General features: G+C 72.6%; 52 protein-coding genes and 1 riboswitch (2 of these 53 cut by a window edge). Of the genes, 17 read left to right on the forward strand and 35 right to left on the reverse strand.

Translation table 11 applies throughout. The features are described 5' to 3' along the window. From ACZ60X_RS01590 to rsmH, 16 genes are all read right to left on the reverse strand, one after another. A protein-coding gene (locus ACZ60X_RS01590) for a DivIVA domain-containing protein (protein WP_469592165.1) crosses the window boundary here: on the reverse strand, window positions 1-816 show its 5' portion. It extends 327 nt beyond the left edge of the window; the window shows 816 of its 1143 coding nt (coding positions 1-816); it begins with the start codon at window positions 814-816; its stop codon lies off the left edge, out of view. Between the two features lie 52 nt (window positions 817-868). Further along, entirely contained in the window at window positions 869-1159 is a 291-nt protein-coding gene (locus tag ACZ60X_RS01595) for a YggT family protein (protein WP_469592166.1), read from the reverse strand. A gap of 60 nt (window positions 1160-1219) precedes the next feature. After that, window positions 1220-1861 carry a cell division protein SepF gene (locus ACZ60X_RS01600; RefSeq protein ID WP_469592167.1) on the reverse strand — a complete coding sequence of 214 codons (642 nt, stop codon included), beginning with the start codon at window positions 1859-1861 and terminating at the stop codon, window positions 1220-1222. Window positions 1862-1989: 128 nt separating this feature from the next. After that, window positions 1990-2709, reverse strand: coding sequence for a YggS family pyridoxal phosphate-dependent enzyme (locus ACZ60X_RS01605; RefSeq protein WP_469592168.1), 720 nt, complete (start codon window positions 2707-2709; stop codon window positions 1990-1992). 6 nt (window positions 2710-2715) lie between these two features. Continuing rightward, window positions 2716-3444, reverse strand: a complete 729-nt coding sequence (gene pgeF, locus ACZ60X_RS01610) for a peptidoglycan editing factor PgeF (RefSeq protein WP_469592169.1) — start codon at window positions 3442-3444, stop codon at window positions 2716-2718. After that, window positions 3441-4649, reverse strand: a complete 1209-nt coding sequence (gene ftsZ / locus ACZ60X_RS01615) for a cell division protein FtsZ (RefSeq protein ID WP_469592170.1) — start codon at window positions 4647-4649, stop codon at window positions 3441-3443. Before ftsZ ends, pgeF begins: the two co-directional genes overlap by 4 nt. A 279-nt stretch (window positions 4650-4928) precedes the next feature. Then, window positions 4929-5723, reverse strand: coding sequence for a cell division protein FtsQ/DivIB (locus ACZ60X_RS01620; RefSeq protein WP_469592171.1), 795 nt, complete (start codon window positions 5721-5723; stop codon window positions 4929-4931). 26 nt (window positions 5724-5749) lie between these two features. After that, the gene (gene murG / locus ACZ60X_RS01625) at window positions 5750-6838 is read right to left on the reverse strand and encodes an undecaprenyldiphospho-muramoylpentapeptide beta-N-acetylglucosaminyltransferase (protein ID WP_228622718.1); all 1089 of its coding nucleotides are present in this window, start codon (window positions 6836-6838) and stop codon (window positions 5750-5752) included. Window positions 6839-6844: 6 nt separating this feature from the next. Further along, window positions 6845-8218 (reverse strand): putative lipid II flippase FtsW, encoded by a 1374-nt coding sequence (gene ftsW, locus ACZ60X_RS01630; protein WP_469592172.1) that lies wholly within the window; start codon window positions 8216-8218, stop codon window positions 6845-6847. Between the two features lie 97 nt (window positions 8219-8315). Next, window positions 8316-9758: a UDP-N-acetylmuramoyl-L-alanine--D-glutamate ligase gene (murD, locus tag ACZ60X_RS01635; RefSeq protein ID WP_469592173.1), complete on the reverse strand. Its 1443-nt coding sequence runs from the start codon at window positions 9756-9758 to the stop codon at window positions 8316-8318. Then, window positions 9740-10813, reverse strand: a complete 1074-nt coding sequence (gene mraY, locus ACZ60X_RS01640) for a phospho-N-acetylmuramoyl-pentapeptide-transferase (protein ID WP_469592174.1) — start codon at window positions 10811-10813, stop codon at window positions 9740-9742. Before mraY ends, murD begins: the two co-directional genes overlap by 19 nt. After that, window positions 10810-12216, reverse strand: coding sequence for a UDP-N-acetylmuramoyl-tripeptide--D-alanyl-D-alanine ligase (locus ACZ60X_RS01645; RefSeq protein WP_469592175.1), 1407 nt, complete (start codon window positions 12214-12216; stop codon window positions 10810-10812). The genes mraY and ACZ60X_RS01645 overlap by 4 nt, the downstream gene beginning before the upstream one ends. A gap of 28 nt (window positions 12217-12244) precedes the next feature. Continuing rightward, the gene (locus tag ACZ60X_RS01650) at window positions 12245-13765 is read right to left on the reverse strand and encodes a UDP-N-acetylmuramoyl-L-alanyl-D-glutamate--2,6-diaminopimelate ligase (RefSeq protein WP_469592176.1); all 1521 of its coding nucleotides are present in this window, start codon (window positions 13763-13765) and stop codon (window positions 12245-12247) included. 163 nt (window positions 13766-13928) lie between these two features. After that, complete coding sequence (locus tag ACZ60X_RS01655) at window positions 13929-15893, reverse strand: peptidoglycan D,D-transpeptidase FtsI family protein (RefSeq protein WP_469592177.1); 1965 nt, start codon at window positions 15891-15893, stop codon at window positions 13929-13931. A 5-nt stretch (window positions 15894-15898) separates the two neighbouring features. Then, complete coding sequence (gene ftsL / locus ACZ60X_RS01660; RefSeq protein WP_469592178.1) at window positions 15899-16486, reverse strand: cell division protein FtsL; 588 nt, start codon at window positions 16484-16486, stop codon at window positions 15899-15901. A 73-nt stretch (window positions 16487-16559) separates the two neighbouring features. Continuing rightward, entirely contained in the window at window positions 16560-17513 is a 954-nt protein-coding gene (rsmH, locus tag ACZ60X_RS01665) for a 16S rRNA (cytosine(1402)-N(4))-methyltransferase RsmH (protein WP_469592179.1), read from the reverse strand. Window positions 17514-17931: 418 nt separating this feature from the next. On the opposite strand from rsmH, the gene ACZ60X_RS01670 reads away from it, so the two are divergent. From ACZ60X_RS01670 to ACZ60X_RS01685, 4 genes are all read left to right on the forward strand, one after another. Continuing rightward, window positions 17932-18480: a beta-class carbonic anhydrase gene (locus ACZ60X_RS01670; protein ID WP_469592180.1), complete on the forward strand. Its 549-nt coding sequence runs from the start codon at window positions 17932-17934 to the stop codon at window positions 18478-18480. Between the two features lie 256 nt (window positions 18481-18736). Continuing rightward, the gene (locus ACZ60X_RS01675; RefSeq protein WP_469592181.1) at window positions 18737-19777 is read left to right on the forward strand and encodes an AAA family ATPase; all 1041 of its coding nucleotides are present in this window, start codon (window positions 18737-18739) and stop codon (window positions 19775-19777) included. Then, on the forward strand, window positions 19777-21138 hold the full coding sequence (locus ACZ60X_RS01680; protein WP_469592182.1) for a DUF58 domain-containing protein: 1362 nt from the start codon (window positions 19777-19779) through the stop codon (window positions 21136-21138). The genes ACZ60X_RS01675 and ACZ60X_RS01680 overlap by 1 nt, the downstream gene beginning before the upstream one ends. Next, a complete protein-coding gene (locus ACZ60X_RS01685) occupies window positions 21135-23522 on the forward strand; it encodes a transglutaminase TgpA family protein (RefSeq protein ID WP_469592183.1) in 2388 nt (795 codons plus the stop codon). Before ACZ60X_RS01680 ends, ACZ60X_RS01685 begins: the two co-directional genes overlap by 4 nt. A gap of 88 nt (window positions 23523-23610) precedes the next feature. Here the strand turns inward: ACZ60X_RS01685 and ACZ60X_RS01690 are convergent, their stop codons facing one another. The 3 genes from ACZ60X_RS01690 to ACZ60X_RS01700 all read right to left on the reverse strand — a co-directional run bounded on the left by ACZ60X_RS01690 (window position 23611) and on the right by ACZ60X_RS01700 (window position 25838). Next, window positions 23611-23994, reverse strand: coding sequence for a DUF3040 domain-containing protein (locus tag ACZ60X_RS01690; RefSeq protein WP_469592184.1), 384 nt, complete (start codon window positions 23992-23994; stop codon window positions 23611-23613). A gap of 275 nt (window positions 23995-24269) precedes the next feature. Then, window positions 24270-25040 (reverse strand): methyltransferase, encoded by a 771-nt coding sequence (locus tag ACZ60X_RS01695; protein WP_469592185.1) that lies wholly within the window; start codon window positions 25038-25040, stop codon window positions 24270-24272. A gap of 237 nt (window positions 25041-25277) precedes the next feature. After that, window positions 25278-25838 carry an SAV_6107 family HEPN domain-containing protein gene (locus tag ACZ60X_RS01700; RefSeq protein ID WP_469592186.1) on the reverse strand — a complete coding sequence of 187 codons (561 nt, stop codon included), beginning with the start codon at window positions 25836-25838 and terminating at the stop codon, window positions 25278-25280. A gap of 192 nt (window positions 25839-26030) precedes the next feature. Here ACZ60X_RS01700 and ACZ60X_RS01705 point away from each other — a divergent pair, with 192 nt between their 5' ends. The 4 genes from ACZ60X_RS01705 (at window position 26031) to ACZ60X_RS01720 (ending at window position 31454) form a co-directional block, all read left to right on the forward strand. Continuing rightward, entirely contained in the window at window positions 26031-26789 is a 759-nt protein-coding gene (locus ACZ60X_RS01705) for an ATP-binding cassette domain-containing protein (RefSeq protein ID WP_469592977.1), read from the forward strand. Beyond that, entirely contained in the window at window positions 26776-28860 is a 2085-nt protein-coding gene (locus ACZ60X_RS01710; RefSeq protein WP_469592187.1) for a YhgE/Pip family protein, read from the forward strand. The genes ACZ60X_RS01705 and ACZ60X_RS01710 overlap by 14 nt, the downstream gene beginning before the upstream one ends. 47 nt (window positions 28861-28907) lie before the next feature. Further along, complete coding sequence (locus ACZ60X_RS01715) at window positions 28908-29537, forward strand: TetR/AcrR family transcriptional regulator (RefSeq protein WP_469592188.1); 630 nt, start codon at window positions 28908-28910, stop codon at window positions 29535-29537. 411 nt (window positions 29538-29948) lie between these two features. Next, window positions 29949-31454: a phytoene desaturase family protein gene (locus ACZ60X_RS01720; RefSeq protein WP_469592189.1), complete on the forward strand. Its 1506-nt coding sequence runs from the start codon at window positions 29949-29951 to the stop codon at window positions 31452-31454. 43 nt (window positions 31455-31497) lie between these two features. Here the strand turns inward: ACZ60X_RS01720 and ACZ60X_RS01725 are convergent, their stop codons facing one another. The 5 genes from ACZ60X_RS01725 to ACZ60X_RS01745 all read right to left on the reverse strand — a co-directional run bounded on the left by ACZ60X_RS01725 (window position 31498) and on the right by ACZ60X_RS01745 (window position 35967). Then, entirely contained in the window at window positions 31498-32421 is a 924-nt protein-coding gene (locus ACZ60X_RS01725; RefSeq protein WP_469592190.1) for an SCO2102 family sporulation regulator, read from the reverse strand. A 56-nt stretch (window positions 32422-32477) separates the two neighbouring features. Next, window positions 32478-33401 (reverse strand): methylenetetrahydrofolate reductase [NAD(P)H], encoded by a 924-nt coding sequence (metF, locus tag ACZ60X_RS01730; protein ID WP_469592191.1) that lies wholly within the window; start codon window positions 33399-33401, stop codon window positions 32478-32480. 147 nt (window positions 33402-33548) lie between these two features. After that, entirely contained in the window at window positions 33549-34196 is a 648-nt protein-coding gene (thiE, locus tag ACZ60X_RS01735) for a thiamine phosphate synthase (RefSeq protein WP_469592192.1), read from the reverse strand. Window positions 34197-34291: 95 nt separating this feature from the next. Further along, complete coding sequence (locus ACZ60X_RS01740; RefSeq protein WP_469592193.1) at window positions 34292-34657, reverse strand: Rv2175c family DNA-binding protein; 366 nt, start codon at window positions 34655-34657, stop codon at window positions 34292-34294. Window positions 34658-34734: 77 nt separating this feature from the next. Continuing rightward, window positions 34735-35967, reverse strand: a complete 1233-nt coding sequence (locus tag ACZ60X_RS01745) for an NAD(P)/FAD-dependent oxidoreductase (protein ID WP_469592194.1) — start codon at window positions 35965-35967, stop codon at window positions 34735-34737. Window positions 35968-36102: 135 nt separating this feature from the next. Beyond that, window positions 36103-36214: riboswitch (TPP riboswitch) on the forward strand. On the opposite strand from ACZ60X_RS01745, the gene thiO reads away from it, so the two are divergent. The 5 genes from thiO to ACZ60X_RS01770 all read left to right on the forward strand — a co-directional run bounded on the left by thiO (window position 36212) and on the right by ACZ60X_RS01770 (window position 41624). Beyond that, window positions 36212-37372: a glycine oxidase ThiO gene (gene thiO, locus ACZ60X_RS01750; protein WP_469592195.1), complete on the forward strand. Its 1161-nt coding sequence runs from the start codon at window positions 36212-36214 to the stop codon at window positions 37370-37372. (Overlaps the previous riboswitch by 3 nt.) Window positions 37373-37374: 2 nt before the next feature. Then, window positions 37375-37587 carry a sulfur carrier protein ThiS gene (gene thiS, locus ACZ60X_RS01755; protein WP_469592979.1) on the forward strand — a complete coding sequence of 71 codons (213 nt, stop codon included), beginning with the start codon at window positions 37375-37377 and terminating at the stop codon, window positions 37585-37587. A 3-nt stretch (window positions 37588-37590) separates the two neighbouring features. After that, window positions 37591-38385 carry a thiazole synthase gene (locus ACZ60X_RS01760; protein ID WP_469592196.1) on the forward strand — a complete coding sequence of 265 codons (795 nt, stop codon included), beginning with the start codon at window positions 37591-37593 and terminating at the stop codon, window positions 38383-38385. A 337-nt stretch (window positions 38386-38722) separates the two neighbouring features. Next, window positions 38723-40639, forward strand: coding sequence for a Stk1 family PASTA domain-containing Ser/Thr kinase (gene pknB, locus ACZ60X_RS01765; RefSeq protein ID WP_469592197.1), 1917 nt, complete (start codon window positions 38723-38725; stop codon window positions 40637-40639). A 70-nt stretch (window positions 40640-40709) separates the two neighbouring features. Next, entirely contained in the window at window positions 40710-41624 is a 915-nt protein-coding gene (locus ACZ60X_RS01770; RefSeq protein WP_469592198.1) for a deoxyribonuclease IV, read from the forward strand. 22 nt (window positions 41625-41646) lie between these two features. Here the strand turns inward: ACZ60X_RS01770 and ACZ60X_RS01775 are convergent, their stop codons facing one another. Continuing rightward, the gene (locus tag ACZ60X_RS01775; protein WP_469592199.1) at window positions 41647-42279 is read right to left on the reverse strand and encodes a sulfite oxidase-like oxidoreductase; all 633 of its coding nucleotides are present in this window, start codon (window positions 42277-42279) and stop codon (window positions 41647-41649) included. Window positions 42280-42453: 174 nt separating this feature from the next. On the opposite strand from ACZ60X_RS01775, the gene bfr reads away from it, so the two are divergent. Beyond that, window positions 42454-42933 carry a bacterioferritin gene (bfr, locus tag ACZ60X_RS01780; protein WP_469592200.1) on the forward strand — a complete coding sequence of 160 codons (480 nt, stop codon included), beginning with the start codon at window positions 42454-42456 and terminating at the stop codon, window positions 42931-42933. Here bfr and ACZ60X_RS01785 read toward each other — a convergent pair. The 3 genes from ACZ60X_RS01785 to ACZ60X_RS01795 form a co-directional block, all read right to left on the reverse strand. Beyond that, a complete protein-coding gene (locus ACZ60X_RS01785; RefSeq protein ID WP_469592201.1) occupies window positions 42930-43154 on the reverse strand; it encodes a (2Fe-2S)-binding protein in 225 nt (74 codons plus the stop codon). The two genes, bfr and ACZ60X_RS01785, sit on opposite strands and share 4 nt — an antisense overlap. A 157-nt stretch (window positions 43155-43311) precedes the next feature. Then, entirely contained in the window at window positions 43312-44664 is a 1353-nt protein-coding gene (locus tag ACZ60X_RS01790) for a class II 3-deoxy-7-phosphoheptulonate synthase (protein ID WP_469592202.1), read from the reverse strand. 164 nt (window positions 44665-44828) lie between these two features. Continuing rightward, complete coding sequence (locus tag ACZ60X_RS01795; RefSeq protein ID WP_469592203.1) at window positions 44829-46667, reverse strand: choice-of-anchor P family protein; 1839 nt, start codon at window positions 46665-46667, stop codon at window positions 44829-44831. Window positions 46668-47351: 684 nt separating this feature from the next. Here ACZ60X_RS01795 and ACZ60X_RS01800 point away from each other — a divergent pair. Beyond that, window positions 47352-49232 (forward strand): anthranilate synthase family protein, encoded by a 1881-nt coding sequence (locus tag ACZ60X_RS01800; protein WP_469592204.1) that lies wholly within the window; start codon window positions 47352-47354, stop codon window positions 49230-49232. Between the two features lie 61 nt (window positions 49233-49293). Here the strand turns inward: ACZ60X_RS01800 and ACZ60X_RS01805 are convergent, their stop codons facing one another. The 4 genes from ACZ60X_RS01805 to ACZ60X_RS01820 form a co-directional block, all read right to left on the reverse strand. Further along, a complete protein-coding gene (locus tag ACZ60X_RS01805; protein WP_469592205.1) occupies window positions 49294-50322 on the reverse strand; it encodes a 6-phosphofructokinase in 1029 nt (342 codons plus the stop codon). A 122-nt stretch (window positions 50323-50444) separates the two neighbouring features. Next, window positions 50445-51122 (reverse strand): response regulator, encoded by a 678-nt coding sequence (locus tag ACZ60X_RS01810; protein ID WP_469592206.1) that lies wholly within the window; start codon window positions 51120-51122, stop codon window positions 50445-50447. Continuing rightward, complete coding sequence (macS, locus tag ACZ60X_RS01815) at window positions 51119-52327, reverse strand: MacS family sensor histidine kinase (RefSeq protein ID WP_469592207.1); 1209 nt, start codon at window positions 52325-52327, stop codon at window positions 51119-51121. Before macS ends, ACZ60X_RS01810 begins: the two co-directional genes overlap by 4 nt. 26 nt (window positions 52328-52353) lie before the next feature. After that, complete coding sequence (locus ACZ60X_RS01820) at window positions 52354-53130, reverse strand: lysophospholipid acyltransferase family protein (protein WP_469592981.1); 777 nt, start codon at window positions 53128-53130, stop codon at window positions 52354-52356. A gap of 180 nt (window positions 53131-53310) precedes the next feature. Here ACZ60X_RS01820 and ACZ60X_RS01825 point away from each other — a divergent pair, with 180 nt between their 5' ends. Beyond that, window positions 53311-54129, forward strand: coding sequence for an alpha/beta hydrolase (locus ACZ60X_RS01825; RefSeq protein WP_469592208.1), 819 nt, complete (start codon window positions 53311-53313; stop codon window positions 54127-54129). Then, window positions 54122-54727 carry a hypothetical protein gene (locus ACZ60X_RS01830; RefSeq protein ID WP_469592209.1) on the forward strand — a complete coding sequence of 202 codons (606 nt, stop codon included), beginning with the start codon at window positions 54122-54124 and terminating at the stop codon, window positions 54725-54727. The genes ACZ60X_RS01825 and ACZ60X_RS01830 overlap by 8 nt, the downstream gene beginning before the upstream one ends. Window positions 54728-54866: 139 nt before the next feature. On the opposite strand, the gene ACZ60X_RS01835 is transcribed toward ACZ60X_RS01830, so the two are convergent. The 3 genes from ACZ60X_RS01835 to ACZ60X_RS01845 all read right to left on the reverse strand — a co-directional run. Further along, a complete protein-coding gene (locus ACZ60X_RS01835; RefSeq protein ID WP_469592210.1) occupies window positions 54867-55613 on the reverse strand; it encodes an endonuclease/exonuclease/phosphatase family protein in 747 nt (248 codons plus the stop codon). Window positions 55614-55705: 92 nt separating this feature from the next. Beyond that, window positions 55706-56659 carry an ROK family glucokinase gene (locus tag ACZ60X_RS01840; RefSeq protein WP_469592211.1) on the reverse strand — a complete coding sequence of 318 codons (954 nt, stop codon included), beginning with the start codon at window positions 56657-56659 and terminating at the stop codon, window positions 55706-55708. A gap of 67 nt (window positions 56660-56726) precedes the next feature. Continuing rightward, a protein-coding gene (locus ACZ60X_RS01845; protein WP_469592212.1) for a DUF5304 domain-containing protein crosses the window boundary here: on the reverse strand, window positions 56727-56780 show its 3' end. It continues 483 nt past the right edge of the window; the window shows 54 of its 537 coding nt (coding positions 484-537); the start codon falls outside the window, past its right edge; its stop codon occupies window positions 56727-56729.

Below are 56780 nucleotides of genomic sequence, written 5' to 3' on the forward strand. Positions count from 1 at the left end.
GCGCGTGCGGTACTCGCGCTCGAAGCCGCGCAGGTCCTCGACCTTGCGCTCCAGCGTGGCGCGGGCGGACTCCAGGGAGCCCATCGCGACGCGGTGCTTCTCCTGCGCGTCCCGCTCCAAGGCGTCGGCCTTGGCACGGGCGTCACGCTCCAGACCCTCGGCGCGGCTGCGGGCCTCGCCGACGATCTTGTTGGCCTCGGAGCGGGCCTCGGCGATCGCCTGGTCGGCGGTCTGCTGGGCCAGCGAGAGGACACGGGCGGCGCTGTCGCCACCGGGGCCCTGACCGGGGCCGCCCATCGGACCGCCCATGGGGCCGCCCATCGGACCGCCCATCTGCTGCTGCATGGGAGGCTGACCGCCCATCGGGCCCTGACCCATGGGGCCCTGACCCATCGGACCCTGGCCCATGGGGCCCTGGCCCATCGGACCACCCTGACCACCGCCGGGGCCGGCGGGCAGCTGCGGGGCACCGCTCGGCAGCTGGGGCGGACCACCCATGGGGCCACCCATCTGCTGCTGCGGCGGGCCCGATATGCCGGCGGGCACCGGCGCGCCGGGACCTCGCATGCCCTGCTGCTGGGGATGCTGCTGCTGGTCCTGCTCCGGCGGGCCCTTGCGCATGTTCTGCTGGTTCTGCGCGGCCGCACGGGTCGCCGCGGCCAGCTTGGCGCGCAGGTCCTCGTTCTCGCGGAGCAGACGGGTCAGTTCGGCTTCGACCTCGTCGAGGAAGGCATCGACCTCGTCCTCGTCATAGCCTTCTCGGAGGCGGACGGTCGTGAACTGCTTGTTCCGCACGTCCTCGGGGGTCAACGGCATCTCTTCACCTCAACGTAGTCATCGGCAGTCGGCAAGACCGTATCGTCCATCCTCATCCCCCAAAGCTCGCCGTGACGGACAGGAGGATGTAGACGATGATCATCAGTACGAAGAAGGACAGGTCGAGCGCCACGCCCCCGAGACGCAGCGGCGGGATGAACCGCCGCAGAAGCTTCAGCGGTGGATCGGTGACAGTGTAGGTGGCCTCCAGTACGACCACCATGGCCTTGCCGGGTTGCCACGAGCGGGCGAACTGGAACACGTAATCCATGACCAGCCGGAAGATGAGCACGGCGAGGAACACCAGTAGCGCGGTGTGGACCACCGTGACGAACACGCTCATGGCCTGCGCTTCCCTCTCCCCTGCTCCGTGCTCTTCCGAACGTCGATCCGGTTGTGCGTCTCAGCTCTGGTTGAAGAACCCGCCCTCTGCGATGCGGGCCTTGTCCTCCGCCGTGACATCGACGTTAGCAGGAGACAACAGGAACACCTTCTGCGTCACCCGCTCGATGCTGCCGTGAAGACCAAACACCAATCCGGCCGCAAAGTCGACAAGTCGCTTCGCGTCTGTGTCATCCATCTCAGTCAGATTCATGATCACCGGGGTGCCCTCACGGAAGTGTTCCCCGATGGTACGGGCCTCGTTGTAGGTCCGAGGGTGAAGTGTGGTGATCCGGTACGGCTCTCGTTCGGACACGACCTTGGGCATGATCACCGGCGCGTTCTTCTCCAGGGACTGACGTTCTTGTGTGATGGATGCCACGGGCGCGATGCGCGCCGGACGTCCGGATTCCGCGGCGAGCGAAGTCGAACGGGCCACCGGCTCGCGGGGCGCGGGCGGTTGGGCGATTCGCACCTCTTCGTCCCTTTGGGACTGATGTGCGCTGTGCGACTGGTGTGACGGTTCGTGCCGTCGGTGGTCCCGCTCGGGCTCCGGGTCCAACTCGGGCTCGAAGTCGTCGTCGGGGTCGAATCCGCGGCCGTCGTACCCATCGTCCTCCACGAGGCCGAGGTAGACCGCCATCTTGCGCATCGCGCCGGCCATGCTCTGAGTCCTCCGCTCTGTGGTGGATCGACTGACGACTGCCAAGTGCCCGCGATCCACGTGGTCGTTGTGCCCGCCTGAACAGGCATTGACCATATTTTCTGCTGTGGTCCGACTTCCTGGCGACGTTACCCGAGCCTGGGGCGGACTCCGAGTACCGCAGTGCCGACGCGCACATGTGTCGCCCCGGCGGCCACGGCCTGTTCGAGGTCCGCACTCATCCCTGCCGACACCATGGTTGCAGCCGGATGGGCTCGGCGCAGGTCGGTCGACAAATCCATGAGCCGCTCGAACGCCGCCTGTTCGCGTCCCGCGTACTCCCCGGTGAGCGGGGCGACGGTCATCAGCCCGTCGAGCCGCAGCCCCGCCGAGGCGGCGACGAGGTCGGCCAACTCTTCGATTCCGCCGGGCGCGAGTCCCCCACGCTCCCCCCTGCCGCTCACGCCCGCGTCCAGCGCGACCTGGATGAGGCAGCCCACCTCGCGCCCCGCCCGCACCGCTTCCCTCGACAGGGCGGTGACGAGCCTGGAACGATCCACGGACTGCACGACATCGGCGTAACCGACCACGGAACGCACCTTGTTGGTCTGCAACTGACCGACAAAATGCCACTTAAGAGGCAGATCCGCGCATGCGGCCGCCTTCGGGGCCGCGTCCTGGTCGCGGTTCTCGGCGACGTGGCGCACACCGAGTTCCGACAGGATCCGCACATCGCTCGCCGGGTAGGTCTTGGTGACCACGATCAGGGTCACCTCGTCCCGGCTCCGCCCGGCCGCCGCGCACGCCGCGGCGATGCGCTCCTCCACCTTCGCCAGATTCGCGGCGAGTTCGGTCTTACGGTCCGTCATGCCCCATCAGTCCAGCCAGACGTAGCCCGCGAGCCGCCCGGTGGTGCGGTCGCGGCGGTATGAGAAGTGGTCCCCCGACTCCAGCGTGCACTCCGGCGCCTGCGCCCGGTCGCGCACCCCGAGCCGGTCGAGCTGCGCGTGCACTCCGGCGCTCACGTCGACCGCCGGTGTGCCCCAGCTCGTCTCCGCGTGCGCCGCCGGCTCGACCGCCGCCACCTCGGCGCGCATCACCTCCGGCACCTCGTAGCACCGGCCGCACACGGCCGGTCCGGTGCGGGCGACGATCCGGCCCGGCTCGGCGCCGAGTTCGGCCATGGCCCTTACGGTGGCGGGGACGACGCCCTCGACCATGCCGGGCCGGCCCGCGTGGGCCGCCGCGACGACCCCGGCGACGGGGTCGGCCAGCAGGACCGGCACGCAGTCGGCGGTGAGGACGGCGAGGGCGAGCCCGCGGCGGGCGGTGACGAGCGCGTCGACCTCCGGTACGGCGCGCTCGCCCCACGGCGCGTCCACGACGGCCACATCGGCGCCGTGCACCTGGTTCATCCAGACGACCCGGTCGGGCGCAAGGCCGAGCGACTTGGCGGCGACGTCCCGGTTGGTCCGTACGGCCTCCGGGTCGTCGCCGACCGCGCCGCCGAGGTTCAGCTCCTCATACGGAGCGGCGCTCACCCCGCCCCACCGGTCGGTGAAGGCGAAGTGCGCGCCGCTCACGCTCTCGCGCCGTCCTATCACTTGAGGAAGTCCGGTACGTCCAGTTCCTCGGCCGCACTGTCCGCGTACGTGCGGGGCGCCGGCGTGACCGGCGGGGCGGGCGGGATGTCGGCCACCGGCTCGGGCAGCGGCTCCGGCTCCTCCTTCGGCGTCACGCTGCCGAGCGAGCCGAAGGTCGGCCGGCTGGGCTCGGACTGCCGTACCGCGCTGGGCTCGTCGCGGCGGCTGGACGTCGACGCCGAGGCCGAGCCGATGACGGTGTCCCGGCGGGCCGGGGGCTGTCCGCCGTCGAAGCCGGCCGCGATCACGGTGACCCGGACCTCGTCGCCGAGGGCGTCGTCGATGACCGCGCCGAAGATGATGTTGGCCTCGGGGTGGGCGGCCTCGCTGACCAGCTGGGCGGCCTCGTTGATCTCGAACAGGCCCAGGTCGGAGCCGCCGGAGATGGACAGGAGGACGCCGCGGGCGCCGTCGATGGACGCCTCCAGCAGCGGCGAGGAGATCGCCATCTCGGCCGCGGCCACCGCGCGGTCGTCGCCGCGGGCCGAGCCGATGCCCATGAGGGCCGAACCGGCCTCGGACATGACCGACTTGACGTCGGCGAAGTCGAGGTTGATCAGACCGGGGGTGGTGATGAGGTCGGTGATGCCCTGGACACCGGAGAGCAGGACCTGGTCGGCGGACTTGAAGGCGTCCAGGACCGAGACCTGGCGGTCCGAGATGGACAGCAGCCGGTCGTTGGGGATGACGATGAGGGTGTCGACCTCTTCGCGCAGTTCGGCGATGCCGTCCTCGGCCTGGTTCGCGCGGCGCCGTCCCTCGAAGGTGAACGGGCGCGTGACCACGCCGATGGTGAGGGCGCCGAGCGAGCGCGCGATGTTGGCCACGACGGGCGCGCCGCCGGTGCCGGTGCCGCCGCCTTCACCGGCCGTCACGAAGACCATGTCGGCCCCCTTGAGGACCTCCTCGATCTCCTCACGGTGGTCCTCGGCGGCCTTGCGGCCGACCGCCGGGTTGGCGCCGGCGCCGAGTCCGCGGGTGAGTTCACGGCCGACGTCGAGCTTGACGTCGGCGTCGCTCATCAACAGCGCCTGCGCGTCGGTGTTGATGGCGATGAACTCGACGCCCTTGAGACCGACCTCGATCATCCGGTTGATGGCATTGACACCACCGCCGCCGACACCGATGACCTTGATGACTGCGAGGTAGTTCTGCGGTGCTGCCACGTCGAAGGCCTCTCGCCTCGAATTACGTTGCCGTCACCGTGCGGTGCCCCGCGCCGGGACGGCAGATGCCGAATGGGACGGTCCGTAGCGCCGACCCGAACCCTAACCCTGAAGTTTAGGGTTACCAGTGTGCCTGTTCCCTGAAGTCTTCTGAACAGGACACTAAGTCGACAAGTGGCGCCCGTTCAACGAACACGCCGAACCTCCCGTTTTTCTTTTCACCCTATGTGATCAGCCGTAGCAGTGCCCAACCAGGGTGCTGGCCTGCGCTGATGTGCGTCAACTCCCTGATGACGCAGGGGCGGTGGGAACGCTGACATCGAAGTGCCGCGCGCCGGGAGCTGCTTTCATGAGAGCTGTGAGGGCCCGCGCCTTGGCGGCGCCGCTCTCGCCGCTCCCCCACGCCACCGAGCGCCCGCCACCCAGCTCCAGCGAGATGTCGTCGTAGGAACGGACTTGGACGGTCCGGGTGTTCCTGGCGACGGCGGACGGCAGGTCGCCGGCGATCCCGACCGCCTCGCGCACGAGCCGGTCGGTGCCGAAGCGCCTGAGGCTGGCGCCCGTGGAACCCGTACGGGACAGGGAGAGTTCCAGAACCGGAACGGCTTTCGGCGCCTGGGAAACGGTGGCGAATCGGACACCTTGGCCGTCGACTTCGTCGAAGTTCCGGCCATTTCGGACAAGCAGCACCGGAGTGCGCTCGACCACTTTCAGGCCGATTCCGCCGGGCCAGGCACGCACCACGTCAACCGTGCCAATTCGGGGCAATTTCCGGCGAAGTCTGGCCTCGATTCCGTCCGTGTCGACGGAAATCATCGGCGCCCCGACCGGTACGGCCGCCGCGTCGAGCACCTCGGCGGAGGTGAGAACCCGGGTGCCGGAGACCGAGACGTGCTCGACACGCAGCCAGGGCGAGCCGTACAACACCCAGACGGAAGCGGAGCCGAGGAGCACCACGAGGATCGCCGGGATGACGATCGTACGAAGGCGCGGTCTTCTCAGCCGCCGGGCGGGCGACGGGCCGGACGACCCCTGCTGGCGTTTCCCGCGCTCGGCGGTCGTCGGTCCGGCCACGCTCACTGCCCTTTCGTCATACGGTCCTAACGGCGCGAGGCGATCGCCTCGTACACCATGCCGACGAGCAGCTCGTCGGCGTCCCGGCGGCCGAACTCGCTTGCCGCGCGCGACATCTCGTACAGCCGGTGCGGATCGGCGAGTACGGGCAGGACGTTCTGCTGCACCCACTCCGGAGTCAGTTCCGCGTCGTCCACGAGGAGGCCGCCGCCCGCCTTCACCACCGGCTGGGCGTTGAGCCGCTGTTCGCCGTTGCCGATGGGCAGCGGGACGTAGGCGGCCGGCAGTCCGACGGCGGAGAGTTCGGCGACGGTCATCGCGCCCGCGCGGCAGAGCATCATGTCGGCCGCGGCGTACGCGAGGTCCATCCGGTCCAGGTAACTTACCGGGATATAGGGGGGCATTCCCGGCATCTGGTGCACCTGCGGCAGTTCGTTCTTCGGGCCGACCGCGTGCAGGATCTGGATGCCGGCCTGCTGGAGCCAGGGCGCGACCTGCTGGACGACCTCGTTGAGGCGGCGGGCACCCTGCGAGCCGCCGGAGACCAGCAGCGTGGGCAGGTTGGGGTCGAGCCCGAAGCGGTGGCGGGCCTCGGGGCGCGCGGCGGCCCGGTCCAGGGTGGCGATGGAGCGGCGCAGCGGGATGCCGATGTAGCGCGCGTCACGCAGCTTGCTGTCCGGAGTGGAGACGGCGACCCGGGCCGCGTACCGCGAGCCGATCTTGTTGGCCAGGCCGGGACGGGCGTTGGCCTCGTGGATCACGATCGGCACGCCGAGGCGCTTGGCGGCCAGATAGCCGGGCAGGGCGACATAGCCGCCGAAACCCACCACCGCGTCCGCCTTGGTGCGCTCCAGGATCTGCTCGGCGGCCTTGATCGTGCCGCGCAGCCGGCCCGGGACGGTGATCAGCTCGGGCGTGGGCTTTCGGGGCAGCGGCACGGCCGGGATCAGCGCCAGCTCATAGCCCCGCTCGGGGACGAGCCGGGTCTCCAGGCCGCGCTCCGTGCCCAGGGCCGTGATCCCCACGGTCGGGTCCTGCCTGCGCAGGGCGTCCGCGAGGGCGAGCGCGGGCTCGATGTGGCCGGCGGTCCCCCCACCGGCGAGTACGACATGCACCGAAATTCACCGCTCTCCGGACGAGCGCGCCGCCGAGGCACGCCGTCGCATCGTGTTCCATCTCCGGGGGGATCCGGCCGGCTGCTTGGTCCGGGCAGAGCCCCCAGTCCCCCGCTTTCTACCAAAGCGAGGTTGCCGCATCGCAAGCGCCGCCCGCGCAGCGGGCTCATCGCGCGCGAAGGCGATCAGCAGCCCGATGGCGAACATGGTCGGCAGCAGGGCGGACCCCCCGTAGGAGAACAGCGGGAGGGGGACGCCGGCGATCGGCAGCAGACCGAGCACCGCACCGATGTTGATCACCGCCTGAGCGGTGATCCAGGTGGTCACGCCTCCCGCGGCGTACCTCACGAAGGGGTCCTCCGTGCGTCCGGCCACGCGGATACCCGCATAGCCTAGAGCCGCGAACAGGGCGAGCACCGACAGCGTCCCCGCGAGACCCAGCTCCTCACCGGTGACCGCGAAGATGAAGTCGGTGTGCGCTTCCGGCAGTTGGCCCCATTTTTCCACACTTGCGCCGAGACCGGAGCCGAAGAGTCCGCCGGAGGCGAGGGCGTAGATGCCGTGCGCGCCCTGCCAGCACATGTCGTTCGGGCCGGGGTCGGTGGCGGCGATGCAGCTGAGCCGGTTCAGGCGGTGCGGGCTGGTCTCGATGGCGATGGCGGCGAGGACGAACGCGACGGACAGCACCCCGGAGAACAGCCGGGTCGGCGCCCCCGCGAGCCACAGCAGCCCGAACAGGATCGCCGTCAGGATGATCGTCGTACCCATGTCGCCGCCGAGCATGATCAGCCCGAGCAGCAGGAAGGCGACCGGCACCAGCGGTACCAGCATGTGCTTCCACTGCGTGAGCAGCTTCTTCTCCTGCTTGCGCGCGATCAGGTCCGCGCCCCACAGCACCAGGGCCAGTTTGCCGAACTCGCTGGGCTGGATCTGGAAGGAGCCGCCGAGCGAGATCCAGTTCTGGTTGCCGTTGACCGACATCCCTATCCCGGGCACCTGCACCAGGACCATCAGGAAGACGGCGCCGGCGAGGATCGGGTACGCCAGCGCCCGGTGCAGCTTCACCGGCATCCGGGAGGCCACCAGCAGCAGGACACCGCCGATCACCGCGGCCAGCAGCTGCTTGCGGAAGAAGTAGGAGCCCGGCAGGGACATCTGCAGGGCGGTGATCTGGGAGGCCGAGTAGACCATCACCAGACCGAGCACGGTGATCAGCAGACTGCCGCCGACGATCAGGTAGTAGGCGGTCAGCGGCCGGTCCCAGGCCTTGCGCGCGCGCGTGGAGAACCGTTGGAACGGGTTCTCGCGCGGCAGCCGGGGGGCCGAGGGCCTCCTGGCCGCGCGCTGAACCGGTGGACGGCCCGCACGGCTACTGGGCATCACCAGCTCCTCGCACCCGTCGGCCAAACCCGAGCCACTTTCGCCTCACGTGTCCCTCCAAGGGTCCCGAAGCACCCCAGGTGGCCGAGACCCGCCGTCAGGCGCCCGCGCCGAGTTCGCGGACCGCTGCCGCGAACGCGTCACCGCGCTGGTTGTAGTTGGTGAACATGTCCATGGAGGCGCAGGCCGGGGCAAGGAGCACCGTGTCACCGGGCTGGGCAAGCCGCTTCGCTTCCGTCACCGCCTGGAGCATCGCCCCAGTGTCGGTCCGGTCGAGGTCGACGACGGGTACTTCCGGGGCGTGTCGCGCGAGGGCGTCGCGGATCAGCGCACGGTCGGCGCCGATGAGGACCGCCGCGCGCAGCCGCTTCGCCGAGGTGGCGACCAGCTCGTCGAAGGTCGCGCCCTTCGCCAGACCGCCCGCAATCCATACGATCGGTTCATATGCCGCCAAACTGGCTTCGGCTGCATGGGTGTTGGTGGCCTTGGAGTCGTCCACGTACGCGACGCCGTCGAGGTCGGCGACGTGCTCGATGCGGTGGGCGTCGGGGCGGAAGGCGCGCAGGCCGTCGCGCACGGCCGTGGCGGGCACCCCGAAGGCGCGCGCGAGGGCCGCCGCGGCAAGGGCGTTGGCGATGTTGTGCGGCGCCGGCGGGTTGACGTCCCGGACCTCGGCCAGCTCCTGCGCGTTCTTGTGCCGGTTCTCGACGAAGGCGCGGTCCACGAGGATGCCGTCCACGACACCGAGTTGGGAGGGGGCCGGGGCGCCGAGGGTGAACCCGACGGCCCGGCAGCCCTCCTCGACGTCGGCCTCGCGGACCAGGTCCTCGGTGGCCTTGTCCGCGACGTTGTAGACGCAGGCGACCCGATTGCCCTCGTAGATACGGCCCTTGTCCCGCGCGTACGCCTCCATGGAGCCGTGCCAGTCGAGGTGGTCCGGCGCGAGGTTCAGCACGGCGGCGGAGTGGGCGCGCAGGGACGGCGACCAGTGCAGCTGGTAGCTGGACAGCTCGACGGCGAGGACGTCGTACTCCTCCTCGCCGAGGACCACGTCCAACAGGGAGACGCCGATGTTGCCGACGGCGGCCGTGCGCAGGCCCGCGGCGGTGAGGATGGAGGCGAGCATCCGCACGGTGGTGGTCTTGCCGTTGGTGCCCGTGACCGCCAGCCAGGGGGCGGCGTCGGGACCGCGCAGGCGCCAGGCCAGCTCGACGTCGCCCCACACGGGCACGCCGGCCCGCTCGGCGGCGAGGAACAGCGGCTTGTCCGGCCGCCAGCCGGGCGTGGTGACGATCAGCTCGGTGCCCTCCGGCAGGGTCGCCCCGTCGCCGAGGCGCACGGTGATGCCGAGCGCCCGGAGTGCGGCGGCCTGCTCACGCGCGCGTGCGTCGTCGCCGTCGTTGACGACCGTGACGACGGCCCCGCGCGCGTGCAGCACCTTGGCCGCCGGGACGCCGGAGACACCGAGTCCGGCGACGGTGACGTGCATGCCCTGGAAGTCGAAGGGCTCCGAGGTGGAGGTCACTTGTCCGCTGCCCATCCTGCGTAGAAGAGGCCCAGTCCGACGATCACACAGATGCCCTGGATGATCCAGAATCGGACCACCACCAGGACTTCGGACCAGCCCTTGAGTTCGAAGTGGTGCTGGAGCGGTGCCATCCGGAAGACGCGCTTGCCGGTGAGCCGGAAGGAGCCGACCTGGATGACGACCGACATGGTGATGAGGACGAACAGGCCGCCCATGATGGCCAGCAGCAGCTCCGTGCGGGAGAGGATGGCCAGTCCGGTGAGCACACCGCCGAGGGCGAGCGAGCCGGTGTCGCCCATGAAGATCTTCGCCGGCGAGGTGTTCCACCACAGGAAGCCCAGGCAGGCGCCCATCAGCGCGGAGGCGATCACGGCGAGGTCGAGCGGGTCGCGCACCTCGTAGCAGGCGGCCGGGTTGGTCAGGGTCTGCGCGTTGGCGCAGGACTCCTGGAACTGCCAGACGCCGATGAAGGTGTAGGCGCCGAAGACGAGCACGGAGGCGCCGGTGGCGAGGCCGTCCAGACCGTCGGTGAGGTTCACGCCGTTCGACATCGCGAGGATCATGAACAGCGCCCAGACGACGAACAGCACCGGGCCGATCGTCCAGCCGAAGTCCGTGATGAACGACAGCTTGGTGGAGGCCGGGGTGTTGCCGCGCGCGTCGGCGAACTGGAGCGACAGCACGGCGAAGGCGATGCCGACGATCAGCTGGCCGGCCATCTTCGCCTTGGCGCGCAGGCCCAGCGAACGCCGCTTGACGATCTTGATGTAGTCGTCGAGGAAGCCGACCAGGCCCATGCCGGACATCAGGCCGAGGACCAGCAGGCCGGAGTAGGTGGGCGGGTAACCGGTGATGAGCTTGCTCAGGAAGTACGCGGCGATCGTCGCCAGGATGAAGGCGATACCGCCCATGGTCGGCGTACCGCGCTTGCTGGCGTGCTCGCGCGGGCCGTCGTCACGGATGTACTGGCCGTAGCCCTTGCGGGCGAGGAGCTTGATCAGCAGCGGGGTGCCGATCAGCGTCAGGAAGAGGCCAATGACTCCTGAGAACAGGATCTGCTTCATCATCGGGCGGCAACCTCGCCCTCGGCACCGGCCTCGAGCAGCGCCTGGGCCACGCTCTCCAGCCCCACCGAACGGGACGCCTTCACGAGTACGACGTCCCCCGGGCGCAACTCGCTGCGCAACAGGTCGATCGCCGCCTGTGCGTCGGACACGTGCACCGACTCCTCACCCCACGAACCCTCGTTATATGCGCCCAGTTGCAGCCAGGAGGCCTCAATCCCCCCGACGGCGACGAGCTTGCTGACGTTGAGCCGGACGGCGAGCCGTCCGACGGCGTCGTGCTCGGCGAGCGCCTCGTCCCCCAGCTCGGCCATCTTGCCGAGCACCGCCCAGGTGCGCCGCCCCCTGCCCATGGCCGCGAGCGCCCGCAGGGCGGCCCGCATGGACTCGGGGTTGGCGTTGTAGGCGTCGTTGACGATGGTCACGCCGTCCGGGCGCTCGGTGACCTCCATGCGCCAGCGGGAGAGGGAGCCCGCCTCGGAGAGCGCGGTGGCGATCTCTTCCGCGGACATGCCCAGCTCATGGGCGACGGCGGCCGCGGCGAGCGCGTTCGACACGTGGTGCTCACCGTACAGGCGCATGGTCACATCACATGCACCGGAGGGTGTGTGAAGCCTGAAGGAAGGGCGTCCGCTGTCCGTGAGTCGCACGTTCTCGGCGCGTACGTCCGCTTCGGCCGACTCTCCGAAAAGGACCACCTTCGCCTTGGTACGGGCGGCCATGGCGCGCACCAGCGGGTCGTCGGCGTTGAGGATCGCCGCGCCGTCCTCGGGGAGCGCCTCGACGAGTTCGCCCTTGGCCTCGGCGATCTGCTCGCGGCCGCCGAACTCGCCGATGTGGGCGGTGCCGACGTTGAGGACGAGGCCGATCCTCGGCGGGGTGAGACCGGCCAGGTAGCGGATGTGCCCGATGCCGCGGGCGCCCATCTCCAGTACGAGGAACCGGGTCTCCTCGGTGGCGGACAGGGCGGTCAGCGGCAGCCCGATCTCGTTGTTGAGCGAGCCGGGCGTGAACACCGTCGGGGCCTTGCGCCGGAGCACCTGGGCGATCAGGTCCTTGGTGCTGGTCTTGCCCGCGGAGCCGGTCAGGGCGACGAGGGTCGCGCCGAGCCGGCGTACGACGTGCCGGGCGAGGGCGCCGAGGGCGCTCTGCACGTCCTCGACCACGATCGCGGGCACGCCGACCGGGCGCGACGCCAGTACGGCGACCGCGCCCGCCTCGACGACCTGCGCGGCGAAGTCGTGGCCGTCCACGCGCTCGCCGACGAAGGCGACGAACAGGCTGCCGGGGACCACCTCGCGGGAGTCCCGGACGACCGGGCCCGTGACCTGGACCGACGGATCCGGTATGTCGTGCGTCTGCCCGCCGACGACGCTTACGATCTCGGCGAGGGAGAGGGCGATCACAAGTTCATCCCCTGGGTCTTCTGGATTTTCATCCCTGGGTCTTCTGGATGGCTTCGCGGAGCACCTGGCGGTCGTCGAAGGGACGGACCACACCGGCGATGTCCTGGCCCTGCTCGTGACCCTTGCCCGCGACCAGCACGGTGTCGCCGGGGGCGGCACGGCCGACGGCGGCCTCGATGGCGGCGGCCCGGTCCTCGAAGAGGAGCACCTCGCCGCGCTCGTGCGCGGGCACACCGGCCGCGCCCTGGAGCATGGTCGCGAGGATCGCGAGCGGGTCCTCGGAGCGGGGGTTGTCGGAGGTCAGTACGGCCGTGTCGGCGAGCCGGGCCGCGGCGGCGCCCATCGGGGCGCGCTTGGTCCGGTCGCGGTCGCCGCCGCAGCCGAGGACGACGTGCAGCCGTCCCTTGGTGACCTTGCGCAGCGCCTTGAGCACGGACTCGACCGCGTCGGTCTTGTGGGCGTAGTCGACGACCGCGAGGTAGGGCTGCCCGGCGTCCACGCGCTCCAGGCGGCCGGGGACGCCCGGTACGGCGGCGATGCCGTCGGCGGCGCCCTGCGGGTCGAGACCGGCGGCGGCGAGGGCGACGACGGCGGCGAGGGTGTTCGCCACGTTGAAGGGGCCGGCGATGGGCGAGCGGGCGTGGATCCGCTCGCCGTTCGGGCCGACGACGGTGAACGTCGAGTCCATCGGGCCGACCTGGACGTCCTCGGCACGCCAGTCGGCGTCGGGGTGGCCCTCGGCGGAGAAGGTGACGACCGGGACGGTGGCCTCCTTCGCGAGCCGGCGGCCGTACTCGTCGTCGGCGTTGACGACCCCGAGCCTGCTGCGGGCGGGCGTGAACAGCTGCGCCTTGGCCCGGAAGTAGTCCTCCATGCCGGAGTGGAACTCCATGTGTTCCGGGCTGAGGTTCGTGAACACGGCGATGTCGAAGACGCAGCCGTCGACCCGGCCGAGTACCAGCGCGTGACTGGAGACCTCCATGGCTACCGCCTCGACACCGCGTTCGCGCATGACGGCGAACAGGGCCTGGAGGTCGGTGGCCTCGGGGGTGGTGCGCTCGGACTTGATGCGCTCGTCACCGATGCGCATCTCGACGGTGCCGACGAGACCGGTGGACTTCGCGGTGCGCAAGCCCCCCTCGACCAGGTAGGCGGTGGTGGTCTTGCCGGAGGTGCCGGTGATGCCGATCTGGAGCAGGTCGCGGCCCGGCCGGCCGTAGATCGTCGCCGCCAGTTCGCCCATCCGCGCGCGCGGGTCCTCGACGACCAGGACCGGCAGTCCGGTCGCGGCGGCGCGCTCGGCGCCGGTCGGGTCGGTGAGCACGGCGGCCGCGCCGAGACCGGCGGCCTGGGTGACGAAGTCGGCGCCGTGCAGGCGGGCGCCCGGGAGGGCGGCGTACAGGTCGCCGGGGCGGACGGCGCGCGAGTCATGGGTGATCCCCGTGATCTCGGCGGCGGCGTCCGGGGCGGCGGCACCCAGCTGATCGGCCAGTTCCGCGAGGGGTGTGGCGGAGACCTCGACCGGTCGCGGCGGTCCCGGATATGTCACGGAAGCGCCCTTCTGGGTGGTTTGGGACTGATCAGCGTGTGGCACGGCGGTGAGCGTACCGGGCGCACCCGCTCCGGGGCGAAGCGAGGCCCCGGACGTGCTGTGGTTCCCGGGATCGGGGGTGATCGTTGTCACGGGCTGGTTCCTGGTGTTCCGGTGCCGATCAGGGCTTGTAGTCGACGGGCAGGTTGGCGGCCGGCGCTCCGGTCGGCGGGACCTGGAGGGTCTTGAGAGCGAACTCCATCACCTGCTTGTAGATGGGTCCGCAGATCTGGCCGCCGAAGTAGCTGCCGGAGGTGGCGTTCTGGATGGCGCAGTAGACGGTGATGCGGGGGTTGTCCGCGGGTGCGAAGCCGGCGAACGACGAGGTGTAGCCGTGGTACTTGCCGGTGGCCGGATCCACACGGTTGGCCGTACCGGTCTTGCCCGCGACGTTGTAGCCGGGGATGCGGGCCTTGATGCCGGTGCCCTGCTCGTCGTCCACGACGGACTCCAGCATCTGGGCGAGCGCCTTCGCCGTCTTCTCGCTGACGACGCGGGTCTCCTTGGGCTTGGGCGCCGGGGTGAAGCGCCCGTCGGCGCCCTTCGCGCCGCGCACCAGGGTCGGTTCGACGCGCACTCCGCCGTTGGCGATGGTCGAGTACACGGAGGCGGCCTGCATCGCGTTGATCGAGAAGCCCTGGCCGAAAGGAATCGTGTACTGCTGCGAAGTGGACCACTTCTGGTACGGCGCGAGGATGCCCGGTGTCTCGCCGGGGAAGCCGAGCCCGGTGTAGCCGCCGATGCCGAACTTGCGCAGGTACGAGTAGAGGACCTTGTCGGCCTCCGCTTGCGTCTTGCCGAGCTGGCCGGTGGCCAGGATGGTGCCGATGTTGCTCGACTTGGCGAGGACGCCGTTCAGCGTGAGGTACCAGGTGCCGTGGTCGACGTCGTCGGAGAAGAGCCGGTCGCCGCGGTGCAGGCGGTTCGGTACGACGACGTGGGTCAGCGGGGTGGCCGCGTTCTCCTCGAGCACGGCCGCCATGGACATCACCTTCGCCGTGGAGCCGGGTTCGAAGGCGTCCTGCATCGCCGCGTTGCCCATGGCGGCGGGGTCCGCCTTGGACAGGTCGTTGGGATCGAAGCCGGGTGCGTCGGCCATGGCGAGGATCTGCCCGGTGCGGGTGTCCTGGACGACGACGTAGCCGCGGTCGGCCTTGGACTTCTGCACCTGCTCGGTGATGGCGTTCTGCGCGGCCCACTGGATGTCGCGGTCGATGGTCAGCTCGACGTCGGAGCCGGGTACGGCGGGCGTCTGCGTCGATCCCGCGGTGGGCACCTCGCGCCCGCCGGCCTGGGCGTAGCGGATCTCACCGTCCTTGCCCGCCAGCTGCTTGTTCAGCTCCTGCTCGATGCCGCCGGCACCCTGGCCGTCGGCGTTGACCCAGCCCAGTATCCCGGCGGCGAGATCGCCGTTGGGGTACACGCGCTGGCTGCTGGGGTCGGCGAAGACGCCCGCGAGCACGTTGACGCTGTTCTTGTCCTTCTCCGCCTTCTTGGCGAGGGCGCTCCTGAGGTCCTTGATCTGCTTCCAGACCTGCGGGGTCTGCCGGGTGGCGAGCCGGGTGTAGCGGGACTTCCTGTTGGCGGGCCGCAGCTTCTTCACGAGCGTGGCCTGGTCCTGCCCGAGGATCGGCGCGAGCAGTGCGGCGGCCTGCTCCGGACCGTCGTCGATCTTCAGCTGCCCGGGGCTGAACATCGTCGGGTCGGCCGTGATGTCGTACGCGTCCTCGCTGACGGCCAGGGCCACGCCGTTGCGGTCGGTGATCCCGCCGCGCTCGGCGGCCAGGGTGTGCACGACGTACCGGTTCACGTCGGCCCGGGCCGAGTAGGTGCTCGCGTCGACGGCCTGGACCTGGAACAGCCGTACGACGAAGGCCATCAGCACCAGGGTCAGGGTGAGGCTGACCAGGCGCAGCCGGGGCCGCGGACTGCCGAGCCGGAGCGGGCGCTGAGCGGGGGGCCGCGCGCCGCTGGGCCGGCGCGCCGGCCGGGCATCGGGGCCGGCCTGCCGCCGCACGGCGCTCCCGGTCCGGGCCGGCCTGGCGGGACCGGGCACACGACGGCGCGGCGGTTGCCTGTCGGACACTTCCGTCACCTGCCGGGGGTCGGGGTGGAGGCGAGCTGGGGGCTGGGGGGCGGGGGTACCGCTGCCGACGGCAGCGAGGGGGCGGGGATGCCCGGGGTGCTCAGAGGGAAGATCTGCGGAGCCGCGGGGGCCGGGCCGGTCGGCGGCAGGGAGGTGGCCGGGGGCAGCGAGGCGGCGCCCGGGGTCATGACCTCGGGGGCCCTCGGTTCGGCGAAGGCGGCCGACTCCGGGGTGGCGGCGCTCGGGACGCCCTTGACCGTGCCGTCGGGGTTGAGGAAGGCCGGGTCGCCGCCGGGGACCATGCCGAGTTCACGGGCGCGGCGCTGGAGGGCGTCCGGTGAGGAGTAGGCGTCGATGTCCCGCTGGAGGGCCTGTTCCTCGTCGGTGAGGCTCTTGGTCCGCTTCTGGAGGTCGGCGAGTTCGAAGGCGCCTTCGCTGAGGGCGGAGTTCAGCACCAGCAGTCCGATGAGGCCACCGCCGAGGAGGAGGACGACGAGGAGGACGAACGGGGTACGGGCCGCCCGGGCGCGGCCGGCCGGGATGAGCCGGGCGAGCCGCGCCGCACGCCCCCTCAGTTCGGGCTTCCTCCTCACTGCTCCCCCCGGTGAGTTCGGGAATCCAATCGACCGTCCTGGTGGGTCCGGGAATCCAACCGACCCGTCTCGCTCACTCGTCCTCCCTGATGCGCTCGGCGCCGCGCAGCCTGGCCGGCGCGGCCCGGCGGTTCTCGGCGACCTCTTCCTCGGTGGGAAGTTCGGCACCCCGGGTGAGCAGCTTGAGCCGCGGCTGGTAGCGCTCGGGCACGACCGGCAGGCCGGGCGGCGCGGTGGACGCGGCACCGGCCGCGAACACCTGCTTCACCAGCCGGTCCTCCAGCGAGTGGTACGACAGCACGGCGACGCGCCCGCCGACGTCGAGGGCCTTCACCGCGGCCGGGATCGCCCGCTCAAGGACGGACAGTTCGCCGTTGACCTCGATGCGCAGCGCCTGGAAGGTGCGCTTGGCCGGGTTGCCGCCGGTGCGCTTGGCGGCCTGCGGCAGGGCGTCGCGGATCAGCTCCACGAGCCGGGCGCTGTTGGTGAACGGCTCCTTCTCGCGCTCGCGGACGATCGCGGCCACGATCCGCCTGGCCTGCTTCTCCTCGCCGTACGCGCGCAGGATGCGCACGAGTTCGCCCGGCGGGTAGGTGTTGAGCACCTCGGCGGCGCTGACGCCGGTCGTCTGGTCCATGCGCATGTCCAAGGGCGCGTCCTGGGCGTAGGCGAAGCCGCGGTCGGCCTCGTCCAGTTGCATGGAGGAGACGCCCAGGTCGAACAGGACGCCCTGCACGCGCGCGATGCCGAGCCGGCTCAGGACATCGGGCAGTTCGTCGTACACGGCGTGCACGAGGGTGGCGCGCTCGCCGAAGGGCGCGAGCCGCTCACCGGACAGCCGCAGAGCCTCCTTGTCCCGGTCGAGGCCGATCAGCCGGGCCTCGGGGAAGCGGGTCAGCAGCGCCTCGCTGTGGCCGCCGAGGCCGAGGGTGCAGTCGACGACCACCGCTCCCGGCCGCTCCAGGGCGGGCGCCAGCAGATCCAGGCACCGCTGGAGCATCACCGGGACGTGTCGACTCTGGCTCAAGGGGGCCTCTCAGATCCGCCGGCCGTGCCGCACCGCAGGGCCCTGTCCTGCTCGTGAGGAGGAAGGCCCGCCGGCGCCGGAAGCGTCAGCCGACCGGGAGCGGGAGGAGGCCGAGCCGTACGTACGCGCCGCGCACGTGGGGAGACGGTCCGGATGTTCGCCGGGGTCTCCTGGGTTTTCACCAGCGGAGAGAGCCGCGTCTCCCGCTTCGCGTCACTTTAGTCCACGGTGTCTCGCGGTCAATCAACCGGCCTGCGCGTCGCGTACCGCATCGCTGCCGACCCCGCAATGCGAGGGGTTTCACCCGTTCGGACATGTTTCGCGGTCCGTGTGGGTTAGCTCACAACAAGCCACCATGGCGTTCTTTGTCCGCTCTCACAGCGGGCCGAGACCAGGGGTGACCAGTAACGTCATGAGTATGACGACTTCCGCAGCAGCTCACACTGGATCCGAAGGCGCCATAAGCACGGGCGGGCGGGTGACCGACCGTCTGGTGGAGGCCAACCAGCGGTACGCCGCCGAGTTCACCGACCCCGGCATGGACGCGCGCCCCGTCCTCAACGTCGCGGTCGTGGCCTGTATGGACGCCCGTCTCGACCTGCACAAGGCGCTCGGCCTGCAGCTCGGCGACTGCCACACCATCCGCAACGCGGGCGGCGTCGTCACCGACGACGTGATCCGCTCGCTGACCATCAGCCAGCGCGCGCTCGGCACCCGCAGCGTCGTGCTCATCCACCACACCGGATGCGGCATGGAGTCCCTCACCGAGGACTTCCGCCACGACCTGGAGATGGAGGTGGGCCAGCGCCCGGCGTGGGCGGTGGAGGCCTTCCGGGACGTCGACCAGGACGTGCGCCAGTCCATGCAGCGCGTGCGCACCTCGCCGTTCCTGGTGCACACCGACGACGTGCGCGGCTTCGTGTTCGACGTGCGCACGGGCCTGCTGCGCGAGGTCGACCCCGCCTGACCGGGCCCGACCGGCCGGCCGCCCCGGAAAGCCCGGCGCCTTCTTCGCCGTCCTTGTGCCGAAACAGGGTCGAAAGAGCCGTAAGACCGACATCGTGCGGGCAGTTGTCCACAGGCGAGTGACACGAATCGGTAACGGCAGCAAGAATGCGGGGTGTGACGGCACGCGGAACTTTTCCCGCGTGGTGTCCGTGTTTCGGGGTGGGCCGGTTTCGCACGCAGCGCCGGCCCGGAAAGAACGGGCCGAGGAGGGCCGGGTGACGACCTATGACGATCGACAGAGCCTCACTGATCTGACCGCCACGGTGGAGCGGGTGCGCGGTTCGGTGGAGGGTGTGATCGAGGGCAAACCCGAGGTCGTACGGCTCGCGCTGACCGTGCTGCTCGCCGAGGGCCATCTGCTGATCGAGGACGTCCCCGGAGTGGGCAAGACGATGCTCGCCAAGGCGCTCGCGCGGTCCATCGACTGCTCGGTGCGGCGCATCCAGTTCACGCCCGACCTGCTGCCCTCGGACATCACGGGCGTGTCCATCTGGGACCAGCAGCGCCGGGACTTCGAGTTCAAGCCGGGCGCCATCTTCGCGCAGATCGTGATCGGCGACGAGATCAACCGCGCCTCGCCCAAGACCCAGTCGGCGCTGCTGGAGTCCATGGAGGAGCGCCAGGTCACCATCGACGGGCAGACCTACGAACTGCCCAGCCCCTTCATGGTGGTGGCCACGCAGAACCCGGTCGAGATGGAGGGCACCTACCCGCTGCCCGAGGCCCAGCGCGACCGCTTCATGGCCCGCGTCTCCGTCGGCTACCCGAGCGTGGAGGCCGAACTGCAGATGCTCGACGTCCACGGCGGGGTGAGCCCGCTGGATGACATGCAGCCGGTGGCGCACGCGCACGATGTCGTCAAGCTGGTCGAGGCGGTGCGCGGGGTGCACGTCTCCGAGCCGGTGCGGCGCTACGCCGTGGAGCTGGTCGCCGCCACCCGCACCCACCCCGACCTCAGACTCGGCGCCTCCCCGCGCGCGACGCTGCACCTGCTGCGCGCGGCGAAGGCGACCGCCGCCCTGGCCGGGCGGGAGTACGCGCTGCCGGACGACGTCCAGGCGCTCGCCGTCGCCGTCCTCGCCCACCGTCTGCTGCCCACGGCCCAGGCCCAGCTGGGCCGCCGTACGGCCGAGCAGGTCGTGCGGGAGATCCTCCAGCACACCCCGGTGCCCGCGGCGCAGGGCCTGCAAGGCGGCCTCGGCGGCCTGGGCCGCTCCGTCCCGGCCTATCCCCAGCAGCCCCCGCGGAGCCTGTGATGAGCGCCGGGGGGACCGGGCAGGCGGAGGGCGACCACGGGGAGACGGGCGGGGTCCGTACGGCCCTTGCGGGGCTGACGACCCGCGGCCGCTCCTTCCTCGCGGCCGGGATCGCCGCCGCGATCTGCGCGTACGTGCTGGGCCAGAGCGATCTGCTCCGGGTCGGCCTGCTGCTCGCCGTACTGCCCCTGCTCTGCGCGACCGTCCTGTACCGCACGCGCTACCGGGTGGCCGGCACCCGCCGGCTCGCCCCCGGGCGCGTGCCGGCCGGCAGCGAGGCCCGGGTGCACCTGCGGATGGACAACGTCTCCCGGCTGCCCACCGGCCTGCTGATGCTCCAGGACCGGGTGCCCTACGTCCTCGGGCCGCGCCCCCGGTTCGTGCTGGACCGCGTGGAGCCGGGCGGCCGCCGCGAGGTGTCCTACCGCGTCCGCTCCGACCTGCGCGGCCGCTATCCGCTGGGCCCGCTCCAGCTGCGGCTCACCGACCCCTTCGGGATGTGCGAACTGACCCGCTCCTTCGCGGCGTTCGACACGCTCACGGTCGTCCCGCGCGTGGAGCCGCTCGCCCCGGTCCGCTTCAGCGGCGAGGCCAAGGGCTACGGTGACGGGCGGCAGCGCTCGCTGGCCCTGGCGGGCGAGGACGACGCGATCCCGCGCGGCTACCGCTACGGCGACGACCTGCGCCGGGTGCACTGGCGCTCCACCGCGCGCTACGGCGAGCTGATGGTCCGCCGCGAGGAGCAGCCCCGGCGCTCACGCTGCACCGTCCTGCTGGACACCCGGGGCGGCGCCTACGAGGGCGCGGGCCCCGACTCGGCCTTCGAGTGGGCCGTCTCCGGCACCGCCTCGGTGCTGGTGCACATGCTCGAACGCGGCTTCTCGGTACGGCTGCTGACCGACACCGGCAGCGCGGTGCCCGGCGAGGGCGGTGACGGCTTCGCGGGCAGCGGCGCGGAGACGGCGGACGCGGCCGGGCTGATGATGGACACCCTCGCGGTGGTCGACCACTCCGACGGCACCGGCCTGTCCCGCGCGTACGACGTGCTGCGCGGCGGCAACGAGGGGCTGCTGGTGGCCTTCCTGGGCGACCTGGACGAGGAGCAGGCCGCGACGGTCGCCAAGATGAGCCGGCGTACCGGCGGCGCCGTCGCCTTCGTGCTCGACCCGGACACCTGGACCCGGGAGGCGACCGACGTGCCGCGCCCCGGCGCCCGGCACAGCGAGCGGCTGCGCATGCTGCGCGAGGCGGGCTGGACGGCGTTGAGCGTGCCGCGCGGGGGCTCGCTGAACGCCCTGTGGCAGCAGGCCGACCGGGAGCGTTCGGGGCTGGCCGGGGTGAGCGGGGAGGCGGCGGGATGAGCGGGCGGGCACGACTGGCGCTGAGCGCCGCGGCGGCCACGCTGATGGCCTCCTGCGCGCTGCTGCCGCTGGTGGCCGAACCGACCTGGCTGCTGCAGCTGGTGCCGCTGGTGGCCGTGCAGAGCGGGGTCGGCGCGGCGGCCCGCCGGGTGCCGCTGGGCCGGCCGCTGACCGTGGCCGCGCAGGCGCTGGCCACACTGCTCATGCTGACGGTGGTCTTCGCCCGGCAGCACGCGCTTTTCGGGCTGATCCCCGGCCCCGGCACCTTCCGGTACCTCGCCGACCTGCTCCAGCAGGGCTCCACCGACGTCAGCGACTACGCGATACCGGCGCCGCTCACCGGCGGCATCAAGCTGATGCTGATCGGGGGTGTCCTGGTCATCGGTCTGCTGGTGGACACCCTCGCGGTGACCTTCCGCAGCGCGGCCCCGGCCGGGCTGCCGCTGCTCGCGCTGTACTCGGTGGCTGCGGGACTGTCCCACGGCGGGGCCGACTGGCTGTGGTTCCTGGTGGCGGCGGCCGGCTATCTGATGCTGCTGCTCGCCGAGGGCCGCGAGCGCCTCGCGCAGTGGGGCCGGGTCTTCGGCGGCGGCCCCCGCTCCCCCGGGGCGGTCCCGGGCGGCGGCGCGGTCGCGCCGGTGCGCACCGGGCGCCGGATCGGCGCGGTCGCGCTGGGCGTGGCCCTGCTGGTGCCGCTCGCCCTGCCCGCGATGAGCGGCGGCCTGCTGGCCGCCGCGGGCACCGGCGTGGGTGAGGGCAACGGCGACGGGGGCACGATCTCTGCGGTCAACCCGCTGGTGTCACTGCGCGACAGTCTCAACACGAACAACGACCGCCAGGTGCTGTCCGTGAAGACCAGCTCGGACGACCTGTCGGACCTGTATCTGCGGATCGTCTCCCTGGACGACTTCGACGGCACCACCTGGAAGCCCGCCCAGCGGCACATCGTCGGGGTGCCGGACACGTTCCCGACGCCCATCGGCCTGAGCCCGTACGTCAAGCGGGGTACGGTGACGACGACGATCTCGGCGGCGGACTGGTACGCCCAGGACTGGCTGCCGATGCCGTACCCGCCGAGCGGAGTGAAGATCGCAGGCCGCTGGCGCTACGAGCCGGTCGGCATGACCCTCGTCGGTGACCACGGCCAGAACACCCGCGGTGAGACGTACCAGGTGAGCAGCCTGGACGTGCAGCCGACCGCCGATCAGCTGGCCGCCGCGCCGGAGCCGCCCGCGGCCCTGGAGCGCGCGTACACCCAGGTGCCGTCGTCGGTGCCGAAGGTGGTGGCGCAGACGGCGAAGCAGATCACCGCGGGCGCGCGCAACCACTACGAGGAAGCGGTCAAGCTCCAGGACTACTTCGCGGTCACGGGCGGCTTCCAGTACGACACCCAGGTGGAGGTCGGCCGGGGGCCGAACGCCATCGCGACCTTCCTGAAGAAGAAGCAGGGCTTCTGCGTCCACTTCTCCTTCGCCATGGCGGCGATGGCCCGCACCCTCGGCATCCCGGCCCGGGTGGCGGTGGGCTTCGCCCCGGGCACCGCGCAGGCGGACGGCACGGTCGCGGTGACTCAGAGGGACGCGCACGCCTGGCCGGAGCTGTACTTCGAGGGCGTGGGCTGGACCCGCTTCGAGCCGACCCCGACCCGGGGCACCACACCGTCGTACACGGTGTCGGACACGCCCGGCACCTCGCTGCCCGACCAGGGCCTGCCCTCGCGCGGGACGTCCTCGGCGCCGTCGACGGCGGCCTCGCCGAGCCAGAGCTGCACCCCCCAGCTGATCAAGCTCCAGGGCTGCGACTCGGCGTCCGCGGTGGCCGCCCCGCACACCGGGGGTGGGGACGCGGGCCCGTGGTGGGCGGTGCTGACCGGGCTGGCGGCGCTCGTGGTACTCGCCGTTCCGCTGTCGCCGTTGCTGTGGCGGGCGCGGGTGCGCGCGGCGCGGCTCGGGGCCCACGCCCGGACCGAGGAGGGCGGGGCGGCGCACATCCTGGCGGCCTGGCGGGAGCTGACGGACAGCGCCTGGGACTACGGCGTCACACCGGACGAGTCGCTGACGCCGCGCGGTGCGGCCGACCGCATCGTCCGGCTCGGCGAGTTGGACCCGGCGGCCGGTGCCGCGGTGCACCGGGTCGCGGACGCGGTGGAGCAGGTGCTGTACGCGCCGCGGCCGCGCCCGGCGGCGGGTGCCGCGCAGGATGTGCGCCGGGCGATCGAGGGGCTGCGCGGCGCGGTGGGTACGGGTGCGCGGCTGCGGGCGCGGTTCCTGCCGCGCTCGTCGGTGCGGGTGCTGTGGGCCGTCTCGGCCCGCTGGTCGGCGCTCACGGCGCGGGTGCGCGCGGCCCGGCCGAACCTCGGCCGGCCGTCGGAGCAGCGGAGCTGAGAAGGCGGGAAAGAATGAGGGGCGACCACCTGGAGGTGGTCGCCCCTCACCCGTTGTCGTCGGGGCCGGCGGAGCCCGCCGGATGTCGCTACCGGCCCTGTTCGTCCCGGCGGCGCTGCCAGCGCTCCTCGATCCGGTCCATCATGGAGCGCTTCGGGCGGGCCTGCCGGCGCACGGCGCCCGCGGGCTGCTCGCCCGGCTTCGGGGCCTTGCGCCAGCCGGTGACCGCGAGTACGGCACAGCCGAGCATGACGAGGAAGCCCACCACGCTGACCCAGATCAGCTGCGCGACCATTCCGGCCATGAGGAGCGCGATTCCCACGAGGAAGCCTGCGACCGCCTGGTAGACCCGACGCCGGGTGTACGTGCGCAGCCCGCTTCCCTCAAGCGCCGACGCGAACTTGGGATCTTCGGCGTACAGCGCTCGCTCCATCTGCTCGAGCATGCGCTGCTCGTGCTCCGAGAGCGGCACGGAGTCCTCCTCATCGTGCAGTCGCCGGGGCGACCCGGGGGGTCCCTTCAGGATAGGCAGGGAATCGCCCCCGTGAAACCCGCCCCTCTACGCCAATTGGCCAACCGGGCCGTCATGGCCGTCCCGGCTCGCTGAGGCTTCCATTCCCCTGCGGCCGTCCCGTCATGCCGGGTGGTGCACCTCGATCATACGGCGCAAACCCCTCGATCGGGGGTCCTGTGTCGTACTCCATTCGCCGTGGAGGCCCTGATCAGCCCCGGGTCCCGGCAGGGCGCTCAGGCTCCGGCGGCACCCGGTGTCTCACCGAGCACGTGCAGCTGGGTGGCGACGGAGTGGAACGCCGGCAACTCGGCCGCCGCGGCCTCCAGCTTCAGCAGGGCGTCCAGGGCGCCGGGCTCGGTGTCCACCAGGACGCCGGGGACCAGGTCGGCGAAGACCCGTACGCCGTGCACGGCGCCGACGGTCAGGCCCGCGCCCTCGACCAGCGCGGTCAGCTGCTCGGCGGTGAACCGGCGCGGCATCGGGTCGCCGGCGCCCCAGCGGCCGTCGGGGTCCGCCAGCGCCTGGCGGGCCTCGGTGAAGTGGCCGGCGAGGGCGCGGGCGAGCACGGCGCCGCCGAGTCCGGCGGCGAGCAGGCTGAGGACGCCTTCCGGGCGCAGGGCGGCGACGGCGTTGCGCACGCCCTCGGCCGGGTCGTCGACGTACTCCAGGACGCCGTGGCACAGCACCGCGTCGTAGCCGCCGCGCTCGACCACCTCGAACAGGCCGTGCGCGTCGCCCTGGACGCCCCGGACCCGCTCGGCGACGCCGGCCTCGGCGGCCCGGCGCTCCAGCGCGAACAGCGCGTTCGGGCTGGGGTCGACCACGGTGACGCGGTGGCCGAGCCGGGCGAGGGGCACCGCGAAGTTGCCGCTGCCGCCTCCGGTGTCGAGGACGTCGAGCGAGTCCCGGCCCGTGGCCTTGACCCGGCGGTCGAGGGCGTCCTGGAGGACCTCCCAGACCACGGCGGTACGGAGAGAGGCGCGGGGGCGCGTCGGGTCCGACACGGCAGTTGACTCCTCGGCAAGGCGGAACGCTTCAGGCGACCTCCACCCTATTGCCTCCACCGCCCTGCCGGTCACCGCGGGCGGGCAGGCCGCGCAGCGTCCCGCACGGCGGACGGCCCTCCCGTGACCTGCGCCCGCGGAGCGGTGCGCCGGGGGCCCGCGGAGCGCTGCTGCCCACGCCCGCGGAGCGCTGTGCGGGCGCCGCTCCGCCCCCCTACGGCCCGCCGCTGTCCGCGATCAACTCGCGTCCGAAAGGTCGCCCGGGGCGCCCGGCCCCGGCGGCTGCCCCGCGTCGCCGCGGGGCTGCGGCAGGACGGGCTGGAGGACGAGCATCCGCTCCACGATGCGCAGGAACATCCCGACGTCACGTATCAGGTCGTCGGCGTCACGCTGCCCGGCCGCGCCCTGGATGCCGGCCTCGGCACGGGCGCGGCGGGCGGCGCCGGAGGCGAACAGCGCGCTCCACTCGGTCAGTTCGGGAGCGATCTCGGGCAGCACCTCCCAGGCGCTGCGGATGCGGGCGCGGCGGCGGGGGTTGGTCTCGGGCCGACCCCGGGCGGCGAGCACGGCGGCGGCGGTGCGCAGGGCGGCCAGGTGGGCCGTCGCGTAGCGCTCGTTCGGCGTTTCCAGGACGGCGGCATCCGCCAGTCCGGCACGGGCCTGGGCGAGCAGGTCGAGGGCGGCGGGCGGGGCCGTGGTCCGGCGGAGCACGGGGTGGACGTCGCTCGCCGGGCCGGTCAGTGAGGGGGCAGGGCCGGTGGCGCGGCGCCGACGGGCGGCAGCGGACGGGTTGGCCATGACGAACCTCCTGTCGTCTGGGTGACGGCACGCCCTCACGCGAGGTGCGCCGTATGTGCCCCATCGTGGGGTATGCCACTGACAATCCGTTCTGACCTGGGCTTTTGCCTCGCTCGAAGGTTCGGGCGTATTTTTGGACTGACCAGTCAGTGCAAAAATACGGCGATCAGGCAAGGGGGGCGTGTGGACGGCGTGGACGGCGTGGCTGTCACGGCCGCGGGGCTCGGGCTCAGGGGACCACGGGGGTGGGCCTTCCGCGGCATCACCCTCGACGCGAAGCCCGGCTCGCTCATCGCGATCGAGGGACCGTCCGGCTCCGGCCGCACGTGTCTGCTGCTCGCGCTCACCGGGCGTATGAAGACCACCGAGGGAACGGCCGCCGCCGGCGGGCTGGCCCTTCCCCGGCGCATGGCCGCGCTGCGCCGGATCAGCGCGGTGGCCAACGTGTCCGGGGTGACCGACCTGGAGCCGGCCCTGACCGTCGGCGAGCACCTGCGGGAACGGGCGCTGCTGCAGAGCCGGTTCGGCGACTCCCTGCGCGAGCTGCTGCGGCCCCGCGCCCAGCGCCTGCACGAGGCCCGCCTGCGCGTGGACGCGGCCCTGGCCGCCGCCGGGCTCGACCCGCAGGCGCTGCCCAAGGGCTCCCGCACGGCCGTACGCGACCTGGAGCGACTCCAGGAACTGCGCCTGTCCCTCGCCCTCGCCCTCCTCGGCCGGCCCGGGCTGATCGGCGTCGACGACATCGACCTCAAGCTCTCCGACGCCGAGCGCGGCGAGGTGTGGAACCTGCTGCGCTCCCTCACGCGCGCGGGGACGACGGTCCTGGCGGTCTGCCGTACCGCGCCCGAGGACTGCGTGACGGTACGGACCGGGGCGCAGGACACCGGCGGCGCGGCCGCCGGGGGCGGCGAAGGCGCCGGCCCGAAGGAGGACGCCGATGCGCACGCCTAGGCTCGCCGCGCTCGAACTGCGGCGCTTCGGACGCGGGAAGCTGCCCCGCGCCGCCCTCGTCGCGCTGCTCCTGCTGCCCCTGCTGTACGGCGCCCTGTACCTGTGGTCCTTCTGGGACCCCTACGGCCGCCTGGACCGCATCCCAGTGGCCCTGGTCAACGACGACAAGGGGGCCACGGCGGACGGGAAGAAGATCACCGCGGGGGACGACATCGTCGGCGGGCTGCGCCGCAGCCGGACCTTCGACTGGCACGAGGTGAGCGACGAGGAGGCCCGCGAGGGCGTCGAGAACGGCACGTACTACCTGTCGCTGACCATGCCCGCCGACTTCAGCGCCCGGATCGCGTCCAGCTCGGGGGACGCCCCCGAGACCGGCGCCCTGCAGGTGCGGACCAACGACGCGAACAACTACATCGTCGGCCAGATCTCCCGGACCGTCTTCAACGAGGTCCGCTCGGCCGCCTCCACCAAGGCCTCCCGCACGTTCCTGGACAAGATCTTCGTCTCCTTCTCCGACATCCACGGCAAGACCGTCACGGCCGCCGAGGGCGCCGACAAGCTGAACACGGGCATCGGCAAGGCGGAGAAGGGCTCCAAGGACCTCGCCGACGGGCTGCGGGACGCCAAGACCGGCAGCGGGAAGCTGGCCAAGGGCCTCAAGAAGCTGAACACCGGCGCCGGGGACCTCCAGGACGGGTCCCGGCAGGTCGCCGACGGCACCCGGACGCTCGCCGACAAGGTCAACGGCGTCTACGACCAGGCCGGTCCGTTCCTGAAGACCAATGGCAGGACCATCGGGGACACCGCCCGCCTGGTCTCCGACTCGGCGAAGACGGTCAAGGACAACCTCGACGTCCTGATGAAGCTCGCGCCCGTCGCCGACAAGACCGCGCACGACTCCTCCGCCGTCATGGCCGCGATCTACCGGGCACGCTGCGAGGACGCGCCCGTGCCCGACCCCGCCTGCCCGGACCTGAAGCGTGCGAAGACGGCCGCCGCCGAGGTGGCGGGCGTCGCGGACGACCTCGGCACGCTGGTCGCCGACCAGAACGGCGACCTGAGGACGATGCGCGCCAACCTCGACGCGCTCCAGAAGCAGGCCGACGCCCTCGCCGCGCGGGCGCCGCGTCTGTCGCAGGACGTCGACGACGCCGTCAAGAAGATCAACGCGCTGAACGACGGCGCGCAGAAGGTCGCCGCCGGCGCCGAGAAGCTGCACACCGGGCTCGGCACCGCCCAGAGCGGCGCGGACACCCTGGACCAGGGCATCGGTACGGCCGCCACGGGCGCCCAGACGCTGGACGGCGGCCTGTACAAGCTGTCCGACGGCTCCGGCAGGCTCGCCGGCGGGCTGCACGACGGCGCCAAGAAGATCCCGGACTACGACAAGCGGCAGCGCGACGCGCGCACCGGCGTGATGGCCGACCCGGTCCAGCTGGCCTCCCACGACCTGCACAGGGCGCCGAACTACGGCACCGGGTTCGCCCCGTACTTCATCCCGCTGTCCCTGTGGGTGGGCGCGATGGTGGCCTACATGCTGATCCCGCCGCTCAACCGGCGTGCCCTAGCGGCCGGTTCGCCGGCCTGGCGGATCGCCCTCGCAGGCTGGCTGCCGGTGGTCGCGGTGGGCGTGCTGCAGGTGGCCGCGCTGATGGCCGTACTGCGCTGGGGGATCGGTCTGCGGATGCTCCGCGCGGCCGGCACGATCGGCTTCCTGTTCCTGGTCACGGCGTGCTTCGCGGCGATCGTGCAGTGGCTGAACGCCCGCTTCGGCGCGGCGGGCCGGATCCTGGTGCTGGCGCTGCTGATGCTCCAGCTGACCTCGGCGGGCGGCACATACCCGGTGCAGACCAGCCCGCACTTCTTCAACGCCATCCACCCGCTGCTGCCGATGAGCTACGTCGTGGAGGCGCTGCGCCGGCTGATCACCGGCGGCGGGCTCGGCCCGGTCTGGCAGGCGTGCGCCGTGCTGGCCGCGTTCACCGCGGGCGCGCTCGCGCTGACCGCGCTCACGGCCCGGCGCCGGCAGGTGTGGACGCTCGACCGGCTGCACCCGGAGCTGAGCCTGTGATCCCGGGCGGCGCTCCGCACGCGCGCGTACCTGTGAGAATCAGGGCCATGGAAAGCAGCAGCACCAGGTCCGGCGGCAGCACGCGCCGCGAGGCCACCCGGCAGAAGCTCTACGAGGCGGCCGTCACGCTCATCGCCGAGCAGGGGTTCTCCGCGACCACGGTGGACGAGATCGCCGAGCGGGCCGGGGTCGCGAAAGGCACGGTGTACTACAACTTCGCGAGCAAGTCGGTCCTCTTCGAGGAGCTGCTGCGGCACGGGGTGGGCCTGCTCACCGCCTCTTTGCAGGAGGCCGCGGAGCACACCGCGCGCGTGGGCGGCGGGAAGGTGGACGCGCTGGACGCGATGATCCGCGCGGGCCTGGAGTTCATCGACCGCTACCCGGCCTTCACCCAGCTGTACGTGGCCGAGCTGTGGCGCACCAACCGGGCCTGGCAGTCCACGCTGATGGTGGTCCGGCAGGAGGCCGTCGCGGTGGTCGAGGGGGTGCTGCGCGAGGGTGTGGCGGCCGGGGAGTTCAGCGACGAGATCGACATCCCGCTGACGGCGGCCGCACTGGTCGGCATGGTCCTGGTGGCCGCGCTGGACTGGAAGTCCTTCCAGCCCGAGCGCTCCCTGGACGACGTCCACGCGGCCCTGTCCCGGCTGCTGCAGGGACGGGTGAGCGGACGGGGCTGAGGGCCCTCGCCGCGCACGTCGAAGGCACTTGCCCCGCGCATGCCGGGAGGGCGCCGGTCCGCTGTGGACCGGCGCCCTCCCGTTCCCCCTTGCTCCCCGTACTCCCCCGTACGGTTCCCCCGTGGGTGGTCGTTCCCCCGGGCCCCCGTCTCGCTTCCGCCGACGGATCGGCGGAAGGAGCGGCCAGGCGGCGGGCGCCGTTCCGCCGCCCCGTGTCGGCGGTGCCGGGCCGCGCCCCCTTGCCGTGCCTCCACTGTCCCGTCCGCGCGGGTCGCGGCCCATCCGCGCGGGTACTCATCTCGCCGGCTAGGTACGGATACTCAGGCATGCGCACGCGTGCCCACTCCGGCGGCGGCCTGTGCGGGACCGCCCGTGGCGGGACTGTCAGTGGCGGTCGATAAAGTCGCGGGCATGGCACGGATTGTGGTGATCGGCGCCGGGATGGGCGCGATGGCGGCCGCCGCCCGGCTGGCCGTCGCGGGCCACCGGGTGACGGTGTACGAGCGGACGGACACGTACGGCGGCGCGGTGCGCCGCTTCGAGCGGGACGGGTTCGGCTTCGACACCGGCCCCGGCCTGCTGACGCTGCCCGCGGTGTACCGCGATCTGTTCGTCAAGACCGGCAAGGAGCCGCTGGAGGACCGCGTCGAGCTGGTCCAGGTGGACCCGTCCGCGCGGCACCTCTTCGCGGACGGCACGGAGGTGTCGGTGCCGAACGCCTCGCGCGCCGGTGTGGTCTCGGCCCTGGACGAGGCGCTGGGCGCGGGCGCGGGCGAGCGCTGGGGCGACTTCCTGGTGCGGGCCCGGGAGGCCTGGGACCGCACCCGCAGGCCGCTGCTGGAGGAGCCGCTGTGGCCCGACTGGCGGGTGCTGACGCAGAAGGAGCCGTATCCGGCGGTCCCGCACAGGCGCCTGCTGCGCACGCGCCGGGCGGGCACGCTGGCCGAGGTCGGCGCGTGGGAGCTGCGCGATCCGCGCCTGGTGGCGCTGCTGGAGGCCCACGCGCTCGCGTACGGGCTCGATCCGGGTACGGCTCCGGCGAGCGCGGCCGTGCTGCCGTACATGGAGCATGCCTTCGGCACCTGGTATGTACGCGGCGGGATAAGGGAGTTGGCGCGCGCGGTGTACGAGCGATGCGTCGCGCGGCGCGTCGAGTTCGTCTTCGGCGCCGAGGTCGCGAGGGTCCTGGAGAAGGACGGCCGCGCGGCGGGCGTGGAGCTGGCGGACGGGACGGCGGCCGAGGCGGACGTGGTGGTGGGCACGGGTCCCTGGCGGCTGGGCGCCATGACGGCCGGGAAGCCGTACGGGCAGCAGGACGTGCGGCCCCGGCCCGAGGGGCGCCACCCGGGGCGGGTGGTGGTGTGCCTGGCGCTGCGTGGCGCGCGGGAGCCGGGCGCTGCGCACCGCACCGTGGTGCACTCGGCCGACGGCGAGGGCGATCTGGACCTGCTCCGGCACGGGGAGCTGCCCGACCTGCCGACGGTCCTCGTCGACCGCCCGGACGACCCGGTCCTGCGCCCCGACGGCGGCCACGAGGCGATGGTGCTGACGGCGACGGTGCCGTCCGCGGCGGAGTACGACTGGGCGGCACCCGGCGCCGCCGACGCCTTCGCCGACCGTATGGTCGCCGCCGCCGAGCGCGCCGTGCCGGGGCTGCGTGAGCGGGCGCTGTGGCGCGAGGTCCGTACGCCGCTGGACACCGAGCGGGAGACGGGCGCCGCGGGCGGTGCGGTTCCGCCGCCCGCGCTGGCGGGACCGGAGGGGCTGCTGCACCCGGCCAACTCCACTGCGGTACCGGGGCTGTTCACGGTCGGCGGCTGGTCCCACCCCGGCGGCGGCCTGCCGCACGCGGGCATGTCGGGGGCGCTGGTGGCGGGGCTGATCGTGGAGGGCCCGGAGTTCCGCGGCTCCCAGTGAGCCGGCCCCGGGGCGCCCTGGCGGCCTTGAGGGGCCGGGCGCCTCAGAAGCGGTAGTGCTCGTCGTACCCGGCGCCGGGCTGCGGCTGCTGCGCGGAACCGTGCGCCTGGCCCTGGTACGGATACGCCTGCTCCTGCGGGAGTTCGCCGCCGTAGCCCTCGTCGGTGCGCTGCTGCGGCATCCACACCCCGCCGGGCGGGGTCTCGCCGTAGCCGCCGCCGGCGTACTGGTCCTGCGGGTAGCCCTGCTGGCCGTACTGCCCGGAGTAGCCCGCGTCGTACCCGCCGCCGTAGGACTGGCTGCCGATGTACGGGTCGGAGTAGTTGGCGTACTGGTCGCCGGCGTCGTAGCCGTAGCCCTGCTGGCCGTAGCCGGAATAGTCGTAGGCGTAGGCCTGCTGGCCGGTGCCCTGGGCGGCCGTCGCGTGCGTGGCGGTGTCGCTGTAGACGCCGTAGGAGCCGGTGTCCTCGGGCAGGGGCTGCGGCTCGTAGACGGCGGCCGCCGGGTCGACGGTCCGGGCCGGGGTGAAGACGTCGTCGCGGTCGTAGTCGTCGTAGTCGTCATGGCCCTGGGCGTGGGCGCCCCCGTCGGGCTCGTGCTCGGTCGCGGGGGCGGCGGGCTCCGGCCCTGAGACCTCCGGCACGGGGTCCTGGCGGTCCGCCCTGCCGCGGCGGCGCTTGCTGCCCCCGCCGGTCGCGCCGCTCTCCGCGTCGGGGCGCTTGACCGCCCAGCCGGCGGCGAAGCCGCGGCGGAAGGACAGCGTGACGTACGTCTGGCCGACGGCGAAGGCGATGGCACCCGCGCCGATCACGATCACGGACGGCATCAGCACGCCGACCACGACACCGAGGAAGCCGGTGAAGGCGAGCAGCCGCCAGCGCAGCCGCGCCTTGTACTGCAGCAGCACCTCGCCCAGCAGCCACAGCGCGACGGCGCCGAACGCGATGTAGAGGACCGTCCAGCCCATGTACGCCCCTCTCCCAGTGGCCGCTACGCAGTGTGTCGTATCACGATGCGGCCGGTCTAGGCCTGCGGCGGGTGGTGCAGGCCCAGGTTCTCGTAGATTTCCAGGGTCGCCGTGGAGTTATTGAGCGTGATGAAGTGCAGTCCGGGCACCCCTTCGGCGAGCAGCCGAGCGCAGAACTCCGTGGCGAAGTCGATACCGATGGAGCGTACCGCCGCCGGATCGTCCTTGGCTGTGAGGATCCGCTCTTTCAGGGCATCCGGGAAGACGGCGTTGCTGAGTTTGGGCAACCGTTCCAGCATCTTCACGCTGGTGACCGGCAGGACCTCCGGAATCACCGGGGTGTCACAGCCCGCGGCCGCCACCCGGTCGCGCAGCCGGAGATACGACTCCGGCTGGAAGAACATCTGCGTGATGGCGTAGTCGGCGCCCGCGCGGCACTTGTCCACGAAGTGCGCCACGTCGGTGTCCCAGTCCGCGGAGCGCGGGTGCATCTCCGGGAAGGCGGCGACGCCGACGCAGAAGTCGCCCGACTCCTTGATGAGCCGGACGAGTTCGGCCGCGTAGGTCAGTCCCTTGGGGTGCGCGATCCAGTCGCCCATGGGATCGCCGGGCGGGTCGCCGCGCACGGCCAGCATGTTGCGGATGCCGGCGTCCGCGTACTGGCCGATGATGTTGCGCAGTTCGGCGATGGAGTGGTCGACCGCGGTGAGGTGGGCGACGGGGGTGAGCGTGGTGTCGGCGACGATCTGCTGGGTCTCCTTGACCGTGCCCGCGCGGGTGGAGCCGCCGGCGCCGTAGGTCACCGAGACGAAGTCGGGGGCGACCGCCTCGACCCGCCGGAGCGCGCTCCACAGGTTCCGCTCGCCCTTGGGGGTCTTCGGCGCCGAGAACTCGAACGAGTACGTCGTCTTGCCGGTGGCGAGGATGTCGCGCACGGTCCGTGCGCGATCAGTCCTGGTGGATGCGGTTCCGAGGGCCATACGGGCAGGTTAGCCAGGGGTGGGCGGTCCCCCAACCGGACGAAGGCGATTTGCCCGATTTGTCGCGCTCGTGTCCACCCCTTGGACACATCCCCGGACAGAACCGGTCACAAGGACGCCGGGCCGTCGGCAGCGGACGGCCGGCCCTCAGGCCTGCCGCAGCCGCTTGGCGAACTCCGCCGCCGCGGCTCCCGGGTCGTCGGCCTCGGTGATCGCACGGACGACGACCACCCGGCGGGCGCCGGCCTCCAGCACCTCGTCGAGGTTGGTCAGGTCGATGCCGCCGATGGCGAACCAGGGGCGCTCGGTGCCCAGGGCGGCCGTGTACCGCACCAGGTCGAGGCCGGGGGCGTGGCGGCCGGGCTTGGTGGGGGTGGGCCAGCAGGGGCCGGTGCAGAAGTAGTCCACGCCGTCCTGCGCGGCGGCCGCGGCGGCCTCGGACCCGGCGTGTGTGGAGCGCCCGATCAGCACCTCGTCGCCGAGGACGGCCCGGGCCGCGGGGACCGGCAGGTCGCCCTGGCCGAGGTGGAGCACGTCGGCGCGGGCGGCGTGGGCGACGTCCGCGCGGTCGTTGACGGCGAGGAGCCTGCCGTGGCGGGCACAGGCGTCGGCGAAGACCTCCAGGTGCGCCAGCTCCTCGGCGGCCTCCATGCCCTTGTCGCGCAGCTGCACGATGTCGACACCGCCGGCCAGGACCGCGTCCAGGAACTCGGGCAGGTCGCCCTGGCGCCTGCGCGCGTCCGTGCACAGGTACAGGCGGGCACCGGCGAGCGCGGTGCGTGCGGCGTCGGACATGCGTGGGTCCCCCTGGTGGGTGTCGCTGGCGGCTGTCGCGGACGGCGTACGGGCTACGACGGCCCGCACGCCACCCCTCGTGGTGCGGGTTCGGTTCAGACGGCGAGCGCCTGGGCGCGGCGCTTCACCTCCGTGCCGCGATTCTCGCTCAGGGCCTGCGCGGGCGTACCCGGCAGGGTCGGGTCGGGGGTGAAGAGCCACTCGATCATCTCTTCGACCGTGAAGCCGTCGTCCCGCAGGAGCGTCAGGGTCCCGGCAAGGCCCTTGACGACCTTGTCCCCGTCGATGAAGGCGGCGGGGACGTGCAGCGCCCGGTTCTCCCCTCGGCGTACGGCGATGAGCTGGCCCTCCTTGACCAGCTGCCGCACGCGCGTCACCTCGACGTCGAGCATCTCGGCGATGTCGGGCAGGGTGAGCCAGGCGGGGACGAGAGCATCGATCTTTGCGTCAATCTCGGTCACATGGACAAGCGTAGGCGCTCCGCCGGACCGGTAGCGATGAGGTGGGCGCCGGGCGGTGTCGTCCCCGGGGGCGCACCTCAGTCGGCCGTGGCGTCCTTCAGCGCTCTGCCGGGGTCCGCCAGTGCCGCCGCGTCCATGCCGCGGCCCGCCTCGATCAGCCGCCGTCCCTGTGCCAGATCACGCGGGCGGCCCACGGCCAGGAGGGCGACCAGGCGGTCCTCGCGCAGCCAGCACACCGTCCAGGCCGCTCCCGCCGGGTCGCCGCGCCAGACCAGGCGGTCGGCGGCCGCGTGATGGCCGGCGTACTGCACGAACCGGCCGAACTGCTCGGACCAGAAGTACGGCACCGGGTCGTACCGCGTCGGGGTCTCGCCCATGATGTTCGCCGCGACCGTGCGCGGGCCCTGCAGGGCGTTGTCCCAGTGGTGCACGAGCAGCCGTTCCCCGTAGCGGTCCGAGGGGAAGGAGGCGCAGTCGCCGACGGCGTACACGTCCTCGGCGCTGGTGCGCAGCCGGGCGTCGGCGACGACCTCGCCGTACGCGCCCAGCGCGATGCCGGATCCGGCCAACCAGCCGGTGGCCGGGCGTGCGCCGACGCCGACGACGACGGCGCCCGCGGGCAGCCGCGTGCCGTCGGCGAGCACCACCGCACCGGGTTCGACGCGCTCCACGCGCGCGTGGGTGAGCAGGGAGGCGCCCGCGTCGGCGTACCAGGCGGCCATCGGCGCCGCGACCTCGGCGGGCAGGGCGCCGGCGAGCGGCCGGTCGGCGGCCTCGACGACGGTGACCGCGCAGCCCGCCTCGCGCGCGGCGGTGGCGAACTCCGCGCCGATCCAGCCGGCGCCGACCACGACGATCTCGTGCTGCTGCCCCAGCACCGGCCGCAGCCGGTGGGCGTCGTCCAGCGTGCGCAGCAGGTGCACACCGGGCACGCCCTCGGTGCCCGGCAGGGTGACCGGCTCGGCGCCGGTGGCCAGGACCAGCACGTCGTACGGCACCGGGCCCGCCTCGGTGTCCAGCTCGCGCGCGGCGAGGCGCACGCCCCGCGCCTCGCAGCCGAGCCGCAGCTCGACGCCGAGCGACTCGAAGTCCACGTCGAAGGCGGAGTCCTCGGCCTTGCCGAGCAGCACGGCCTTGGACAGCGGCGGCCGGTCGTAGGGCTGGTGCGGCTCGGCGCCGATCAGCGTGACGGTGTCCTTGAAGCCCTGCTCGCGCAGGGCGACCGCGGTCTGCACCCCGGCCATGCCCGCGCCGACGACGACCACGCGCCGCCCCGGTGACGTGCGCTCTTGCGCTGTCTGCTCGCTCACCCGATCACCATAGACAGGTGACGATCCGTCGGTCAGGGGGCGTGCTCGGTGACCTGCTCCACACCACTCGGCCACCGGGCCGCGCGGAGGGGCTGTCTTACGGGCGGGAGGGCGGCGGGCTAGGGTGGCGACCGTACACGCACTCGCGGGAGCCCGGACGCACCGGGCTGAGAGGGAGGCTGGCGGCCTCCGACCGTACGAACCTGATCCGGGTCATGCCGGCGAAGGGAGGGGCTGGACGCCCATGTCGTCACGTACGTCCGACGTCCTCGTCATCGGGGGCGGAATCATCGGCCTGGTCACGGCCTGGCGCGCGGCGCAGCGCGGGCTCGCCACGGCCGTGGTGGACCCCGAGCCCGGCACAGGGGCCGCGCGGGTCGCGGCCGGGATGCTGGCCGCGGTCACCGAACTGCACTACGGCGAGGAGACCCTGCTCGCCCTGAACCTGGAGTCGGCCCGCCGCTACCCGCGGTTCGCGGCCGAGCTGACCGAGCTGACGGGGCACGACCTCGGCTACCGCCGCTGCGGCACCCTCCAGGTCGCGCTCGACGCCGACGACCGCGCCTACCTGCGCGATCTGCACGCCCTCCAGCAGCGCTCGGGCCTTGAGTGCGAGTGGCTGTCCGGGCGGGAGTGCCGGCGGCTGGAGCCGATGCTGGCGCCCGGGGTGCGCGGCGGACTGCGGGTCGACGGCGACCACCAGATCGACCCGCGGCGGCTGGCCGCCGCCCTGGTGGCCGCGTGCGAGCGCTCCGGGGTCGTCTTGCACCGGGTGTGGGCCGAGCGGCTGGACGTCGTAGGGGGCCGGGCCGCCGGGGTCACCACGGCCGACGGCACCGAACTGCGCGCGGGGCAGGTGGTGCTCGCGGCCGGGAGCCTGAGCGGGCGCCTCGCGGGCGTGCCCGAGGCGCTGCTGCCGCCGGTGCGGCCGGTGAAGGGGCAGGTGCTGCGGCTGACCGTGCCGCGCGCGTACGCGCCGTTCCTGAGCCGTACCGTGCGGGCCGTCGTGCGCGGCGGGCACCTGTACCTGGTGCCCCGGGAGAACGGTGAGCTGGTCGTCGGCGCGACCAGCGAGGAGCTGGGCTGGGACACGACGGTCACCGCGGGCGGCGTCTACGAGCTGCTGCGCGACGCCCATGAGCTGGTGCCGGGCATCACCGAGCTGCCGCTCACCGAGACCCGGGCCGGGCTGCGCCCCGGCTCCCCCGACAACGCGCCGCTGCTCGGCCCGTCCGGGCTCGACGGGCTGGTGCTCGCCACCGGGCACCACCGCAACGGGGTGCTGCTCACGCCGGTCACCGGCGATGTGCTGGCCGGGCTGCTGGCCGACGGAGAACTGCCGGAAGAAGCCCGTCCGTTCACGCCGCAGCGTTTCGGCGCCGTCCTTCAGGAGCAGTCCGCATGAGCATGCCCGCCACCGTGTCCATCTCCGTCAACGGCGAGCGCCGGGAGATCGTTCCGGGCACCGCGCTCGACTCCGTCGTGCGCTCTCTGGTCGCCGCGCCCTCCGGTGTGGCCGCGGCCGTCAACGAAACCGTCGTCCCGCGCGCGCAGTGGACGAGCACACCGCTGGGCGAAGGCGATCGCGTGGAAGTCCTCACCGCCGTGCAGGGGGGCTGAGCCATGGCCGACGATTCCCTGGTCCTCGGGGGTACGGCGTTCTCGTCGCGGCTGATCATGGGTACGGGCGGTGCGCCCAGCCTGGAGGTGCTGGAGCGGGCGCTGGTCGCCTCCGGCACGGAGCTGACGACGGTCGCGATGCGGCGGGTGGACGCGTCCGTGCACGGCTCGGTGCTGTCGGTGCTGGGCAGGCTGGGCATCCGGGTGCTGCCGAACACGGCGGGCTGCTTCACCGCCGGGGAGGCGGTGCTGACCGCGCGGCTGGCGCGGGAGGCGCTGGGCACGGACCTGGTCAAGCTGGAGGTCATCGCCGACGAGCGGACGCTGCTGCCGGACCCGGTGGAGCTGCTGGAGGCGGCGGAGACGCTGGTGGACGACGGGTTCACGGTGCTGCCGTACACCAATGACGATCCCGTGCTGGCCCAAAAGCTCCAGGACGTGGGCTGCGCCGCCGTCATGCCGCTGGGCTCGCCCATCGGGTCCGGGCTCGGCATCCGCAACCCGCACAACTTCCAGCTGATCGTCGAGCACGCGCGCGTGCCGGTGATCCTGGACGCGGGGGCCGGTACGGCCTCGGACGTGGCGCTGGCGATGGAGCTGGGGTGTGCCGGGGTGATGCTGGCCTCGGCGGTGACGCGGGCGCAGGAGCCGGAGCTGATGGCGGCCGCGATGCGGCACGCCGTGGAGGGGGGCCGGCTGGCCCGGCTGGCCGGGCGGATTCCGCGCCGGTATCTCGCGGAGGCGTCCTCGCCCACGGAGGGGATGGCCCGGCTGGATCCCGAGCGGCCCGCGTTCTAGTGCCCGGGCAGGCGACGTTCGCCCCGTCGCGACGCCCGGCACGCTCCCCCGCTGCGCGGGAGGTGCCCTCACTCGCCGCACCGGCCGAAAGCCCACGTACGCCCAGTACGAGGACTTCCGGCCGGCACGCCGACAGCACGCACCGGACGCCGCTCCCTGACGGGCAAACGTCGCCTGCCGGGGCACTGGTCCCGCCGGCCCCGTCCGCTCCCCCGCCCGCGCGCCGTCCGCCGCCGCCCGCGGGTGGTGTGGGAAGCGTTACAGGTCGGCTTCAGTGCCTGCGGGAAAGCGGTCTCGGCCGGGGAAGTGTCGGTGCGTCCTCGTAGACTCCCCTGTCGTGGATACGACCCTTCAGGACCCTCTCGTCGGGCAGGTGCTCGACGGCCGCTATCGCGTCGACGCGCGGATCGCCGTCGGCGGGATGGCGACGGTGTACCGGGCCCTGGACACCCGGCTGGACCGCGTCCTCGCGCTGAAGGTGATGCACCCGACGCTCGCGGCCGACGGCAGCTTCGTCGAGCGGTTCATCCGGGAGGCGAAGTCGGTCGCGCGGCTGGCGCACCCGAACGTGGTGCAGGTCTTCGACCAGGGGACCGACGGGTCGTACGTGTACCTGGCGATGGAGTACGTCGCCGGCTGCACCCTGCGGGACGTGCTGCGCGAGCGCGGGGCGCTGCAGCCCCGCGCGGCCCTCGACATCCTCGAACCCGTCCTCGCCGCGCTCGGCGCCGCGCACCGGGCCGGGTTCGTGCACCGGGACATGAAGCCCGAGAACGTGCTGATAGGCGACGACGGGCGGGTCAAGGTCGCCGACTTCGGGCTCGTGCGGTCCGTGGACACCGTGACCAGCACCACGGGCGCCGTGCTCGGGACCGTGTCCTACCTCGCGCCCGAGCAGATCGAGCAGGGCACCGCCGACCCCCGCGTCGACGTGTACGCGTGCGGTGTCGTGCTCTACGAGATGCTGACGGGCGGCAAGCCGCACTCCGGTGACTCCCCCGCGCAGGTGCTCTACAAGCACATCCACGAGGACGTGCCGCCGCCCTCGGCGCTGGTGCCGGGGCTCGCGCGGCAGCTGGACGAGCTGGTCGCGGCGGCCACCGCGCGCACCCCCGAGGTCCGGCCGCAGGACGCCGTGGCCCTGCTCGCCCGGGTGCGCGAGGCGCGCCGGGCACTGGGCGACGAGCAGTTGGACGCGATGCCGCCGCAGGCGCTGTCCGCGCAGCACGACAACGCCGGCGACCGCACGAGCGTGATCCCGCGCTCCCTGACCGTGCCCCGTCCGCTTCCCGTCGACGACGAGGCGAGCGGCGGCCCGGTCCAGCACACCAGCCGGCTCCAGGCGCCCCCCGTGCCGCCCCGCCGGCGCCCGAAGCGCCTGCTGCTGAGCGTCATCGCCGCCGTGCTGGTGGTCTTCGGCGCCGGCGCGGGGGTCTGGTACATCAACTCCGGCCAGTTCACGAAGGTCCCGCCGCTGCTGTCGAAGACCGAGGCACAGGCCCGTGAGCGGCTGAGGGCAGCCGGGCTCGACGTAGGGCAGGTCAAGCGCGCCTACAACGACACCGTCCAGCGCGGCACGGTGATCAGCACGGACCCGGCGCCCGGCGCCCGCATCCGCGGCCATGACGCGGTGAACCTCACCGTCTCCCTGGGCCCGGAGACGGTGGACGTGCCGGACGTGACGGGCCGGCCGCTGGCCGAGGCCCGCAGAGTGCTGAAGGCGGACGGACTGGAGCCGGGCATGGTCACCCGGCAGTTCAGCGGGGACGTCGCCGAGGGCTCGGTGATCGGCACGACCCCGCAGGCGGGCACCAGGCGGCACGCGGGCTCGGCGATCGCGCTGACCGTCAGCAGGGGCAGCCCGATCGACGTCCCGGACGTCACCGGCGACGATCCGGCGAACGCCCGGCAGCAGCTGACGGACGCCGGACTGAAGGTCGTGATCGCGCCCGACCGGGTCAACTCCGAGTACGACAAGGGCAAGGTGGCCCAGCAGAGCCCCGGGAACGGGACTCAGGCCGCCGCGGGCGACACGGTGACGCTGACGCTGTCCAAGGGCCCGGAGATGGTCCAGGTGCCGGACGTGACCGGCGACAGCGTGTCCGACGCCCACAAGGCGCTCCAGGCCGCGGGCTTCCAGGTGAGCGACGACCGCGGGCTGCTCGGGCTGTTCGGGGACACCGTGAAGCAGCAGTCGGTCAAGGGCGGCGACATGGCGCCCAAGGGCTCGACGATCACGATCACCATCCGCTGAGGCCGCCTCGGTGACCGGGGTCACCGAGGCCGTGGTCCGGCAGCCGGGGCGGGCATGACACCCTGAACGGGTGAGCCCAGATCCGTCCTCCCCGCCGTCGTCCGGTACGCAGTCCCTCCCGCCCGCGGTGCCGCGCAACCCCGTCGGCGGTCATGTCCCCGTGGCCGGCGGCCTGCACACGGTGGGACTCACGTACGCCCGTGCGCTGAAGGCGGAGACCGTGCAGGTCTTCGTGGCCAATCCGCGCGGCTGGGCCACGCCCGCCGGCAACCCCCGGCAGGACGAGGCGTTCCGCGCCGCCTGCGCCGAGGAGTCGATCCCGGCGTACGTCCACGCCCCGTATCTGATCAACTTCGGTTCCCACACCGAGGCGACCGTGGAGCGGTCTGTGGAGTCGCTGCGGCACTCGCTGCGGCGCGGGCGGGAGATCGGCGCGCTGGGCGTGGTCGTGCACACCGGGAGCGCGACCGGCGGGCGCGAGCGGGCCGTGGCACTGCGGCAGGTGCGCGCGCACCTGCTGCCGCTGCTGGACGAGCTGACCCACGACGACGACCCGTTCCTGCTGCTGGAGTCGACGGCCGGGCAGGGAGCCTCGCTGTGCTCGCGGACCTGGGACTTCGGACCGTACTTCGAGGCGCTGGACGCCCATCCGAAGCTCGGTGTGTGCCTGGACACGTGCCACGTCTTCGCCGCCGGTCACGACCTGACCGGCCCGAGCGGCATGCACCAGACGCTGGACCTGCTGGTGGACACCGTCGGCGAGGGCCGGCTGAAGCTGATCCACGCCAACGACTCCAAGGACGTGGTGGGCGCGCACAAGGACCGGCACGAGAACATCGGCGCCGGCCACATCGGCGAGGACCCCTTCCGCGCCCTGATGACGCACCCCGCGACCGAGGGCGTCCCGCTGGTCATCGAGACCCCGGGCGGCCAGGCGGGGCACGCGGCGGACGTGGAGCGACTGAAGAAGCTGCGCGACGGCTGACCCCGCCGTGGCGCAGCGGGCGCTACAGCTCCGGGCCCTCCCCCGGTTCCTCCTGGTAGGAGTAGCGCTGTTCCTTCCAGGGGTCGCCGATGTTGTGGTAGCCGCGTTCCTCCCAGAAGCCGCGGCGGTCGGCGGTCATGTACTCCACGCCCCGGACCCACTTGGGGCCCTTCCAGGCGTACAGGTGGGGGACGATCAGGCGGACCGGGAAGCCGTGCTCGGCGGTGAGGAGTTCGCCGTCCTTGTGGGTGGCGAAGATCGTGCGGTCGGAGGCGAAGTCCACGAGGCGCAGGTTGGAGCTGAAGCCGTACTCCGCCCAGACCATCACATGGGTGACGTCCGGCGCGGGCGGGGCCAGGTCCAGGATCGCGGCGGCCGGGACGCCGCCCCACTCGGCGCCGATCATGCTGAACTTGGTCACGCAGTGCAGATCGGCCACCACGGTGGTGTACGGCAGGGCCGTGAACTCCTCGTGGCCCCAGGTGTGCTTGTCACCGTCGGCGGTGGCGCCGAAGACCCGGAACTCCCAGCGCTCGGGGCGGAACTTGGGTACGGGGCCGTAGTGCGTGACCGGCCAGCCACGCTGGAGCCGCTGACCCGGCGGAAGCTCGGACCCTGCCGCTGCTCCAGACGCTCGCTCCACCGGATGACCCATGTATCCATCCTGACAGACCTCGGGCGGTGCCCTTGACCACCCTCCCCCGAATCGGACAACACCTTCCAACTCGTCCCTTATTTACTAAGTACGCACTTACTGGACGATCTTCCCGTCCGGTGCAATCATGCGCCGCACACCTCCCCGTGTCCCCCCCTGGAAGGAGCCGTTTCGATGCAGGGCGACCCCGAGGTCATCGAGTTCCTCAACGAGCAGCTCACCGGCGAGCTGACCGCGATCAACCAGTACTTCCTGCACGCGAAGATGCAGGAGAACTTCGGCTGGTACAAGCTCGCCAAGTACACCCGGCGCGAGTCGTTCGACGAGATGAAGCACGCGGAGGTGCTGACCGACCGGATCCTGTTCCTGGAGGGGCTGCCGAACTACCAGCGGCTGTTCCACGTGCGCGTCGGACAGACCGTGCGGGAGATGTTCGAGGCGGACCGCCAGATCGAGGTGGAGGCGATCGACCGGCTCCGGCGCGGCATCAAGGTCATGCGCGAGAAGGGCGACATCACGTCCGCGAACATCTTCGAGGACATCCTCGCCGACGAGGAGCACCACATCGACTACCTCGACACCCAGCTGGAACTGCTGGAGAAGCTCGGCGAGGCGCTCTACCTCGCGCAGGTCGTCGAGCAGCCGGAGAGCTAGGCCGCCTCGTCCAGCGCCGTCAGCACCGGCCTGCCCTGGTCGGCCAGCTCGCGCCGGGGGCAGGCGCCACGGCCGAGGAGGGCCTGGATACGGCGGACGCACGAGCCGCAGTCCGTACCCGCCTTGCAGGCGGAGGCGATCTGGCGGGGAGTGCAGGCGCCGTCCTCCGCGTGCCGCTTGACCTGGTCCTCGGTGATGCCGAAGCAGCTGCACACGTACACGCGGGTTCACCTCCCGATGGGATGTTCTGTCAGGCGCCATCCCGCTTTTCCGGTGAGGCAAACCTAACCTTACCCATCGCCCGGGGCCCGCAAAAGAGGAAGGGGCGCGGATCCTGTGTGATCCGCGCCCCAGAGGCTCACCGGCGCCGGTGCCGGCTCACTGGTCCCGGTACATCTCCGCGACCAGGAACGCCAGGTCCAGCGACTGGCTGCGGTTCAGACGCGGGTCGCAGGCCGTCTCGTAGCGCTGGTGCAGGTCGTCGACGAAGATCTCGTCGCCGCCGCCCACGCACTCGGTGACGTCGTCGCCGGTCAGCTCCACGTGGATGCCGCCCGGGTGGGTGCCGAGGGCCTTGTGGACCTCGAAGAAGCCCTTGACCTCGTCGAGCACGTCGTCGAAGCGGCGGGTCTTGTGCCCGGAGGCCGCCTCGAAGGTGTTGCCGTGCATCGGGTCGGTCACCCAGGCCACCGTCGCGCCGGACGCCGTGACCTTCTCGACCAGCTCGGGGAGCTTGTCGCGGATCTTGTCGGCGCCCATGCGGACGATGAAGGTCAGCCGGCCCGGCTCCCGCTCGGGGTCGAGGCGGTCGACGTACTTCAGCGCCTCCTCGGCCGTCGTCGACGGGCCGAGCTTGATGCCGATCGGGTTGCGGATCCGCGAGGCGAACTCGATGTGGGCGTGGTCCAGTTGGCGGGTGCGCTCACCGATCCACACCATGTGCGCCGAGACGTCGTACAGCTTGCCGGTGCGGGAGTCGACCCGGGTCAGGGCGGACTCGTAGTCCAGCAGCAGCGCCTCGTGCGAGGAGTACAGCTCGACGGTCTTGAACTCCTCCGGGTCCGTGCCGCAGGCCCGCATGAAGTTCAGCGCGTTGTCGATCTCCCGGGCGAGCTGCTCGTAGCGCTGGCCCGACGGCGAGGTCCGCACGAAGTCCTGGTTCCAGGCGTGCACCTGGCGCAGGTCCGCGTAGCCGCCGGTGGTGAAGGCGCGCACCAGGTTCAGCGTGGAGGCCGAGGCGTGGTACATGCGCTTCAGCCGCTCGGGGTCCGGGATCCGGGAGGCCTCGGTGAAGTCGAAGCCGTTGACGGAGTCGCCCCGGTACACCGGGAGCGTCACGCCGTCGCGGGTCTCGGTCGGCTTGGAGCGCGGCTTGGAGTACTGCCCGGCGATGCGGCCGACCTTCACCACGGGCACGGCGGCCGCGTAGGTGAGGACGGCGCCCATCTGGAGCAGCGTCTTGATCTTGTTGCGGATGTGGTCGGCGGACACCGCGTCGAAGGCCTCGGCGCAGTCGCCGCCCTGGAGGAGGAACGCCTCTCCCTTGGCGACGGCCGCCATCCGGGCGCGCAGCTGGTCGCACTCGCCCGCGAAGACGAGCGGCGGATACGACTCGAGGTCCGCGATCACTGCGCGCAGAGCCTCGGCGTCGGGGTACTCGGGCTGCTGCGCCGCGGGCAGGTTTCGCCAGGTGTTGCCAGCGTCAGGGCTGGTCTTAGCGTTCACGGTCACCCTCTACACATTACGGGGTGATGTCACCACCCCCCCGCATGCGCTCATCAAGTGAGACGAGCGGTGGACGGACGCCGGCACCTCGGCCGCGCTCCCCCGCATCCCAGGGCATCCCGGACAACGCGAACGGGCCCCCGTGCGCGGGGGCCCGTTCCCGGCGGCGGTCAGCCGCAGTTGTGTGCCGCGGACGCGGCGGACGCGACGACCACGTCCACGCCGGGGGCGCTCAGGTGGACGGCGTCGACCGTGAGGCCGCCGTCCGCCGTCCTGACCTGCTCGTTCACCACGAGCTTGGTGCCCACGACACCGAGATCGACGGTCTGGTTCACGCTGCCGTCGAGCGTGACCGGGACGCCGGCCACGGTGAGCGTGAGGTCCGTGGCGCCGGAGACCGCGTCGCACGTGCTGGTCGAGACGGCCTTGATCCCGGACAGCTTCAGGACGGGCAGCCCCGGCAGGCCGATGGTGGCCTCCTCCAGGGACGCCGTGGAGGTGGCGCCGCCGGGCCCGGTCCTGGTGTCGACCCGGGCGCACAGCGTCTTCGAGGTGAGGACGACCGCGTCGACGTCCACCGTGCAGGGCGGGGCCGTGGTGCTCGCGCCCGCGGTGCGCACGGTGCCCGTGTCGGGCGTCGGCGGTACGGACACCACCGGCAGGCCGAGCAGCGAGACGTCGGCCGACAGGCCGTACGCCCGCCCGGTGACGTACCGCAGCTTCACGGTGCCGGTGGCCTCCGCGGGCAGGTAGCCGTCGTCGCCGGCGAAGGACACCTTGACCGGGACGGTCGCGTCGGCGTTCAGCGGGGCGTCGACCGAGGCGATGGCGCACGTCGCCACGCCCTGGGCGTCCGTCGTGCCGTCGCAGGTCTGGGTGCCCAGCGCGAAGCTCACCTTCTTGCCGGCGACGGGTGCGCCGCTGTCGGTGGTGAGGGTCGCGGACAGCGTGGCCGGGGAGCCGTCGGAGACGGTCTTCGGGCCGGTGTAGGCGAGCTTGGTGGCCTGCTTCTGCGGCGGCGGGGGCGTACCGCCGGTGCCGACGTCCAGGAAGTCGCGGTCGATGCCGATCCGGACGCCGCCGTGGGTCTCGTACAGATCACCCGCGTACTGGTGGACGCGCTGGTGGCCGGCCCAGAGGTTCGCCGGGATCGCCGGGTCGTCGGTGGTCGCCCGGTCGTCCCAGCGGGCGGTGTCGAGCACGTCCGGCACGGTGATCGAGCCGACCGCCGCGACGAGGTCGGGGATCAGGGACGCCCCGCCGCCGTAGGCGCCGGAGCGGTAGCCCAGCTGGTGCAGTCGCTTGGTCCAGGCGTCGAGGTAGCTCATCACCCGCGGGGTGTTGGTGCCGCCCCGCGGGTAGTTCTCCACGTTCTCGTAGAGCACGGAGCCTTCCCCGAGCCCCAGCGCCTTCGCCCGGGCGACCGCGTCGTCGGCGGCGGCGGTGCCCTGCGGCACCGGGTCGGTGATGACCGAGCAGCTGCCGTTGCAGCTGCCCGAGTCGGCGGTGGCCTGCTTGCCCACGTAGATCGGCATGAACCGCCAGCCGCCCGCGTACTGGGCCTGCACCCACTGCGCGCCGAGGTTCGACTGGTCGCAGCCGCGGTTCTCGCCGCCGATGTAGACGCCCACGGCGCCGTAGCCGGAGCTGCCCTTCCAGGCGTCCATCGCCGCCTGGCTCGGGGCGGCGCAGGCGTCGAAGCCCTGGCCCCGGTACGAGGTCGCGTCGGCCGGGACGGCGAGCGCGGCCGGCGCGGCGGCCGGCGCGGCCGTGCGCGCCGCGGCGACCGGCAGCCCGGCGCTGCCCAGGACCCTGCGGATCTCGGCGCGGTCCGTGCCGTAGCCGGCCGTGACGGCGATGCCGTCGGCGGTCGCCCGGTAGGTGCGGGCGGCGGGGTCCTCGGTGACGGCGGTCCGGGCGGCGCCCGAGGGCCGGACGAGCAGCGCCTCGGTGCGGCCCGTCACGTCGGCGGGGCAGTTCTGCCGGGTGCCGGGTGTGCCCAGGTACACCGCGTGCCGGTCGAAGCGGACACAGGTGGCCGGGCGCTTGTCGAGGTCGATGACCTGCCAGTCGGCGGGGACGGTGAAGGTGTGCCCCCGGTAGTGGACGGCGGTGGTGGTGCCGGTGGCGGACCGGGCGGTGGCCGCCTGTGCGGTGGCGAGCGGTGCGGCGCCGAGCGCGGCCGCCGCGGTGAGGACGGTCAGCGCCCGTGCGGCGCGCCGTCTGGGCCACGGCCGCGACCGTGGTGACAGTGACGTGGAAATGACTTTCTCCTCCCCCGTGGGACGAAAGCGGTCCGGGGGAAGACTGGGATTCAGATCGTGTACGCGTCAATAAATAGCGCTCAATTGCCGGTTCTTTCGGCCTACTTCCGCTTGCGGAGCCTCCGCACGGCTGGCGTGAGGGCCGTGTGGGCACGGCGTGAAGCAGCGGGTCGCCGCACGCGCGCGGGGCGCCGGAAAGCCTGCGGGAGGCGAATGTCGGGCGGATGAACCCGCCGAGGGTTGGCCGGATCGGGTAGGGTGCTGGACGTGTTCGCGCACTCTCCCATGAACCAGAACTGGTGGTGGACCGCTCCTTCGGCGGCCCACTGACTGCGCGTACCCAGACTTCGCGAAGGCCGCCCGAGGGCGGCCTTCGGCGTATCCGCGGCCGTTCCTCGACATCGACGAAAAAGACGAGGAACCACAGCCATGGACCTGTCACAACTCCTGGACGACGACCGCCCCTTCGCCCTGCTGCGCCGTCGCGCCCCGGGCCGCGACGAGCACCCCGTCGAGCTGCTGCTCGGCCCGGTGACCCGCCGGGAACGGCTGGCCGACCTGCCCGCCGAGGGCCTCGCGCTGGTGCCGTTCCGGCAGATCCGCGAGCGCGGCTTCGACGTCCGCGACGACGGCACCCCGCTGCTGGTGCTCACCCCCGAGGAGTCGCAGGAGATCCCGCTGGAGCAGGCGCTGGAGCAGCTCCCCGGACACGAAGTCCGGGTCGAGGACGGCGGGTTCGACATCGAGGACGAGGAGTACGCCGGGATCGTCGGGCGGGTGCTGGCGGAGGAGATCGGCCGGGGCGAGGGCGCGAACTTCGTGATCCGGCGCACGTACGAGGGGCGGATCCCGGGCTTCGGGCGCGCGGACGCGCTGGCGCTGTTCCGGCGGCTGCTGGCGGGCGAGCGGGGCGCGTACTGGACGTTCGTGGTGCACACCGGGGACCGCACCCTGGTGGGCGCGAGCCCCGAGGTGCATGTGCGGATGTCCGGCGGCACGGTCGTGATGAACCCGATCAGCGGGACGTACCGCTACCCCGCCGAGGGCCCGACTCCCGAGCACCTGCTGTCGTTCCTCGCCGACGGCAAGGAGATCGAGGAGCTGTCGATGGTCGTGGACGAGGAGCTGAAGATGATGTGCACCGTCGGCGACATGGGCGGGGTCGTCGTCGGACCGCGGCTGAAGGAGATGGCGCACCTCGCGCACACCGAGTACGAACTGCGCGGGAAGTCCTCCCTGGACGCGCGCGAGGTGCTGCGGGAGACGATGTTCGCGGCGACCGTCACCGGCTCTCCGGTGCAGAACGCTTGCCGGGTGATCGAGCGGTACGAGCCCGGCGGGCGCGGTTACTACGCGGGCGCGCTGGCGCTGCTCGGCCGGGATTCCGGGGGCGCGCAGACCCTGGACTCCCCCATCCTGATCCGCACGGCCGACATCGGCGCGGACGGCCGGCTGCGGGTGGGGGTCGGCGCGACGCTGGTGCGCGGCTCGGATCCGGTGAGCGAGGTCGCGGAGACCCACGCGAAGGCGGCCGGCGTGCTGGCGGCGCTCGGGGTGGGGCCGGCCCGGCCGGGCGCGCAGCGGGAGCGGCCCCGGCTCGCGGACGATCCCCGGGTGCGGGCCGCGCTGGACGGGCGGCGGTCCTCGCTCGCCCCGTTCTGGCTGCGGATGCAGGAGCGGTCCCCGGAACTGGCGGGACACGCCCTGGTCGTGGACGGCGAGGACACCTTCACGGCGATGCTGGCGCACGTGCTGCGCTCGGGCGGCCTTCAGGTGAGCGTACGGCGCTACGACGAGCCGGGACTGCGGGCGGCCCTGCTCGCGCACGAGGGCCCCGTGGTGCTCGGCCCCGGACCGGGCGACCCGGCGGACCTGGCCGACCCGAAGATGCGGCTCCTGCGCGAGCTGACCGCCGCCGTGGTGCGCGAGCACCGGCACGGGGTGCTGGGCGTCTGCCTCGGGCATGAGCTGATCGCGGCCGAGCTGGGTCTCGACATCGTCCGCAAGGAAGTGCCGTACCAGGGGGCGCAGACCACGATCGACCTGTTCGGACGGGCCGAGACGGTCGGCTTCTACAACAGCTTCGTCGCCCGCTGCGACGACGAGGCGGCCCGGGAGCTGGCCGCGCACGGCGTCGAGGTGAGCCGGTCGGCAGGCGGCGAGGTGCACGCGCTGCGCGGGCCGGGCTTCGCAGGTCTGCAGTTCCACCCGGAGTCGGTGCTGAGCCTCAACGGGGCCGCGATCGTACGGGAGTTGACCGGCCGGCTCGCCGGGGCGAGCAGGTACGGCGAGCGGCGGCCCGCGGTGTAGGGCCGCCGGGTGCGGCCCTCGCGCGGGTCGGCGAGGGCCGTGGTACCGGTCAGGTCTCCCTTCAGCCGAAGAAGACCCCGACCTCCGCGTACAGCTTCGGGTCCACCGTCTTCAGCTTGGCGGTGGCCTGCGCCAGGGGGACGCGGACGATGTCCGTGGCGCGCAGGGCGACCATCGTGCCGTAGTCGCCGTCGTGGACGCAGTCGATGGCGTGCAGGCCGAAGCGGGTGGCGAGCCAGCGGTCGAAGGCGCTGGGCGTGCCGCCGCGCTGGACGTGGCCGAGGACCGTGGTCCGGGCCTCCTTGCCGGTGCGCCGCTCGATCTCCTTGGCCAGCCACTCGCCGACCCCGGAGAGCCGGACGTGCCCGAAGGAGTCCTGCGAGCCGTCCTTGAGCACCATGTCGCCGCCCTTGGGCATGGCGCCCTCGGCGACGACGACGATCGGCGCGTACGACGCCCGGAAGCGGGAGTGCACCCAGGCGCAGACCTGCTCGACGTCGAAGCGCTGCTCGGGGATGAGGATGACGTTGGCGCCGCCCGCGAGGCCCGAGTGCAGGGCGATCCAGCCCGCGTGCCGGCCCATCACCTCCACGACCAGGACCCGCATGTGGGACTCGGCGGTGGTGTGCAGCCGGTCGATGGCCTCGGTGGCGATGTTGACGGCGGTGTCGAAGCCGAAGGTGTAGTCGGTGGCCGACAGGTCGTTGTCTATGGTCTTGGGCACCCCGACACAGGGCACCCCGAACTCGTCGGACAGCCGCGCGGCCACGCCCAGGGTGTCCTCGCCGCCGATCGCGATGAGTGCCTGCACGTCCAGCTTGGCCAGGTTGTCCTTGATCCGGCGGACGCCGTTCTCCGCGGTGAACGGGTTGGTCCGCGAGGAGCCGAGGATGGTGCCGCCGCGGGGCAGGATGCCGCGCACGGCGGGGATGTCGAGGCGGACGGTGTCGCCTTCCAGCGGACCGCGCCAGCCGTCCCGGAAGCCGGTGAAGTCATAGCCGTACTCCTGCACGCCCTTGCGGACGATGCCCCGGATGACGGCGTTGAGCCCGGGGCAGTCGCCGCCTCCGGTCAGTACTCCGACCCGCATGGAAAAGTCCCTTCGCCGCAGGTTCCCTGACACTCGGTCACGGACACCGTCACGCTAACGGTGACCCATGTCACATCGGGAGGGGCGGGACGGGTGATTCCGGAGCACGGGACGGGGACGCGCTACGCGTCGTCGAGACCGCGCTCGATGGCGTAGCGCACCAGCTCGACACGGTTGTGCAGCTGGAGCTTGCCGAGGGTGTTCTGGACGTGGTTCTGCACCGTGCGGTGGGAGATGACGAGGCGTTCGGCGATCTGCTTGTAGCTCAGGCCCTTGGCGACCAGCCGCAGCACCTCGGTCTCCCGGTCGGTCAGCCGGGGCGCGCCCGGCTCGTCGGTGTCGGGGGCGGGAGCCGGTTCGGCGGCCAGCCGACGGTACTCGCCGAGGACCAGTCCGGCGAGGCCGGGCGTGAACACCGGGTCGCCCACGGCGGTGCGGGCGACGGCGTCGAGCAGTTCCCCGGTGGAGGCCGACTTCAGCAGATAGCCGGTGGCGCCGGACTTCACGGCCTCCAGGACGTCGGCGTGCTCGCCGCTCGCGGAGAGCACGAGGACCCGCAGCGCCGGGTTGTGGGCGACCAGTTCCTTGCACACCTGGGCGCCGGGCTTGGCCGGCAGGTTGAGGTCCAGGACGAGGACGTCGGGGGCGGCGGCCTTGGCGCGGCGCACCGCCTGCTCGCCGTCGCCGGCGGTGGCGACCACCTGGAAGCCGGACTCGGCCAGGTCCCGCGCGACCGCGTCGCGCCACATGGGGTGGTCGTCCACCACCATGACCTTGATCGGATCCCGCTGATCGCTCATGGACGGCCTGCCTTCGTGTGCTTCGGTACTTTCAGTTCGACCTCCGTGCCCTGCCCGGGGACGGAGATGAGGTCGGCGCTGCCGCCGAGGTCGCGCAGCCGGCCGCGGATCGACTGGGCGACGCCGAGCCGGCCCTCGCTCTCGGCCTGGGCGAGCCGGCCCTCGGGGATGCCGGGGCCGTCGTCGCGGACGGTGACGACGATCCCGTCCGGCTCGTCCTCGACCAGGATCCAGGCCCGGGCGTCCTCGCCCGCGTGCCGGCGCACGTTGTCCAGGGCGGCGCCGACCGCCGCGGCCAGTTCCCGCGCCGCCGCGGGCGGCAGCGGCACCGGGGCACCGGGCTCGGCGAGGCTGACCCGGCCGCAGGCGTACGGCGCGAGCAGGGAGCGCAGATCGACGGGACCGTCGTCCTCCGGCTCCTCCACCGCCCGTACGACGGCCCCGGCGGCCGCGTCCTGCGACACCCGGGACACCGGCAGCAGCCCGCCGGAGACCAGCGTGCGCAGCGCCACCTCCTGCTCCCCCGCCAGCCGGCCCAGCTCGGCCGCCTCGCCGCCGAGGGCCGTGCCCCGGCGCTTCACCATCGCCAGCACCTGGAGCACCCCGTCGTGGATGTCCCGGGCGAGCCGCTCCCGCTCCCGGGTCGCGGCCTCGATCTCCAGGGCGCGGGCGAGGGTGCGCTCGGAGGCGCGGGCGACCTCCACGACGTAGCCGATGGCGATGGAGGCCACCCAGACGAGGATCACGTTGTGCACGGTGTCGCGGGCGGGACGGCCGCGCTCGACCAGGTTGGCGGCGGCCACGGCGGTGGAGGCGACGGCCGCCCAGCGCCAGCCGCCCTTGATGGCGAAGGCCAGCACCGAGCCGGCGGTCCATATCGACGGCAGCGTGGGGCCGCCGCTCGCGATCCGCTCGTGGTTGTCGGCGAGCGGGGTGAGCAGGATGCCGGCGAGCGCGACGGCGAGGTCTGCGGCCAGGAAGCGCCTGGTGCAGGCGGCCTCGTTCGCCACCTTCGGCAGCGTGGCGAGGGTCCACACGGCCAGCACCGCGTAGTAGGCGACGGCGACCCAGGGCCGCGTGAAGCGGGAGAACGCGGTGGCGCACAGGCCGATGGCGTACAGCATGGTCAGCACGCGGTACCCGGCGAGCGCGCGCCACAGCGGCAGCTCGACCGACATCCGCATGACGCGCACGCGTCTGGGCATCTCCCCCTGGCCCCCCAGCCCCTCGATCAGCTCTTCGGCCGGCTCTCCTGAGCCCCTGCCTTCTGAGCCTCAGCCTTCTTCTCGGCCTTCTCCGCTTCCCTGGCCTCCTTGGCCGCCTTCGCCGCCTCCGCGATCTGCCGCTTGGCGGCGGTCGCGTACATGTCGACGTACTCCTGGCCGGAGAGCTTCATGATCTCGTACATGACCTCGTCGGTCAGCGCGCGCAGGACGAAGCGGTCGTGCTCCATGCCGGCGTAGCGGCTGAAGTCCAGCGGCTTACCGATCCGGATGCCGGGCCGCATCAGCTTCGGCATCACCTTGCCGGGCGGCTGGATCTTCTCCGTGTCGATCATCGCCACGGGGATCACCGGCGCGCCGGTGGCGAGCGCCACGCGCGCGAGGCCGCCGGGCTTGCCCCGGTAGAGCCGGCCGTCGGGCGAGCGGGTGCCCTCGGGGTAGATGCCGAACAGCTCGCCGCGCTCCAGCACCTCTATGCCGCTCTTGATCGCGGCCTCGCCGGCGCCGCGCGCCCCGGAGCGGTCCACCGGGAGCTGTCCGACGCCCTTGAAGAAGGCCGCCGTCAGCCGGCCCTTCACGCCCGGCGTGGTGAAGTACTCGGCCTTCGCGATGAAGGTGACCTTGCGGTCCAGCACCGCGGGCAGGAAGAACGAGTCCGAGAAGGACAGATGATTGCTCGCCAGGATGGCCGGGCCCTCGGCCGGGATGTTCTCAAGCCCCTCCACCCAAGGCCTGAAGGCGACCTTCAGCGGTCCCCCGATGGCGACCTTCATCGTGCCGTACAACACCCGTGTGCCTCCCGTTTCCGTCGAACAGACCTTAACCCGGAGGACCGTCAATGGCCCCGACGACCCTGGTCGGTGTCAGTGCGGTCGCGTACGGTGAAGCACATCCACGCGTTTTGGCACGCCTCCGCCGGCCCGTCGGGCCGCCGGAGCCCATCCCAAGGAACAGGAGAGTCGAAGGTGCCGGTTCTCCCCGGAGCCGAGCCGTACCGCCACGAGGGCGGGGAGGTGGGGGTCCTCCTCTGCCACGGCTTCACCGGCTCGCCCCAGTCGCTGCGCCCCTGGGCGGAGCACCACGCGGCCCACGGCCTGACCGTGTCCCTGCCGCTGCTGCCCGGCCACGGCACCCGCTGGGAGGACATGCAGGTCACGGGCTGGCAGGACTGGTACGCGGAGGTGGACCGCGAGCTGCGGCTGCTCTCCGAGCGCTGCTCGCGGGTGTTCGTCCTCGGCCTGTCGATGGGCGGCGCGCTGGCCCTGCGGCTCGCGGCGCTGCACGGCGCGCGGGTCACGGGCGCGGTGGTGGTCAACCCGGCGAACAGGGTGCACGGCCTGTCGGCGTACGCCCTTCCGGTGGCCCGGCATCTCGTGCGCACCACGAAGGGCATCGCCAGCGACATCGCCAAGGAGGGCGCCGCCGAACTGGGTTACGACCGGGTACCGCTGCACGCGGCGCACTCCCTGCGGGTGTTCCTGCGCCGACTGGACGGCGAGCTGCCCCAGGTCACCCAGCCGTTGCTGCTGCTGCGCAGCGCGCAGGACCACGTCGTCCCGGCCGCCGACTCGGCCCGCGTGCTGAGCCGGGTGTCGTCCACGGACGTGACGGAGATCGTGCTGGAACAGAGCTACCACGTCGCGACGTTGGACGAGGACGCGGACCGGATCTTCGAGGAGAGCCTCGCCTTCGTCACCCGGCTCGCGCCCGGTGCCGTGACGGACGGCGCCGTCGGGGACGGTGCCCGCACGCACGGCACGGAAGGGACGGCCTCAGTTGGCTGAGCACGACTCGGGCCGTGAGGGCCACGAGCCGGACGAGCAGGGGGTGCCCTTCGACGAGGAGGCCGCCTGGCGGGCCATCGTCGCCGGGTACGGCGAGGAGCCGCCGGACCCGCCGGGCGCGAGGCCCTTCAAGCCGGTGCGGGATCTCGCGCTGCCCGAGAAGGACGTCGAGCCGGCCGAGACGGACGGCGCGAAGGACGGCGAGAGCGGCCCGGAGAGCGAGCGGGACGGCGCCGCCGGTGCGCCGCCGGTACGGCCGCTGGGCAGCTCGATCACCTTCGCGCCCGGTGTCGGCCCGCGCGACCACACGGCCCCCGAGCCCTCGGACGACGACTTCGACGAGGACGACGAGGGCCACTTCGTCCCGCCCGAGCCGCCCCCGCTGCCGACCGCCGACACCACCGCGAAGTTCGCCTGGCTGGGCGTCGTCGGCGGGCCGGTGCTGCTCCTGCTGGCGGTGCTGCTCGGCTGGGACATGACGTGGTGGCTGACGACGCTGGGCATCGGCGGCTTCCTCGGCGGCTTCGCCACGCTGGTGGTGCGGATGCGCACGGACGACGACGAGGACGACGACCCGGGCCGGGGCGCCGTCGTCTAGTGCCCCGGCAGGCAACGTCTGCCCGCCGAGGAGCGGCGTCCGGTGCGGCGACTGGGGGCTGCACCTCCCGCGCGGCGGGGGAGTGTGCCGGGCGTCGCGCGATGGGGCGAATGTCGCCTGCCCGGGCAGTGGCGCCGTCTCAGCCGACGGGGATTCTGAGGGCGGCCAGGACCGGGAGGTGGTCCGTGGCCGCGATCAGGTCGCGGCGGCTGACGCCCGGCTGGTCCAGGGGCACCCCGCAGCCGAGCACCTCGACACCCTTGGTGGCGAAGACGGCGTCGATGCGCCGGTGGGGCTCGCTGTGCGTCCAGGTCTCCGCACCGCCCCAGGGGGCCACGGCCCGGCAGTCCTGGAGGGTGCCGGCGAGCAGCCGGAAGGCGGGGCCGTCCGGGCCCTCGTTCAGGTCGCCGCCGGCGACGGCGTGCTCCACGCCCATCCCGGCGAGGCGGTCGAGGAGCAGGCCGGCCTGCGCGCGGCGCTCGTTCTCCGCCAGGCTGAGGTGGCAGCTGAGCACACCGAGCCTGGCCGCGCCGATCCGGACCACGGCCGTGGCGAGACCGCGCCGGTGCAGGCCGGGGGTGAGCGGCAGCAGGACGTCCTGCGTGCGCTCGACCGTGGCCCGCAGCGAGCAGAGGATCGCGGGGCCGGCCGCCGTCGCCCCGCCGGTGAGGATCACCTGGCCGCAGGCGGCGGCGAGGCGCGCGAGCTTCTTGCGCCAGCGGAAGAAGCGGGGCGCCTCCTGGATCAGGACCAGGTCGGGGGCGCAGGCCGTGATGATCCGGGCGAGTGCGTCCGTGTCGTCGCGCATCGAGCGGATGTTGTAGCTCAGGACGCGGACGACGGCGGAACCGTCGGCCTCCGTGCGGGAGTTGGGGAGCAGCTCCATGTGGATCAATGTACGCCCCACGGCAAGGGGCGCGAGGGATACCGCCTCGCGCCCCTTGGGTCGGTGCGGTCACCGCAGCCGAAAAGGTCCCGTCACATGATCGGGTCGGGCTCCCGCGCCAGGTCCGCCGCGCCCACCAGGCCCGCCTTGTTGCCCAGCTGGGCCGCGATCACGTCGGCCACCGGGCGCCAGTTCCCGCCGACCAGCCAGCGCTTGTAGGACTTGCGGATCGGGTCGAGGACCAGTTCGCCCTCGTCGGACAGGCCGCCGCCGACGATGAACGCCGAGGGGTCGAAGAGGGAGGCGAGGTCGGCGAGGCCCGCGCCAGCCCAGCGGGCCAGCTCGCGGTAGGAGTCGACGGCGACCAGGTCGCCCTGGCGGGCGGCCATCGAGATGTGCTTGCCCTCGATGCCGTCCGGGGTGCCGTCGCCGAGCGAGAGCAGCAGCTCCGCGTTCTCCGGCGTGGCGTTGGCACGCTGCTTGGCGTAGCGCACCAGTGCCCGGCCCGAGGCGTACTGCTCCCAGCAGCCCTGCGAGCCGCAGCCGCACAGCAGGCCGTCCGGGACCATCCGGATGTGGCCGAACTCGGCGGCCACGCCGAAGTGTCCGCGGCGCAGCTTGTTGCCGATGATGATGCCGCCGCCGAGGCCGGTGCCGAGCGTGATGCAGATGACGTTGCGGTGGCCCTTGCCGGCGCCGAACCTGTACTCGCCCCAGGCGGCGGCGTTGGCGTCGTTCTCGACCACGACGGGGAGGCCCACGCGGGCCTCGACCTTCTCCTTCAGCGGCTCCTGGCGCCAGTCGATGTTCGGCGCGAAGTACACCGTCGAGCGCTGGCGGTTCACGTAACCGGCAGCGCCGATGCCCACACCGACGATCTCGTGCCCGGCACGCGCGCCCTCCACCGCGGAGGCGATGGCGTCCACGATGGCCTCGGGCGTGGTGGGGGTCGGCACCTTGAAGGTCGAGAGGATGTTGCCTTCCTCGTCGACCACGCCGGCCGCGATCTTGGTGCCGCCGATGTCGACGCCGATGGTGAGTCCCATGAATCCCTCAGTTCCGGTCGAGCCCCGCTACGGCCAACCGTACCCGAGGCCCTGCCGGGAAAGCGCTTCAGTCCAGGTCGATCCGCTCCCCGGGGCCGGTGCCCTCGCCCGGGTCGCGCCG

This window comes from Streptomyces sp. NPDC104106 (assembly GCF_055584345.1).

Excerpts from the sequence above, each read along its gene's own strand:
- ACZ60X_RS01595 (WP_469592166.1), bottom strand. The coding sequence starts at position 1,159 with ATGAGCGTGTTCGTCACGGTGGTCCACACCGCGCTACTGGTGTTCCTC.
- ACZ60X_RS01600 (WP_469592167.1), bottom strand. The coding sequence starts at position 1,861 with ATGGCCGGCGCGATGCGCAAGATGGCGGTCTACCTCGGCCTCGTGGAG.
- ACZ60X_RS01605 (WP_469592168.1), bottom strand. The coding sequence starts at position 2,709 with ATGACGGACCGTAAGACCGAACTCGCCGCGAATCTGGCGAAGGTGGAG.
- ftsW (WP_469592172.1), bottom strand. The coding sequence starts at position 8,218 with ATGCCCAGTAGCCGTGCGGGCCGTCCACCGGTTCAGCGCGCGGCCAGG.
- murD (WP_469592173.1), bottom strand. The coding sequence starts at position 9,758 with ATGGGCAGCGGACAAGTGACCTCCACCTCGGAGCCCTTCGACTTCCAG.
- mraY (WP_469592174.1), bottom strand. The coding sequence starts at position 10,813 with ATGATGAAGCAGATCCTGTTCTCAGGAGTCATTGGCCTCTTCCTGACG.
- ACZ60X_RS01670 (WP_469592180.1), top strand. The coding sequence starts at position 17,932 with ATGACGACTTCCGCAGCAGCTCACACTGGATCCGAAGGCGCCATAAGC.
- ACZ60X_RS01680 (WP_469592182.1), top strand. The coding sequence starts at position 19,777 with ATGAGCGCCGGGGGGACCGGGCAGGCGGAGGGCGACCACGGGGAGACG.
- ACZ60X_RS01685 (WP_469592183.1), top strand. The coding sequence starts at position 21,135 with ATGAGCGGGCGGGCACGACTGGCGCTGAGCGCCGCGGCGGCCACGCTG.
- ACZ60X_RS01700 (WP_469592186.1), bottom strand. The coding sequence starts at position 25,838 with ATGGCCAACCCGTCCGCTGCCGCCCGTCGGCGCCGCGCCACCGGCCCT.
- ACZ60X_RS01710 (WP_469592187.1), top strand. The coding sequence starts at position 26,776 with ATGCGCACGCCTAGGCTCGCCGCGCTCGAACTGCGGCGCTTCGGACGC.
- ACZ60X_RS01715 (WP_469592188.1), top strand. The coding sequence starts at position 28,908 with ATGGAAAGCAGCAGCACCAGGTCCGGCGGCAGCACGCGCCGCGAGGCC.
- ACZ60X_RS01720 (WP_469592189.1), top strand. The coding sequence starts at position 29,949 with ATGGCACGGATTGTGGTGATCGGCGCCGGGATGGGCGCGATGGCGGCC.
- ACZ60X_RS01725 (WP_469592190.1), bottom strand. The coding sequence starts at position 32,421 with ATGGGCTGGACGGTCCTCTACATCGCGTTCGGCGCCGTCGCGCTGTGG.
- metF (WP_469592191.1), bottom strand. The coding sequence starts at position 33,401 with ATGGCCCTCGGAACCGCATCCACCAGGACTGATCGCGCACGGACCGTG.
- thiE (WP_469592192.1), bottom strand. The coding sequence starts at position 34,196 with ATGTCCGACGCCGCACGCACCGCGCTCGCCGGTGCCCGCCTGTACCTG.
- thiO (WP_469592195.1), top strand. The coding sequence starts at position 36,212 with ATGTCGTCACGTACGTCCGACGTCCTCGTCATCGGGGGCGGAATCATC.
- thiS (WP_469592979.1), top strand. The coding sequence starts at position 37,375 with ATGCCCGCCACCGTGTCCATCTCCGTCAACGGCGAGCGCCGGGAGATC.
- ACZ60X_RS01760 (WP_469592196.1), top strand. The coding sequence starts at position 37,591 with ATGGCCGACGATTCCCTGGTCCTCGGGGGTACGGCGTTCTCGTCGCGG.
- ACZ60X_RS01775 (WP_469592199.1), bottom strand. The coding sequence starts at position 42,279 with ATGGGTCATCCGGTGGAGCGAGCGTCTGGAGCAGCGGCAGGGTCCGAG.
- bfr (WP_469592200.1), top strand. The coding sequence starts at position 42,454 with ATGCAGGGCGACCCCGAGGTCATCGAGTTCCTCAACGAGCAGCTCACC.
- ACZ60X_RS01800 (WP_469592204.1), top strand. The coding sequence starts at position 47,352 with ATGGACCTGTCACAACTCCTGGACGACGACCGCCCCTTCGCCCTGCTG.
- ACZ60X_RS01805 (WP_469592205.1), bottom strand. The coding sequence starts at position 50,322 with ATGCGGGTCGGAGTACTGACCGGAGGCGGCGACTGCCCCGGGCTCAAC.
- ACZ60X_RS01810 (WP_469592206.1), bottom strand. The coding sequence starts at position 51,122 with ATGAGCGATCAGCGGGATCCGATCAAGGTCATGGTGGTGGACGACCAC.
- macS (WP_469592207.1), bottom strand. The coding sequence starts at position 52,327 with ATGCCCAGACGCGTGCGCGTCATGCGGATGTCGGTCGAGCTGCCGCTG.
- ACZ60X_RS01835 (WP_469592210.1), bottom strand. The coding sequence starts at position 55,613 with ATGGAGCTGCTCCCCAACTCCCGCACGGAGGCCGACGGTTCCGCCGTC.
- ACZ60X_RS01840 (WP_469592211.1), bottom strand. The coding sequence starts at position 56,659 with ATGGGACTCACCATCGGCGTCGACATCGGCGGCACCAAGATCGCGGCC.